A 52,369-nucleotide genomic window follows, 5' to 3' on the forward strand; every position below is an offset into this window, starting at 1 on the left:
CTTTGTGTCCGAACTGATGCAGTTGCAGGATGTTTCTGATCAGTGTTTTCTCGTCCTGATAAATATTCAAGGTCGGTATTCCTGCCAGCTGAGGCTGATTGTCACCGTTTGCCAATACAATGGTCTTGGGCTTGCGCGGTAGGAAAAAAGCGGTATGCTCAAAATATATCTGTGCTGAAACAAAATAATGCGCGTACATATCGGGGGTATCGTCCATCAGTTCCTCGAACGAACTGAATACACGGATGACGGCCATCGGGATAATTTCTTCCAGAAGGCTTTGCAATCCCATACATGATAAGGTGTTGGAGTCAGCAATTGCTATTTCGGGAGCTACCATAGTGTTTCTTAAATTTCTGCAAAAGTACAGATAAATTTTAGGATGTAGGCTATTGTGATTGAAAAACAGTAACTTTCCTTAATAGGTTGCTATAGAACTTTGCGCTCTTCTCTTTTGTTGTTAAGTATATAATTTACTTAATACTACTGATTTATGAAATATGATATAGCTATCATCGGTGGTGGCCCTGCCGGATATACGGCAGCTGAAAGAGCGGCTGCAAACGGGCTGCAAACTGTTTTGTTTGAAAAGAAAGCTATTGGCGGTGTTTGTCTCAATGAGGGGTGTATCCCTACCAAAACTCTACTCTATTCCGCCAAGTTGTGGGACAATATGAAAGGTGCGTCCAAGTATGGCATCTCTGTGCCCGACGGTTCGTCATTCGATATGAAAAAGATTATCGACCGTAAAGATAAGATTGTGAAAAAGCTGACTGGTGGTGTGAAGATGACGGTCAGTTCGTACGGTGCTGTTATTGTGCCGCAGGAAGCCGTTATTATGGGTGAGGCGGACGGACGTTTCCAACTTTCGGCTGCCGGCGAAGTATATGAAGTAACCTATCTGTTGGTATGTACAGGTTCCGATACATTGATCCCTCCCATTAAAGGATTATCTGAAATTGATTATTGGACATCAAAGGAAGCATTGGAGATCACAACTTTGCCCCGTTCACTTGTCATTATCGGCGGTGGTGTTATCGGGATGGAATTCGCCTCTTTTTTCAATAGCATGGGTGTGCAGGTGCATGTTGTTGAAATGATGCCCGAAGTATTGGGCGCCATGGATAAGGAAACCAGTGGCATGCTACGTTCAGAATATCAGAATCGTGGAGTTAATTTCCATTTGAATGCCAAAGTAATTGAAGTCGGCAAAGAGGGTGTCACTATTGAAAAAGAAGGTAAGACTGCACTTATCGAAGCCGAAAAGGTACTCGTCAGTGTGGGTAGGAAAGCTAACTTGTCCCAGGTCGGTTTGGATAAACTGAACATTGAACAGCTGCGCAACGGTGTGAAGGTGGATGAGCATATGCAGACTTCCCATCCTCGTGTTTATGCCTGTGGCGACATCACCGGGCGTTCTATGCTGGCACATACTGCCATTCGTGAAAGTGAAGTTGCTGTCAATCATATCTTGGGAGTGGAAGACAGTATGAATTACGATTGTGTACCCGGTGTGGTGTATACCAATCCCGAAGTAGCGGGAGTCGGTAAGACTGAGGAAGAATTGAAAGTATCCGGTATCAGTTATCATGTACAGAAGTTACCGATGGCCTATTCCGGTCGTTTTGTAGCCGAGAATGAATTGGTGAACGGACTTTGCAAACTGATATTGGATGACGATGATCGGGTGATAGGCTGCCATATGCTGGGAAACCCTGTTTCCGAATTGATTGTTCTTGCCGGACTTGCCGTGCAGCACGGATATACGGTGGAAGAGTTTCAAAAGACTGTTTTTCCGCATCCGACGGTCGGTGAAATCTTCCATGAAACTTTGTTTGCATAATGTTCTGTATTGATAATCGCTGCACGGATATCTATTTAAATCTGGCAGCAGAAGAATATTTGTTGAAGCAGAAGCGAGGTAACTTCTTTATGCTTTGGCAGTCGGAACCTTCCGTAGTGATAGGGAAACATCAGAGTGTGGCAGCGGAAGCGGACGAGAGGCTTCTGGATGAAAAGGGAATAACCCTGGCACGCCGTTTCTCCGGTGGAGGGGCTGTATATCATGACCGGGGAAACATTAATCTGAGTTTTATTGAAACCGTAAAGCAGCCGGACTTTGTATATTACCTGCAACAGGTCGTTGATTTCCTTGAAAAGGTAGGCATCTCAGCTTATGCTGACCAGCGTCTGGGCATTTATGTGGATGAACGGAAAATATCAGGTAGTGCGCAGTGCATACACAAAGATCGTGTGATGTATCATTGTACTTTGTTGTTTTCCACTGATCTGGATACATTGAATGCGGCATTGAATGGCGATCCGGATGCGGAAAGCCGTATACCGGGCTCTCGTACTGTGCGTGCGGTACCTTCCGTACGGAGTGAAGTTGCTAATATAAAAGAGTTTTTGTCCGAACCCATGGCCATCAAGCGTTTCATACACTTGCTCTTTCACTCCTTTGTAGATGATGACGATAACCGGATTTACCGTTTTTCTGCCGGAGATATGGAAGCCATCGAACGGTTGAAAACGGAAAAGTATGCCTGCAAAGAGTGGATATATCATAAATCCGCATTAACTTTTACTTAAGTTAAAAACTTACTACTCAGTTGTTTGTTGTATAATAATAAACCGAGAACCTAAAACTTAACTATATGTCAAGATTTGAAATAAAGATGCCCAAATTGGGTGAAAGTATAACCGAAGGTACCATCATCTCATGGTCGGTACAAGTAGGAGACATCATTAAGGAAGATGATGTGTTGTTTGAAGTAAATACCGCTAAGGTTAGTGCCGAAATACCATCTCCGGTAGAAGGTAAAGTCGTGGAAATTTTATTTAAGGAAGGAGATACCGTAGCTGTGGGTACGGTGGTGGCTATTGTCGATATAGGAGGTGAAAACTCCGAGGATGAGGGTGTTGCGGTTGTTTCTAAGACTGCCTCTGAGGAAACTCCTCAAATCAAGGCTGTAAAATCGGAAGAAGAACGTTGGTATTCGCCTGTAGTTCTTCAGTTGGCTCGTGAGGCCGGCATTCAGCCTAAAGAACTGGATACTATTTCGGGTACCGGATATCAGGGCCGGGTGAGCAAGAAGGACATCAAGAGTTACATTGTCCGGAAACAAAGTGGTGGTACCACCACGGCGCAACCTGCTGTTAAGCCAAGTCCGCAACCTGTTGCAAGCGTTGCACCGCAACCGGTAGCTACAGCACCTGCCCAGTCGTCTGCTAAACCTGCTGCAACTCCTGAAGTACAACGTACTACACCTGCTTCCGGCACATTCTCAGCAGAAGGTGTTGAAGTAAAAGAGATGGATCGTGTACGTAAGGTGATAGCCGACCACATGGTAATGTCTAAACATACTTCCCCGCACGTAACCAATATTGTGGAAGTAGATGTAACGAAACTTGTGAAGTGGCGTGATAAGAATAAAGACGCTTTCTTACGTCGTGAGGGAGTGAAACTTACGTATATGCCTGCCATCACAGAAGCTGTGGCGAAGGCGCTGGCTGCTTACCCGCAAGTGAATGTATCGGTAGAGGGATATAATATCTTGTTCAAGAAACATATCAATGTCGGTATTGCCGTTTCTCTGAATGATGGCAATCTGATTGTTCCGGTGGTTCGTGATGCCGATCGTCTGAACCTGAACGGACTTGCCGTAGCCATTGATTCACTGGCACTCAAGGCTCGTGATAATAAGCTGATGCCCGATGATATTTCCGGTGGCACTTTTACGATTACGAACTTCGGTACATTCAAGTCTTTGTTCGGTACACCTATCATCAATCAGCCTCAGGTGGCTATACTGGGAGTAGGATACATCGAGAAGAAGCCTGCCGTAATAGAGACCCCGGAAGGGGATGTGATTGCCATCCGTCATAAGATGTATCTGTCCCTTTCTTATGACCATAGAGTCGTGGATGGTTCATTAGGTGGCAACTTCCTCTATTTTATTAAAGATTATCTGGAAAACTGGAAAGAATAACTTAATACCTTGATAAGTATGAAAAAGTACAATATAAAAACCACAGATGTGGAACTGCTGAAGAAATGGTATTACCTGATGACGCTGGGGCGTGCGCTCGATGAAAAGGCGCCCGCTTACCTGTTGCAGTCCCTTGGCTGGTCCTTTCACGCTCCGTATGCCGGACATGACGGGATCCAGTTGGCCATCGGACAGGTATTTACCAAAGGAGAAGACTTTCTTTTCCCTTACTACCGTGATATGTTGACTGCCCTTTCCGCCGGAATGACGGCAGAAGAACTTATACTGAATGGCATCTCCAAAGCTACTGATCCGGGAAGTGGCGGACGCCATATGTCCAATCATTTTGCCAAACCCGAATGGCATATCGAGAATATATCCTCGGCTACAGGTACGCATGATCTTCATGCAGCCGGTGTGGCACGTGCAATGGTATATTATGACCATAAAGGAGTCGTTATTACTTCACACGGCGAATCTGCCTCATCCGAAGGCTTTGTCTACGAAGCTGTCAATGGTGCCAGCCTTGAACGCCTGCCCGTTATTTTTGTATGGCAGGATAATGGATATGGTATATCTGTTCCGAAGAAAGACCAGACGGCAGCCCGTAAAGTGGCGGATAACTTCTCCGGATTCAAGAATCTGAAGATTATCCATTGTAATGGAAAAGATGTGTTCGACTCCATGAATGCCATGACCGAGGCCCGTGAGTATGCATTGTTGAACCGGAATCCGGTAATCGTACATGCCAATTGTGTCCGTATCGGTTCCCATTCCAACTCTGACAAAGATACTTTGTACAGGGATGAAAATGAACTGGCTTATGTGAAAGAGGCTGATCCGCTGCTGAAGTTCCGCCGGATGCTGTTGCGTTACAAGCGTCTCACCGAAGAAGAGCTGAAAGAAATAGAGGAGAAAGCAAAGAAAGACCTGGCTGCTGCCAATCGTAAGGCGCTGACAGCTCCCGATCCTGATCCTAAAACCATTTTCGACTATGTATTGCCGGAACCTTACGAACCGGAAAAATATAAAGATGGGACACATCGTGAGACAGAAGGAGAGAAGAAATTCTTTGTAACTGCCATCAATGAAACGCTGAAGGCAGAGTTCCGCCATAATCCTAACACCTTTATCTGGGGGCAGGATGTTGCCAATCGGGATAAAGGAGGAGTGTTCAATGTGACCAAAGGCATGCAACAGGAATTCGGTGAAGCTCGTGTGTTCAGTGCACCTATTGCCGAAGATTATATTGTCGGCACAGCAAATGGTATGAGCCGTTTTGATCCTAAAATCCGGGTAGTGATAGAGGGGGCAGAGTTTGCCGACTATTTCTGGCCTGCCGTAGAACAATATGTGGAATGTACCCATGAATATTGGCGTAGCAACGGACAGTTCGTTCCTAATGTAACTTTACGTCTGGCTTCCGGTGGTTATATCGGTGGCGGACTCTATCACTCGCAAAATCTGGAGGGCGCTTTGGCTACTTTGCCCGGAGCGCGGATTGTTTGTCCATCCTTTGCCGATGATGCTGCCGGACTGCTCCGTACAAGTATACGTTCCCGTGGGTTTACGCTGTTTATTGAACCGAAATCATTATATAATTCCGTAGAAGCAGCCACCATCGTCCCTGATGATTTTGAAGTTCCTTTTGGGAAAGCGCGCGTTCGTCGTGAGGGCAGTGATCTGAGTATTATAACCTATGGTAACACAACGCATTTCTGCTTGAATGTTGCCGAACGTTTGGAAAAAGAAGCTGGCTGGAGTGTGGAAGTGATTGATATCCGTTCTTTGATACCGTTGGATAAAGAAACCATTTATGAGTCTGTGAAGAAGACCAGTAAAGCCCTGATTGTTCATGAAGATAAAGTATTTGGTGGCTTCGGTGGTGAGATAGTAGCCAGTATTGGTACAGACTTGTTCCGTTACTTGGATGCACCGGTGCAGCGTGTAGGTTCTACCTTTACTCCTGTAGGTTTTAATCCGATACTGGAACGTGCTATTTTGCCGGGTGCAGATAGAATTTATGAAGCAGCCAAGAAGCTGTTGGAATATTAATTTAATAATAAGTTATTATGAAAGAGATAGGATTATTTTATGCAATGAATGCTGCCAAGACTTCTCATATCGCAGAGAAGATACGTGAGAAGCTTGGACACAAAGAAGTAGAAATGATTATAATAGAAAAGGCTTGGCAAAATGATTTTCAGGCTTATGATAAACTGATAGTAGGTGCCTCCACCTGGTTCGACGGTGAATTGCCTACCTATTGGGACGAAATGATACCGGAGATAGAAAGCCTCGATCTGAAAGGTAAGAAAGTTGCTCTCTTCGGACTTGGTGACCAAATCGGTTATCCCGATAATTTTGTTGACGGTCTGGGAATACTGGCTGATGTCTTTGAAAAGGCAGGGGCTGTCCTTGTCGGATTTACGTCTGCCGAAGGTTATTCATTTAACCGGTCAAGAGCTTTGAGGGATGGTAAATGGTGTGGACTGGTGATTGATATAGAGAACCAGTCGAAGCTGACGGATAAACGGATAGCGGACTGGTGTGAACAGTTGAAGAAGGAATTCTGAAATAACATGAGGGGCTCGTTAGAGGGCCCCCTTATTTTATATTACTTTGATTCCATCAGGAACTTTGATTGCAGATTTTTCCATTAGTTCCTTTAACATGCTTGATATAGACTACACCGAATGGAATAGGGAAGGTCCTTTCCGCCTATTCCAAATCGCCAAGATGGGGAGTAATGCGAAGAGTCTTACAGCCTGCATTCACTATCTTGACATCTAAAATGTACTGTGTCATCCTGGGGGTAGGTCCGGAGGCCCATCCATGACAAAAGCTGTGCCGGAAACTGGGATAACAGTAATCACCGAAGTCTTTGTGGATATCATTTTTACCTTTGGGAACAAAATCATCCAGTCTTGCGGCATTATGTGTCCAGTCCAGATTGAAATCTTTCATATCACGCATGGCATGGTTGTTTGTAGGATATCTCTTTCTCCGTTTGCCGCCATCATTCTAGCTACAGGTGCCACTTACGGATTCTTCGAAACGGATGCGTACGGAGGGGGCTTCCAAGGTTTGACCGAATCCAATACGAGTTTTAAATCTCCGTGCAGTTCTCGATCATAATTTTAACTCATAATAGTGATGTGTACCCCTTAAACCAAAAGAGGCTGAGCTCAAAAACTATTTTGAGACAGCCTCATCCTTATCAAACAATTCTTAATTAATGTCGTTTAGTTAACTTGAGCAATCGATATCCGGTATCAACCGAAGCTGTGTTCCCATGCAGATCACATTATTGACGGTTATCAGGTTGAATAATCAATTTAGATGAAAACTATTTGTTTCAGGTTTATCGGTTTTGAGGCTTTCGTTGATTGGAATCTCCTATAGTCAAAGTCGTCTCACCTTAATACCTGATAAAAAGGCTTTTCCTTTTATGGTATTCAAGTTAATTGTTATACAATTATCATTGTTTTGTACTATATAACGACGTTTAAAAGCTGTGCGATAGTGTCCATAGTCGACTGGTGAGAAATTTGTTTCGACTTGTTTCCCGCAAATAGAAATATTGAAGTACGTTTCTCCAGAATGTTTTTCTCCACTGCTCTTACCCAAAAGATTAGCTAACTGAGTTGCAGGCTTAGTGACATCAGCCATGAGCAATTCTATTTCATAATCTCCCTGAGGCGCATCAATCTTGTACGCAAAGTTACCCTCACGCCATGTTTGATACAATGGTCCGTCCACAGTATTGTGTATCTCTGAGGTAGTACTGTGTTCTTCTCCATCTATATATCCCCAATTACCAGAAGTATAGGGCTGGTCGGGAAGCCAGGTAAGACTACTTATATCTGAAGTATAAAAACAGTTACTTCCTACATTGATAGCCAATTCATCTCCAGCAGCAATATTAGGGAATGGTTGAAAACATATTTTCATAGCATCCTGAACTGTCTTTCCGTCATTCACACCTTGCACTAAAATAGTTGATTCGCCTTTGGGCAGTAGCACATTGAAAATGGTATGGCAATTGAATATCTTTTGGCTTCCTACGGACTGCCCGTTAACAAACAACTCTACTTCCGGCATATTTGAATAAATTTTGATGGCCTGTGACTTGTTTGTTTCTCCCACACGAGTGTCCCAGTCTTGACTGGCTATTCTTAATATCGGAACATCTTTGCGCCATAAAGCTTTAAAATAATAAGCCACATCCTTCAAGGTACGATTGTTGTAGGCCACTCCTTTATTGTTTACTCTTGGCATGGATTCCTGACGCGCTGCCACGTTGAAATCAATAAAGTTCCAATATGCGCATCCGCTTATCCATTCCGTTTCTTCAATGAATGGAAGATAATGCTCAATGTAAGTTTGTTGATATTCAATGCTGAAATCAAATGCACGTCCATTGGTGGTATGCAATCGTTTGTCACTTCCTGCACCCCACTCGCTGATTATTATCGGTTGGTTTGGATAACGACGATGTTGGTCCTCACACCAAGCATTGAAGTCTTTTAGTTCACCCACATACCAACCGTGATAAAGATTCCACCCAACAACATCTTCTAAGTTTAGACCTATTTCGTTGTAGAGGTTTGTCATATTGAAAGCCATCACACTTACTCTGCTGGGGTCTTCTTCTTTGAGAACTGTTTCCAAACGTTGGGCCAACGCAACGGTGCGTTCTTTGCAAGCCGGCCATTCGGGTTTGTCAACCGCAGGTGTTGTCAAGAGTATTTCATTCATATATCCCCAAGCGATAACAGATGGATGGTTGTAGTGTTGACGTATCATTTCGCGCAGATTTTGTTCGCAATTATCATCATATCCCGGTGTGTCGGGCACTATATTTATAATAGGAATTTCTTCCCATGCCAATAATCCTAATTCATCGCACATCTCTAAAACAGTATCGTCTTGCGGATAGTGTGAAATTCGAATAAAATTGCATCCTAACTCTTTCATTAAGGCGATGTCTCGACGATGTGCTTCGTCATCTAATGCTACGCCCACCGGGGCTTGATCCTGATGTCGATTGAACCCTCGCAATTTGTATGGCTTTCCGTTGAGGCTAAAGCCTTTATTGCCATCAAAGGCAAACCATCGAAAGCCTGTTTTATGTATTTTCTCGTCCAGCAGTTTGCCCGTTTTTAAGTCTGTCAATATTGTCTTTATCAGATAAAGTGACGGTGTCTCAGGAGTCCACAGGCTTGGATTTTGAATATCATCCGATATACATTCGACAGTGCGCGTTTCACCGGCCTTTAATTTTAACTTTCGATTGATGGTTTGTAGCAGTTCTCCCTCCGGACTGTAGATTGCATTTTTAACTTCCAGAGTTGTGGTTTTCAGAGCGTCATTACTCACTTCGCTACGCACTTTCAGTACACCGCTTTGCTTGTTAGTAATTGAAGCATTGATGAAGATACCATCAGAGCCCATATTGGTCATATTGAAGTGTTGTTCTGGAGTCGAGATGAGCCACACGTCTCTATAGATACCTCCCCAGAATGTAAAATCGGCTGATATCGGCGTAATGTCTTTCCTTGAATTGTCCACTGTGATTTCAATCGTATTCTCTTTTTGAATGTAATTGGTGATATCCATCGTGAAGGCGTTATATCCACCTGCATGACAGCCTGCTTTATTACCGTTCACACTAACCGTAGCTGCTTTGCTGGCCGCATCTACCTTCAGATAATAACGACGTCCTTTCACTATGTCAGGTAAAACAAGTGTACGCCTGTAAAGTCCTTCTCCCTGGTAGTAGTTCCGTTGTTTGTAGGCATCTTGGTTAAAGGTATGGGGAAGATTGACTGACTCCCATTTCTCGTCCATAGGTTTACGGAATTCCCAATTGTCATTGATGGTTTTCATTTCCCTTTGCGCTTGCAAAGTGGCAGTGGCAAGCATTGTTATTGCGGCAAGCACTCCTATTTTGAGCAGAATTCTATTTATCATAATCTTTTCATTATTATTATTGTTTGAATTTTGGCTTTTGGTCAATTTCATAAATTCTTTTATTGATAGTTCATGTGGAACTTCTCATAATATGTATGATCTTTAGGGAAATCCTCACCTTCCCAAGCCTTCTTTGATGTCCATGATTCAGCTGGTGCTGTCCAGAATGAATGATCAGCCGGCAGCCCTAATGGCAAGAATGCCAATGACGCTAAATAAAGGCTTCCATTATTAGTATATACATTGGCAGTATCGGGTTGCTTGCCGTTGAAGCCAAGCGTCAGAAATCCATTTTCATTGAAATTTCGTTCATCGGCAAACATTCGTTGGATAACAGCAGTCATTGCCGCTCTTACTTGACCATTACTGAGCTCTTTAGGCAATAGCTCTTTCCAAGCTACCAAGGCTAAAGGTTGGAGTACGCCGGTTCGATAAGTGATGGAGCGCCCAAATACAGGAAATGTACCTTCAGGAGATATAAGATGTTCCAAAATTACACTGTAACGCTGCATACGCTTGGTGGCATGCAAAAATGTGGTCCCTGCCCATTCCCGTTTAATTTTTCCGCCATTGGTAAGTACTTCCATGCATTCGAATAGCATAGGGTGAATGACAAAACTATTATAATAGTCGAATGCAAACGAAGGCCCATCCGAATACCATCCATCGCCAATGTACCATTCTGAAACTTTGCGCAAAGCAGAGTCAATACGGTAGTAGTCGGCTTTTCCTTCCACTTTGTGAAGAAAAGCTTCTATGGTTGAAGTGAAGAGTAACCAATTGGTGTACAGGGGATTGATACGCCGCAAGGAAATAAACTGGGTTATATAGCGTTCTTTAGTGATATTGTCAAGTGGCATCCAAAGTGAATCATAACCACGGATAAAGCTTTCTGCAATATAAGCAGCATCAACTAAGGTCTGAAAATTTTCACTCCATAGTAAATAGTCTGGAGATGACGGGTCAACAGCATTTTTATAACTCTTTAAAGCCCAAATCCTTAATTGCTTTCTTTGCCTGCTTTCTGCTGAATCATCATCGGGCAACGAAAGCCAGGGTGCAACTCCGGCCATCAGGCGGCCAAAACATTCCATATAAGAGACACGTTTATCGCGTCCGTCCCAAGTAGGGCTAAGTTCAAGCTGCATATTCTCCTGCAACTTTCCTTCACTCATATTGCTTAATACTGGCGCTGCCATTCGATACATGATTTTATACCACATCTCACGATCTGATATTTCTTTCCCTTTTTTCTTCTGTTTAGCACATAAGTCGGCAGAAGAAAATAAAAATAATATTGTAAACAAATATAAAGTAATCTTATTCATCTAATTATTTTTTTATTTTAAAAATCGTACCCGTTCGCAAGCGGTGAGCAAAAACACTCCCACTCCAAAATTGTAATATGAATCTGCATCAACTATTTGTCCAGGGATGGCCTTTTCGCCGATAGGTTGAATATATCCTATCTTTCCATCAGCTTGTAATGCCACAGTTTTTAGGTATTTCCATGATTTTTCTGCTATTGGTAAATAGGTGTTCGCATCAAGTAGTCCATTATTAATTCCCCACAGATAACTGTAGGTAAAAAGGGCTGTTCCGCTTGTCTCAGCTCCCGGCGCTTGGTCAGGATCAATAAGGCTGCGTGTCCAATATCCTTCGGGTTGCTGGCAGGTAGCCAAAGCTTCAGCCATGGCTTGGTATCGAGCAATATATTCTGGGCGGTATTTGTCGTTAGTCGGCAATTGTTTCAATACTTTAGCTAATGCAGCGAATGCCCATCCATTTCCACGTGCCCAAAAATCCTTTTTACCATTAATTGTCTGATGAACTGGATATAAATATTTGGCATCCCGATAGTAAAGTCCGGCTTCGGTGTCATACATTATACTATCTGTAGTTGCTAAATATTGATACAACTTTTCCAGATACAATGGATTCTGTGTTATGTCATACATCTTCACCATGACTGGCATTACCATGTAAAGGGCATCTACCCAATGCCAGTAATCAAGTTTAAGTGTAGACATTTGATATTCCATCACTTCTCGGGCACGGGCTATTTTCATTGTGTCTGCATTAAGTTTATATAGATCCGCGTAGGTCTGAAAGCAGATTTGCCAATCTCCAAAAAGCACATATTCCGGTGTTTCACCATAAGTGCTTAGCCATTCTGACTTATTGTTGCCAGTAGCACCTTTCCATTGATTGTATTCAGCCCAATCAATGGAATATTGCATATAGCTTTTATTTCCGGTCAGCGCATAAACTTCCATATTTCCGGTATGATAAACGGCGTCATCCCAAAATGAGCGGACTTGTGCTTTGTGGGTAGATTGATATTGCTGATTTACTCGATGGATAATCTCCAACACTTCTTCTGCGGTTTCAGTACTTTCTTTCTTATTGTTGCATGAAGCAACTAATAATATAAGAATTCCTAATATATATTTTATGTAATGCATATTTCGGTTAATGGTTGATTAATAGTATAGTAGACTTATCTCATAAAAAGCTACACTTAAAAAATGAATTGATGCAATTCTATTGACGATTATATCTTTATTAATAGAGCTTGCACCAATTCATTTTTCTATGCAGATTATTGCTCATCGGCAACAGCTTCTTCCCAAGTTTTCCATTTCTCAACTGATGGGTTATAGCCATCATAACCAGGATTCTGACTCAGTTCACCTAATAAATTTGCATCAATGGCGCTTTGTGGTATGGGCCAGTTGATATTGTGGCGTCCCATAGTGTATTTACGCCCTTTTACTATTGGAGCATCGGGCTTATTATAATAATTGTTGTACTTGCAGATGCGATGCCACCAAAAACTGTCTTCATGAAGTTTATTTATATCATAAGTCTTTCCTTCGTTGTCAGGTTTCCCACTCAAGGCCAAGGAATACGAAATGCGGCTTAGTTCAGTAAATCTCCATTCTTCCATATAAAGTTCGCGAGCACGTTCATCCACAATGTTATCTATATCAACTTTGGAATAGAGGATTTTGCATTTTGCACGTTTGCGGATGGCATTGACGTCTGCCGTAGCTTCTTCAATATTGCCCAAGTAGTAATTAGCTTCTGCACGTAGCAGATAAGTTTCGGCCAATCGGTACAAATAAAAATCAGCGTATCCGCTACCCTGATAATTATTAAGGTTAGCAGCTTCATCTTCGGGAGATTCTGACCATGTTTTGTAGTGTGGCCAGTCAAACCAAGTACGTATGGTGTCACTACAAAGAATCTGTTTTTCTCCTTTTTCATTGATGTGGATATAGCTTAGGTTCTGGCCATAGTATGCTGAGTTCGGATTGTTGTATTTGATATCTTCCATATGTACCCAGTTGCCCACTTGAGAGTTATGCCTCAGATCACCGTCATCATGTGTATTATTCAGATACCACAATGAATTCTCGGCAAAATAGGTGGGGCGCACAACCCCCACACCGCGTCCGAGAGCCCTGTTATAGTCTAATGTGGCGTCATAAGAAGCATTTGTCAAGGCAAAACGATCTACTGCCAGCTTATTATCAGGAGTAGAAATGGAGTTCGAATTCCACCAAGGCACCATGTTACGCATTGTACGTGTACGAATACCGGAGTCGGACCCGTAGCGATTGGGCATTACCAATATAGCTTCCGTATTGGCGGCAATGGTCTTGTTGTTGCCTTGGTGTAAGTTCCAGATCACATTGTTTGTAATGTTCCAAGTAGCTGGATTGGGGGTTGAGAAGGTACCGAAAGTTTCTGTCATTAATGCATAACCTGACTTGTCTATCAGTATATCAGCTTGTTCTTTGGCTTTCTGAAACTCCCCATTAGCCAAATAGCACTTAATCAGCAACTGTCGGCATGCCCCCTTATTAATCATGCCAATATAAGTCATATCCTTCTGTTCGGGCACATGCTGCACTGCAAATTCCATATCCTGTACCAGTTTCTTGATGATGGCCTCACGCTTTGTGCTTTTATAGTTTTGTTTAGGCTTGTCAATGATTTTAGAAACAAAAGGTATATCGCCAAACTGGAAACAAAGATTCAAGTATCGGTATGCACGGTGAAAATAAGCTCGGCCTAAATATTCGCTTTTGGTTGTTTCATCCAGTCCTTCAACCTTGTCAATGTAACTGATGATTGTGTTGGCGTATTTAATGCCATTGTAGGTCTCTCCCCAAAAGATGACAAGGCGATTCTGGTCGAAGTTATACCAACCATTATTGGGAGTGAAGCGTTCGTTAATATCACTGAATATAAGAGCATCATCTGTTTTGGATGCTACAGCTAGGTCTGAAAATAAATATTCGCTCATTAAGGGAAGCATCAGGTCGCAAGCTTCCGTGTTAGTCCAATAGGCACGTAATGCTTTATCTGCCGAAGCCAAAGCTGAATTGAGCCCTTCTACTGTGCTGAATGTTACCGAAGGTTCATAAAGTGAAAGCGGATCAGGTTTCAGGAAGTCGTCAGAGCAACTCACAGAGGATAATTGAATACAAACAATTCCAATTAATATCCTAAATATGTTTATATAGTTTTTCATAATTCGTTATACTTTTAAAATGTTAAGTTAATTCCGAGTGAATAAGTGCGTGGGGCTAAACCGCCGGTTTCAGGATCACCATATTCCCATTCTTTGCTCCAAGTTGCTACGTTGCGGACAGTAGCAAATACTTTGGCATTCAGAATCTTATATTTCTCAAGAAATTCCTGGGGTATGTTATAAGCTACTGAGATATTTTCCAAACGAATAAATGAACGGTCGATAACGCGTGCAGGAGCAGATATGCCGGTAGGGCCCTGTGCGCTTAGCCGTGCATAGGTATTAGTCGGATTGTCCACAGTCCAGTATTTCTTGGTGTATACATTTCGGCAATTTGTTATCTGTGAATAGCTGTTATCATTGTTGAGATAGTTGGTATCAAGGCTTTTGTGCCCCATATATGAATACATATTGAATGAAAAACTCCAATTCTTATAAATAGTGAAGTTATTTCTCAGTGACCAATGTACAGGAGGCGTGGTTTCACCCATAAATTGCTTGTCTTTATTGTTGTAAACCGGAGTCACACTTCCATCAGCATTTACTTTGTCATCGGCTGTATAGATATTTTGCACTTTCGGGTCACCTGGGCGCTGACCATATTTGGCTGCCTCTTCTACTTCGTCCTTTTGCCAAATGCCAGTAACCTTATAATCCCAAATAGCACTGACAGGATGTCCGATGAACCAACCGTTGGTTACATCGTCGCGCTCTTTGGTCGTTGTGTTTCCTGCCGCATCTATAATTGTTTCAGACTCCCCATAAAGTTTCTTGATAGTGTTTTTATTGACAGACAGGGTAAACCCTGTTTCCCATTTAAAGTTCTCTTTTTCAATGTTACGCGAATTGATTGATAATTCAAAGCCACGGTTCTCAATTCTACCTAGATTGGTGGTAATAGAATTGAATCCTGTGAAGCTGGGCAAAGACTGGTTCATAATCATATCGGTAGTAGGCATCACGTAGTATTCCAAACTTGCATTGATGCGATTATTCAAAAATCCCAAATCGAGACCGATGTTCCAAGAGGTGGTTTTTTCCCATTGTAAATTAGGATTAGCCAGTCGGCTCACGAAAAGATATTTTAAGTCCATCAAAGCGCCAGAGGCTGCATTTATGTATCCCTGTGTATATTTGCCCAAAGATAGGTTGGCTAATGCCAAATACGAATCAGCTAAACTGCGATTACCATTCTGGCCAAATGACAGGCGCAACTTACCTGAACTTAATGGTTTCCAGGCCCAGAATTTCTCATTAGTGAAAGTCCATGCTAATGCTCCGGAAAAGAAGTTGGCGTAAGGATTGGTTGTTCCGAATGCCGAATAGCCATCGCGCCTGAAGGAGAATGTAGCCATATAAGTATCATTGTATGAATAAAACAAGCGGGCTAAATAGCCACAAGCTGTTTCACGTGTGTCTGTAGAGCTAAATGAACTCAGATTCTTGTCGCCATTGGCTGTGCCGTGCAATCCCAAAGCTTCTGACGGCAAGATGTTGCGGGCGATAATTTCGTCTGCCCATGATTGCCGCTCTTCCGCTTCTTGTACTAAGGTCAGGATCGTGTGATGTTTTTTAGCCCACGTATAATCCCAGGTAATGGTGTTGTTAAGCGACCAGTCAAACCGCTTGCCCTGATTGCGAGTAACGCGATTATGAGTTTCGGCTTGCCAGTCAGGATGCTGAGACGATTGATAATAACGGTTGTGATAGTATTGGTATCGGGGTGCGACATTGAATTGGTATGTAATGCCAAAAGGTAATGTCACTTTTGAATTAAGTATGCTGTTAAGCACCATGTATCCACGGTCAAGATCCATATATTGGCGGTCATAGTCAAAATTATATCCTTTCCAATAAGCATTTTCTCCCATAGGGTGGGGTACTAACTCTCCGTTGTCGCCATATGGTGTAGTAAATGGACTGTTATCCAATATTTGGCTTTCCCAGTTGGTTGCAATATCCCCATCCGTACGATTCTGAAAATTGATGTTGGCACCCACACTGAGCCAAGGGGTTATTTGGGTATCAAGTTTGATATTTGAACGTACTGCACTATATTCATTACCTCTTGCTACACCTTCGTTTGAAAGATAGCCCAATGAGATGTAATAATTTACTTTTTTAGAGTTCCCGGAAACGCTGACATTATAATCTTGGTTCAAGCCCGTGTGGAAAGAGTGGTCATACCAATCGAAGGTTCGTCCCAATAGAAAATTATTCAGTGTTATGTCACTGGCTTGCAGTCCCAAACGTCTTCCCCAGATTTCCTCTATGCTCATAGATTCGTCCTGTTTGGTTTGAGCTTTCCAGGCATCTAATGTGATGCCATGCTTATTCAAATTAGCCTCAGTGGGGCGATTGTAATATCCTGACGGCGTATTGCCCGTCTGATATGCTTCGTATTTTCCTGTTTGGGGATTTACACCATAAGTGTCTGTTATGTAAAAATCTTCGCGATATTTCAAGTATCCGTCTGCATCATACACTTTTCGGTTATCGCCAATTGTGACGAAACCTACATTTGCGCTGAAGTTGATAACAGGCTTCTCAGAACGACCCTTTTTTGTCGTTACGATAACTACGCCATTTGCAGCCTTGGCACCATATACAGCGGCTGAAGAAGCGTCTTTCAAAACATCAATCTGGCTGATGTCGTTAGGGTTGATTTCAGACAGTTCACCATAAAAGATCATGCCGTCCAGTATAATCAGTGGGTCGTTGTGTCCTCCATCTGAATAGACAGAACGCTGTCCACGTACCTGCATGGAACCGCCTCCTTTAGCCGAACCATCGAAGCCTATACGTAGTCCGGCTGTTCCACGCAGCACATCTTGTACCGTTTTGGGAGCCTCGTTTGAAAGTTCTGCGGGGCGGACCTGAGACACAGCACCGGTCAGATCTTTTTTCTTCATGGTGCCATATCCTATTACCACCACTTCATCCAGCATCTCAGTGTCTTCTTTCAGAATGATATTGAGATTTTTTTTGTTTTCTATGTTTACTTCTTGTGAGACATATCCGATATAAGAAATTTGTATTATCGCATTAGCTGAAGCTTCTAGCACGAATCGTCCATCTATATCTGTAATTGTACCTATTGACTGACCTTTCACTGTTATATTGGCACCGATAATCGGCTCACCCTCTTGGTCCTTTATTATACCTGTTATTTTATTGCTCTGTTGGGCTATATCCTTCGCTTTGCTCATCAGCATGATATTCTTACCTTCCATGGCATAATAAATATCAGTACCTGCGAACACTGTATTCAAAACTTCAGCTACCGATTTGTTCTCTGCATTTACTTGAACAGTACGTTTGAGGTTAACTTCGTTCACATTGTATACAAACAAATAATCAGTTTGTTTTTCTATCTCATTAATTATTTTACCTGTTGATATTTTATCTGCCACAACAGTCACTTTCATTACCTGTGAATAAGATTCCGTGGCAAAAGCCGTCCCGGCAAATATAAACAGGGCTAAGGCTGTGATTTTCATAATATGGAATAAATGTTTAATTTCTACAATAGATTCCTGATACAAAATATTTTTCATATATTTGCATTACTAATTTTAGGTTTTTACTTAAGATTATTAAAGAAAACTGTCAATGCGTAATTGACTACCCATGGGATGGTGTTGCAGCACTGTCCCATTTCTTGTTATTCGAGTGTGTTACTTCATAGGCAAAATGATTTTAAAGGATTAATTAATAGTGATTACATTCTTCTCGTCATCTTTTTTGTAGGTAAATTTATTATTCAGTCTGAGGACTCTCAAAACATGTTCTACTCCATCTCCCGTTCTGAATTTACCTGTATAACGATTGTTTAGTATTTTGGTATTGTTGACAATGATGCTAACTCCATAATATAGCTTTAGCTTTTCCAGCATGTCTTTGACGGAGACATTATTGAAACAAATCAAACCTTCACGCCACAAAAAGTGGTCAGGTTCTTTAATTTGTCCTTTTGTTAGCTTGTTTCCTTTCAGACTTGCCATTGTATTGGGTTCCAACTTCATTCCGTTTATTGTAGTACCTGGGATTAAGATTTCTACAGCTCCTTCCAATAAGGCCGTTTCCCAGATGCTATCCGTTGCGTAGGCCATGACATTGAATTCTGTACCCAATACCTTGACATTACATTTGTTTGTTTCTACAATAAAAGGTTGTTTTTCATTTTTAGTGACAGCAAAGTAACCTTCACCATTTAGCTTTACATTCCGGATATCACCATTGAAATGTCCCGGAAAGGTTAACGTACTAAGCGAATTCAGCCATACTTTAGTACCGTCTGCCAATATTAGTTCGGCTCGTTGTCCGGCGGGTACATGTATGGATTGTAGTGACTCACTTTGTTCTGCTTGTTGCTTTTCGGACCAATAGTGTGTACCTAATAGAATAACTGCGAATATTGCTGCTATTTTTGCAGTCTCTATCCAAAGTGTACGCAATGTAAAGTTCTTTTTTAATTGCTTATTTTCTGCTTTTGTAGGTTCTGTGCGCCACAGGGCAATATCATGTAGCTTGCGCTGTGCCATATATTCACGCATATTCTCCGAGCTTTCTTGCATCCACTCGGTGACGTGCTGCTTTTCGGTTTCGGTGGCATTGCCGGATATATATTTTTGGAGTAATTCGGAATTCATACTTTATGTTATTTTATATAGTAACGACTAAAGTGGAAACAACCCTAAAAGAAAATTGGGAAAAATGGAATTTATTTCATTTTTGCTCTCAAAAAGGCAGAGATACATGGCTGAAGTTAATAATAGAAGAAGAAATAAAATAGAGGAAGATAATCTTTTAAGGTTATCCGTAATGCCTTTAATGCTTTTGATATATGATATTCCACTCCTTTTACGGAAATTCCCATCTGTTCGGCAATTTCTTTATTGGACTTGTTTTCGAACCGACTTAGTAGAAATGCCTGCCGGGTTTGGTCGGATAGTGATTTCAATGTTTCCCGGATGATACTTTCTACTTCATCCGAGAATATTTCATTGGGATCGCATGACTCTAAAGTAGAAATACGAATAGAAAGTTCCTGTTGCTGCCAATCGGCCATAGATTCAAAAGCCGTACGTTTGACTTCTTCGTGTTTCAGATAGTCCAAAGCTTTATTCTTTAATATGGTAAGTAGGAGCGGTTCTATATAATCTATTTTCTCTGTTTTTAATTTTTCCCATAATTTAATCAACGATTCGGAAGCAATATCTTCTGCTGCCAAATTATCATGAACATATGATTTGGCAAAGAAGAATGACTTCTTGTAATAAGAAGTGTATATCTCATTAAAAGAATTTACGATAACATTGCTCATTGGTATGTCAGTTGTGCTTTTCATTATGTACCTTAAAAAGGTATAGCAAAGTTAGCAATAAACATCCATATAACTTTATGCACTGTTGGAAAATCATTTGCTTTTATAATGATATTTTGTTAATGCGTTAGCTATCAGTGAACTGCATTTACCGACACACCCCCCCCCTTATGTAAAAGTGTTTACCGCAGGATGTAACGACCTTTACCCCTTATTGTAACGCTCTTTATCTCGACATGTAACGGCTTTTACCTCGGCGTGTAAATGAAGTTACCATTTGGGGTAAACAGTGTTACCGTGAAAGGAAACAATTGTTATGGATTGAAATAGTTGGCTACCGCTTCTGCACATCGTTCTCCGTCGATGCCTGCCGATACGATTCCGCCTGCATATCCGGCTCCTTCCCCGCAAGGGAACAGTCCTTTTATTCGGATGTGCTGTAATGTATCCTTGTCTCTTATGATTCGTACGGGAGCTGATGTACGTGTTTCTATACCAATCATGACGGCCTCGTTTGTGAGGAATCCATGGCTGTATCGTCCGAATTGCTGAAAACCTTTACTTAGCCTTTCTGTCAGAAACGAAGGTATCCAGAAGTGAAGCGGAGAAGATATTAATCCCGGAGCGTATGAACTTTCGGGAAGGTCGTAACTCAGCTTTTTGCGTGTAAAGTCCAACATACGTTGTGCAGGAGCTGTTTGCCGCATATTGCCTTGCTGCCAGCAGGCGGCCTCTAAGGCCTCCTGAAAATACATCATGTTCAATTGACAATTGGCTGCGCTATTGCGCTGTTGCTGGCTTGGAATTGTCAATTGCTCCAAGTCTTCCGGTCTCAGTTCTACTACCATTCCCGAGTTGCTCCAACGCGATCCGCGGTTACTGGGACTCATTCCATTTACTACAATCTGTTGCGGACCGCTGGCGGCGGGGACAACGAAACCACCCGGGCACATACAGAAACTATATACCCCTCGTCCGTCTACCTGTGTCACAAAACTGTATTCGGCGGCAGGCAGATATTTCCCTCGTCCATTCTTATTGTGATATTGTATCTGGTCGATTAGTTCTGAAGGGTGTTCAAGACGTACGCCTACTGCAATGCCTTTTGCCTCAATTTCTACATTATTGTCCGCTAACCAACGATATACATCCCGTGCGGAATGTCCAGTTGCCAAAATCACAGGACCGAGGATAGTCTGCCCTGTATTGGTTTCGATACCTTTTATCTCATCGCCTTCTATAATCAAGGCATCCATGCGTGTTTCAAAGTGTACTTCTCCGCCACATTCGAGGATAGTATTTCGCATATTCTCTATCACACGTGGCAATTTATCCGTACCGATATGAGGATGTGCATCTATCAGTATGGCTGTAGAAGCACCATGTTGACAAAATACATTCAATATCTTATCCACATTTCCACGTTTTTTGCTGCGGGTATAGAGTTTCCCGTCCGAATAAGCACCGGCTCCACCTTCACCAAAGCTGTAATTGGATTCCGGGTTGACTGTGTGTTCCCGGCTGATGAGTGCCAAGTCTTTCTTACGTTCGCGCACATCCTTTCCACGTTCCACGATGATGGGACGTAGTCCAAGTTCAATGAGCTTTAGTGCGGCAAACAATCCACCGGGTCCGGCACCTACTACGATGACTTGTGGTTTTTCTTCCACATTATTATATATAGTATGCTGGAATTCCTCATCCTTTGGCATTTCGTTCTGGTAGACCCGTATGCTCAGGTTTACGAATATAGTTCGTTGACGGGCATCAATGCTCCGCTTCAGTATTCGTGTAGCAGTGATATCCCGCATATTCAGTCCTTTTTCCTGTACGAGGTACTCTTTCAATCGTTGCTCATTGGCGGCTACTTCGGGCAGCACGCGCAGTTGGTATTCTTGTATCATAATTTATTTTTTCACCACAGAGGACACAGAGGTCACAGAGGGTTAGGGTTATAAAATAAAACGTTTAATACCGTATTTTAGACTTGGAACATTGAAGTTTAGTAATAATCCATATTGCAGACCGCTTAGCTTCATGTAAGTAAGAAGCTGAGCGGAGTGAACTGGCAGCAAGCTTTCAACGCTTTTTAGTTCTAATATTAATTTCTTTTCAATTAATAAATCAATTCTATAATCAGTATCCAATGTAATTCCTTTATAAATGATTGGCAACTTCTTTTGCCTTTCTACTTTTATATCAGCTTTACTTAACTCATAAAATAGGCAAGCTTCGTATGTGCTCTCCAATAATCCGGGGCCTAATTGAGTATGTACTTCAAATGCATATTTTAATGTTGTCCCCGTCAATATATTAATATCTTCTTCCATATATAATATTTTAAATCCTCTGTGCCCTCTGTGTCCTCTGTGGTGAATCATCCGAAGAGTACCCTGAACGCCTCCTCTACCTTCCGCACCGGTATCAGTTCTATCTTTATTTTATTCGTATCAATTCCTTGCAGATTATATTTCGGAAGCAGAATTCGTTTAAATCCCAGTTTCTCCGCTTCACCGATACGTTGTTCTATGCGATTCACAGGTCTTATCTCTCCCGACAATCCGATTTCTCCTGCCATGCAGACTTCCGGTTCGATGGCTGCATCCATATTGCTGGAAAGTATGGCACTGATAACCGCCAGGTCTATTGCCGGATCATTCACCTTCAATCCTCCTGCAATATTTAGGAATACATCCTTTTGCGCTAACTTGAAGCCTACCCGTTTTTCCAGTACCGCCAGCAGCATATTCATCCTTCGAAGGTCGAATCCGGTGGCCGAACGTTGCGGATTACCATATACCGCACTGCTCACTAATGCCTGTGTCTCAATCAGGAACGGGCGTATCCCTTCTATAGCCGAAGCTATCGCTATACCACTCATCCCTTCATGATCCTGGCTCAACAATAACTCCGACGGATTACTGACTTGCCGTAATCCATCCTGACGCATTTCATAAATACCCAATTCCGCTGTACTGCCGAAACGATTCTTGATACTACGCAGAATACGATACATATAATGCTGGTCACCCTCAAACTGCAACACCGTGTCTACGATATGTTCCAGAACTTTTGGTCCGGCAATACTGCCTTCCTTATTGATATGCCCGATAAGCAATACCGGTGTATGTGTTTCTTTGGCAAAGCGCAGGATGCTTGCCGAGCATTCGCGTACTTGTGCGATGCTTCCCGGGGAAGATTCTATGCTTTCTGTAGAGATGGTCTGTATAGAATCAATGATTACTAGTTCCGGACGGGTGTTCTTGATATGTACGAATATCTGCTCTAATGATGTTTCGCAAACAATAAGGCAATCACTGGAATTGTGCGATAACCGGTCGGCACGCAATTTTAATTGGCGGGCACTTTCTTCACCCGATACATAGAGAACGCGCTTTTCAGGGATATGAAGTACAGTTTGTAGTACCAAAGTCGATTTACCAATTCCCGGTTCACCGCCAATCAGTACCAGAGATCCCGGAACCAATCCGCCTCCCAATACCCGGTTCAGTTCCTCATCGTGCAGGTCGATACGCGGCTCATCATCCGCCTCTATTTCACTAAGAACAATAGGTTTTTGCTTTTCTGTCTCTATCCCGGAGACCGGATGTTTGTTGACGACTTCCTTTCGTATCACTTCTTCCACATATGTGTTCCATTCTCCGCACGATGGACATTTGCCTACCCATTTTGGAGAATCTTGCCCGCAGTTGCTGCACACATAAACCGTTTTATCTTTTGCCATAAGAGACTCTTGTTGTTGAATGAATGGTCAAAGATACGAATTTAGCCGTTCGCTTGTCCGATTTAGAAGGGATTTATTCTGGTAGTGTATATGGATTGGTAAGAGTTCTTGTCCCCTTTCGGGCACAAGGATAAAGTCTTGTTTGCCACTAACGGGTTGCTTTTTAAATGGTAGTAATTTCTCCCGCCATTGGAGTACGCATTCTCTTTCGTACCTCCTCAGGCGTATAACCGTGGCCCAACAGAAACATCAGTTTAGTAACCGCAGACTCCGTCGTACTGTCATATCCGCAAACTACTCCCGCCTGCATTAACTGATAGCCCGTTTCATAACGTTCCATCTCTACGATCCCGGCACTGCACTGGGTGACGTTGACGATGACTATCCCTTGCTCGCAAGCATTCCGCAAGCGGCGTATGAACCACTCCTTGCGGGGAGCGTTTCCCGAACCGTAAGTTTCGAGCACGACAGCCTTCAATCCCTCAATGCCCAATATACTCGATACTACATTCTCCTGAATACCCGGAAAGAGCTTTAGGACAGCAACATTGGTATCTAATAGGTAATGTGGCTTCAGTTCCCGTTCCACTTCCTTAAAGCGGATTTGCACATTATTATATTTAATATGGATACCTGCTTCTGCCAATACGGGATAATTGAATGAACGGAATGCATTGAAGTTCTCCGCATTCATCTTGATGGTACGATTGCCGCGCATCAGGTGATTCTCAAAAAAGATGCAGACTTCGGGTACAAGTGGATTGCCTTTGGCATCACGTGCACTGGCTATTTCAAGACTGGTAAGAAGATTTTCTTTTCCGTCCGTGCGGAGTACTCCGATAGGGAGTTGTGATCCGGTGAGGATGACAGGCTTGCTCAATCCTTCCAGCATAAAGCTGAGGGCGGAAGCGGTATATGCCATCGTATCCGTGCCATGCAGGATCACGAAACCTGTGTATCTATCGTAATGGTCACTAATGATATGCACCAGTTTGCGCCAAGCTTCCGGGTCCATATCCGAAGAGTCCATCGGAGGATCGAACTGGTAAGTATCGATATGGAATGTGAAATTTTGCAGCTCCGGTACGTGCTTTTTCAGCTGTTCGAGATTGAAATTCTCTAAAGCACCCGTTTCGGGGTTTTCTATCATTCCGATGGTTCCACCGGTATAGATTAGCAAAATGGAAGTTATATTTGGACTCATACGCATTCTCTTACGATAATTTAGTGCAAATATAATGATATATCTTGAATTTAATATCAAAATGTTATAAAAACTGTGCCGCTGGTACTGGATTTTTGTGTAGTTATGTGTGAAAATGACACTTCGTCCTTTTGCATATTTCTGCCTCTTTTGAGGCCTTTCTATATTTTTATTACAAAAAAACCGCAAAATGTGATAGATTGAATGTTTTTATTATTACTTTTGCGACACTTATCAATAATGAAAGAAACAGAGAGTATGAACAAGTACTATCAACATACAGTCACATCCATGTGCATGACCATGACCCTTAGGGGTTAATGGATAGTATTTGTGTTTCTACGTGTTACACTATTTTTCAGCAGTTTTTCTTATTTAATTCAAGTCAATACAGGCATATACGTCCTGTTCCCGACACATTGTATCAACCTTATCAATAGTAATAAAGGATATGAAAGTAATAAAATTCGGCGGAACGTCCGTAGGTTCCGCGAACAGTATTTTGAGCGTAAAGAGAATTGTAGAAGCAGTAGAAGAACCGGTAATTGTGGTGGTTTCCGCACTGGGGGGCATCACAGACAAGCTGATAAACACGTCGAAAATGGCGGCTGCCGGTGATGCTGCTTACGAAAATGAGTTCCGTGAAATTGTTTACCGCCATGTGGAAATGATTAAAGAAGTGATTCCCGCAGGTGAGGGGCAAGTGGAACTGCAACGCCAGATTGGTGAACTGCTCAATGAACTGAAAGATATTTTCCAGGGTATTTATCTGATAAAGGATCTTTCGCAAAAGACTTCCGATACGATTGTCAGCTATGGCGAGCGTTTATCATCCATTATCGTTGCAGAGTTGACGGGAGCCAAATGGTTTGATTCACGCAAGTTTATCAAAACTGAAAAGAAGCACTCCAAGTATGTATTGGATACTGAGTTGACGAATGAACTGATTCGTGAAACATTCAGCACTTTGCCGAAGCGTGCACTGGTGCCGGGGTTCATCTCTACTGATAAGGTGACGGGAGATGTTACGAACCTGGGGCGTGGTGGTTCCGATTATACAGCTTCGGTTATTGCGGCGGCATTGGATGCTGACCAATTGGAAATCTGGACGGATGTGGATGGTTTCATGACTGCCGATCCGCGTGTGATTTCTACCGCTTATACCATTAACGAACTGAGTTATGTAGAGGCAACGGAGCTTTGTAATTTCGGTGCCAAGGTAGTATATCCGCCGACTATTTATCCGGTTTGCCACAAGAATATTCCTATTTTAATAAAGAATACATTCAATCCCGAAGGAACGGGAACGATTATCAAGCAGGAAGTATCTGATCCGCGCACGAAAGCGATTAAAGGTATTTCTTCTATCAATGATACCAGTCTGATTACTGTGCAGGGTCTAGGTATGGTAGGTGTGATTGGTGTGAACTACCGCATCTTCAAGGCGTTGGCGAAGAATGGCATCAGTGTGTTCCTTGTATCTCAGGCTTCTTCGGAGAACTCAACGTCTATCGGTGTGCGTAATGCGGATGCCGACCTGGCTTGTGAAGTGCTGAACGAGGAATTTGCCAAAGAGATTGAAATGGGAGAGATCTCACCGATACAGGCAGAGAAGAACCTGGCTACGGTAGCTATTGTAGGTGAAAATATGAAGCATACCCCGGGTATTGCCGGAAAGCTGTTCGGTACGTTGGGACGTAACGGTATCAATGTAATAGCTTGTGCCCAAGGTGCTTCGGAAACGAATATCTCATTTGTAGTGGATTTCAAATCATTGCGTAAATCATTGAACGTTATCCATGACTCATTCTTCCTGTCGGAATACCAGGTACTGAACCTCTTTATTTGTGGTATCGGTACGGTGGGTGGCAGCCTGGTGGAACAAATCCGTTGTCAACAGCAGAAGTTGATGATGGAGAATGGATTGAAGCTACATATTGTGGGTATCGCTGACGCTGACCGGGCTATGTTTAGCCGTGAAGGCTTCGATCTGACGGATTTCCGTGCAGAACTGGCAGAGAAGGGTAAACCGAGTACGCTGGAAACTTTGCGTGATGAGATTATCGGTATGAATATCTTCAACTCGGTATTTGTAGACTGTACGGCAAGTGCGGCAGTTGCTTCCTTGTATAAAGACTTGTTGTTACACAACGTTTCTGTAGTGGCTGCCAATAAAATTGCTGCTTCTTCGGAATATGAGAACTACCGTGAATTGAAACAGATCGCCCGTCAGCGTGGTGTGAAGTACCTTTTTGAAACGAATGTGGGTGCGGGACTTCCGATTATCAATACGATCAATGACCTTATCCATAGTGGTGACAAGATATTGAAGATTGAAGCTGTACTGAGTGGCACGCTGAACTATATCTTTAATAAGATCAGTGCGGATATTCCTTTCAGCAAGACCATCAAGATGGCGCAGGAAGAGCGTTACTCCGAACCGGATCCGCGTATCGACCTGAGTGGCAAGGACGTTATCCGTAAACTGGTGATCCTGGCACGTGAAGCCGGTTACAGACTGGAACAGTCGGATGTAGAAAAGAACCTGTTCGTGCCCGATGATTTCTTTGAAGGTTCACTGGATGATTTCTGGAAGAAAGTGCCGAGTCTGGATGCGGACTTCGAAGCCCGTCGCGAGGTACTGGAAGCTGAGAACAAGCATTGGCGTTTTGTTGCTAAACTGGAGAATGGCAAAGCATCAGTCGGCCTGCAGGAAGTGGGTGTAAACCATCCGTTCTATGGTCTGGAAGGTAGCAACAATATCATTCTGCTGACTACGGAACGTTATAAAGAATATCCGATGATGATACAAGGATACGGTGCCGGTGCCGGAGTGACGGCGGCAGGTGTATTTGCGGATATCATGAGTATTGCAAATGTTTAAAGATTTATGATTTATAATTTATGCGTGTTGCATTTTATTGTAAAGTGTTATTCCGCATTCATAGGTTATAAATCATAAATCATAAATCATAAATTTAATGAAACATATAATCATATTAGGCGATGGAATGGCGGATTGGCCTGTGGAGTCATTGGGCGGTAAGACGCTGATGCAATATGCCAAGACGCCTTATATGGATAAACTGGCGAGCATGGGGCGTACAGGACGGTTGAAGACTGTTGCCGACGGTTTCCATCCCGGTAGTGAGGTAGCGAATATGTCTGTTCTGGGCTATGACCTGCCGAAAGTTTATGAAGGACGAGGACCTCTGGAAGCTGCCAGCATCGGTGTAGATCTGAAACCGGGCGAGATGGCAATGCGTTGTAACATCATTTGCATTGAAGGCGATCATATTAAAAACCATTCTGCCGGGCACATCACAACGGAAGAAGCCGATGTATTGGTGAAGTACTTGCAGGAACATCTGGGTAATGAACGGGTGTGTTTCCACACAGGTGTTCAGTACCGTCATTTATTGGTGATCAAAGGTGGAGATAAGCGTATTGATTGTACGCCACCGCACGATGTGCCGTTGAAACCTTTCCGACCGTTACTGGTGAAAGCTACAAGTGAGTCAGCTACAGGTGACGAGCTACAAGCTACAAGTGCTATGCAGGATGATAGCGCAGCCCACTCGTCACCTATAGCTGGCAGCTCGTCGCTTGCTCCCCTGACTCCGCAACAAACCGCTGATTTGATTAATGACCTTATCCTGCGTTCGCAGGAGCTTTTGAAAAATCATCCGTTGAATCAGAAGCGAATGGCGGAAGGGAAAGACCCGGCTAATAGTATTTGGCCCTGGAGTCCCGGATATCGTCCTAAAATGGAACGTTTGTCTGATAAGTTCCCACAAGTGAAACGGGGGGCAGTAATTTCTGCTGTAGACTTGATCAATGGTATCGGATATTATGCGGACTTGCGTCGCCTGACAGTGGAAGGTGCAACGGGCCTGTATGATACCAATTATGAAAATAAAGTGGCTGCCGCACTGGAAGCCCTGAAGACGGATGATTTTGTCTATCTGCATATCGAAGCCAGCGATGAGGCCGGACATGAAGGGAATGTGGATTTAAAACTTCTGACGATCGAGAATCTGGATAGCCGTGCTGTAGGTCCTATATATGAAGCCGTGAAAGATTGGGAGGAACCGGTAGCTATTGCCGTATTGCCCGATCATCCTACTCCATGTGAGCTTCGCACACATACCAATGAACCGATCCCTTTCTTCATCTGGTATCCGGGTATCGAACCGGATAGTGTACAGACCTTTGATGAAGCGTCTGTTTGCGAAGGAAGTTACGGATTATTGAAGGAAGATGAGTTTATTAATGAATTTATGAAAAGCTGATTATGAAATATTACAGTACCAACAAACAAGCTCCCGACGCCAGTCTGGAAGAAGCCGTAGTGAAGGGACTTGCTGCCGACAAAGGACTTTTCATGCCATATAGCATTAAACCTTTGCCACAAGATTTTTATGATAGTATCGATACTCTTTCTTTTCAGGAGATTGCCTATCGCGTAGCCGATGCTTTCTTTGGGGAAGATGTACCTGCCGAAACATTGAAACAAATCGTTTACGATACATTGAATTTTGATGTTCCTTTGGTGAAGGTGACGGAAGATATTTATTCACTCGAACTTTTCCATGGCCCGACGCTTGCTTTCAAAGATGTGGGCGGACGTTTCATGGCCCGTCTTTTAGGATACTTCATCAGAAAAGAAGGTAAGAAACAAGTCAATGTCTTGGTTGCCACTTCCGGTGATACGGGAAGTGCGGTAGCTAATGGTTTCCTCGGTGTGGAGGGTATTCATGTATATGTGCTTTATCCTAAAGGGAAAGTCAGCGAAATACAGGAGAAACAATTTACGACTCTCGGACAGAATATCACGGCCCTTGAGATAGACGGTACATTCGATGATTGCCAGGCGTTGGTGAAATCTGCCTTTATGGATAAGGAACTGAATGAGCATCTGCAACTGACCAGTGCCAATTCCATTAATGTAGCACGCTTCTTACCGCAGGCTTTCTATTACTTCTATGCTTATGCTCAACTGAAGAAAGCTACGAGTGACAAGCTACGGGCTACAAGTACTGTGCAGCATGACAGCGCAGCTCACTCGTCACTGGTAGCTGGTAGCTTGTCACCGGTTATCTGTGTTCCGAGCGGTAACTTTGGAAATATCACTGCCGGATTGTTTGGTAAACGTATGGGATTGCCTGTGAAGCGTTTCATTGCTGCCAATAACCGTAACGATATCTTCTATCAATATTTGCAAACCGGAGTTTATACTCCACGTCCTTCTATCGCTACCATTGCCAATGCTATGGATGTGGGCGATCCGAGTAACTTTGCGCGTGTGTTCGATCTTTATGGAGGCAGTCATGCGGCCATTTCTGCTGAAATCAGTGGTACCACTTATACCAATGAACAGATTGCCGAAACGATGCGTGAGACGTGGAAAGAATGTCATTACCTGCTTGACCCGCATGGTGCCTGCGGTTTTCGTGCACTGAAAGAAGGATTGAAATCCGGTGAAACTGGCGTTTTCCTGGAGACGGCACATCCGGCAAAATTCCTCGAAACCGTAGAAGGTATAATCGGCGAAACCGTAGAGATTCCTGCGAAACTGAAAGCTTTTATGCAGGGTGAAAAGCAAAGCCTGTCGATGACAAAGGAATTTGCTGACTTCAAGAAGTACTTGATGTCACTGTAACAGCAGGGTATGAAATGTTTGTAGTGGTAATACAGTCTTGAAAGCTGAGGAATACATACTGAGGAGAGGCTATTGCTTCTCCTTTTTTGTATTATATTATTGCATTACACTTATATTGTGATATGTCAATAATCGGAAGTTTACTTCCTGCCTTATTTACGGCTTGCATAAAGTTCATACATTCTGATATCGTCATTTTTTTTCTGTAATACGCATAATATAAAAAATCAAGTGTTGTCAGATAAGTTATATTGTTTCTGGAACAATATTCTTTTATATCTTTTAAATTGCTACTACCCAAAACGTCTTGATTTTCCCGACAATAAATCATGCACGCGCTTTCTCCTTTACCTAATGTTCTTTGCAACTGAAAGTATTCTCTTATAGATTCTCCTTTAGGTAAAAATGCCTCTTTCTTTATTTTAGGAATATAAAGGAGGTAATTATCTATAAAGTCTTTGGTTTTTGAGTTTCTTGAAATCTCATTGTAGACTACATCTAATATAAGGAGTTCGTATTCAGGGAATATTTCCGGTAGTAACGAAAAATATTCTGCCTCCATAAAGTGAATGATTACATCAGCATCGAGCACTATCTTCGTTTTCTTGCATCCCATTGATATTGATTTTATGGAGTAATTCTAAATAGTGGCCTTCTGAAATTTTGTCCTGTTCAAATAAACAACGGGCTTTTTCACCAAAATCACCGATAACTAATCCTTCGTTTGCAGGTTCATATAAAGCAATATCGTACCCAAAGCATCTGGCCGAATGTTTTACTCCGATTTCAGCTAAATGAGAGCGAGTAGTTTCTGTTATTAATTTCATGTTAAGCAGTCTATATAATAAAGCTGTTCGGGAAACAGAAAAGTAATGCTCTAATTTTAAAATGGTTGCAATTGATATATTGCTAGTGCTTAGTTCTTTTTCCGGAATAAGTTGGAATATTCCGGACTCCGGCATCAATAAGGAAGAAGCGAACATATCTGCGCTTTGTTCTATCGGATCTTTTCCGGAACCGGGGTTGCATTTATGCGGTGTTGGCCTTTCTTCTATGTAGAGATGATATAACTCATGAGCTATTGTAAAATGCTGTCTTCCCCGTGGCTGGTTGGAATTAATCAACATAAAACGGTGTTCGGAAGCATCTTTCAGGCACATGCCGGAAAAGTTTTCTGATAAAGGTTTAAAAACAGTAAGGATATTCAGTTTCAGAAGCAGACTCTTTAAGGTAATAGCTTCGGAGGTACTAAGTCCGTTATCCATACGAAATTCTGAAACTTGTTTTTCTATGATAAATTTATTAGGCTTCATTTTGAGCGATGCGTTCCATTTTAAGGTAGGACTTTACGATATCTTTAAAATTAGCAATTTCCTTCAAATCATTTTCTTCCAAATCAGAGATTCTGAAAGCTGTAGCCAATATTTCGTTATCCGTTTGAATGTTATCTTCAAACAATATATAAGGTTCGCATCCAAATAGATTTGAAATATTTTCCAGAATAGTATATGGTACTTCTCTTACCCCTCCTTCATAATTGCTATAAGTGGAGCGCTCTATGCCAATTGATTTGGCTACCTGCTCTTGCGTAAACCCGGATGATTCTCTGATTTTTTTTAGGTTTTCTCCGATAATTTGATTAACTGTTTTCATGGATACCTCCTTTTATTTCTGTGGCAAAATTACGTTTATTCTGTGATATATACAAATAATGCCACAATAAGTTCATTTATTACTATGATCTTTTTTTATTTAATTTTTATACCCTGTCGACAAGTTGTCAATTCCTTGTCGACAAGAAGTTAGGAGTTTGTTAACAAGAAGTTAACTCCTTGTCGACAGGAAGTTAACTTCTTGTAAGTGGCTGATAATCAGTGTTTGTTTTTACTCTTGATTTCCGGCTTTTTACCCCTGTTTTCGCGCCTTGCTCAATGCCGCGATGAGATACTTCCCGTTATTGTTTACCACAGTCCACTTGGTGTTATGTATTATTCTCCATATCTCATTTCCCAAGCGACCGTAATCGGACAGCTTTAATATTGCTTTTATGTCGTCCGGGTCTTTGATATGCAGTTCGTCCAGTGAAAGCAGCAGGCATTCCAGATTATGGGTGTTCCTGTTGTAAACGTACCCCGGAAATTTGATAAAAGAATATTTCCTCCATATCCCAACGTCCTCCCCCGGCGGGGGAGTTAGAGGGGGGAGTTCTCTATTTTCCTCTACTATGCTATACTCTACTCTGCTTTGTCCGGAATTGTCTGCATTTTCGGTTGTGCCGGCTGCATCCTGTATGCAATTCTGTGTATTTTGCGTACAGTCCGTTTCTTTGCCACCCTTATCACCTCTATCACCTTTATCACCCTTTTCATCTTCTGTTTTCACCAAAATGTAGGGCAGGGAGGTTATCTCCCCCCTTTTCCTACGTTTTGTAGCCTCCAACCACACTTTCTGAATCTCAATAGATGTCAGTACCTGATGTTTCTCGTAACTCTCTTTGTCGAAGAAGCCTTTTTCTACAAGAATATCCACGATACCCTGCATTTCCTCTTCGTTTACGTCTTTTCCCGCCTTATTGGTGAAGAGCGTGCATTGCTCTTCACCCCATTGCAGGTAATAACCGTTTTCCTTGTATATTTTGCATAGCAGTTTCATTGCTATCGCTATGCCTTTCATTCCGAACTTAGCCTCTATCAGCCCCATGTATATCTCGTCAAATAGTACCACTGATATGGGATAATATTGTATCCCTCCATACGTCATTGCCATAACTTTTAATTTGAAATTGAATTTTAACTTGAACTTGATTTTGAACCTGATTTTTTTAATTGTCAACTGTCAATTAATCGGTCTCCATTCCAGAAAATTCTCCAATTGGAAACTTCTCCATGCGTGCAGGTCTACATCCCAATATACGATGTGTCCTTCTATACGCTTTATGTCGTATTTCAGATGGAAACTATTTTCGTAGGGTAGAAGAGTCGCTTTCACGAATCGGAATGTTCCGTCCTGTTTGTAGTATGCTACGAGTGCATATCCGTACTGCATGTAGTCGATGAGGCTTTCGATCCTGTCTGTCATCCATTGTGCTGCGTCTTCCGTATAAGCCTTTTCGAGCATGATACGTATCTTCCATCTCTTTTTGAGTGCTTCGTGGAGTGAAGCGGTCTTTTTTCGCTTTTTCATTGCGCTTTAATTTTTTTAATTTTGAACTTAGTGTTTTTTCATTGTCAACTGTCAATTGTCAATTGTCAATTGTCAATTGTTCTGTCAACTGTTTAGCGGGTGTTTATGTCGGGCATAAAAAAGAGAAGATGTCACTTTTTTGAAAAAGCGGCATCTTCTCATTTGCGGGGCTTAATCTTTGCTAAAGCGTGGGCAAAGATATAGCGGATTACAGGTAGGATATAACTATTTAATTATTGTCATTTAATTTCTTTGTTTTCCCGTTTGCTTTTATCCTTTTTTCTCTTGCTTTATGGGGGTATTCACTTCTCCATATTTCTCCTAATTCTTCTTCTATTGTTTTAGCTGATAATGGTTTATGTTGTCTGGATAGGAAAATGTGACCTTTTGCTGCCCAGTCAGCCAATGCTTTTATGGATATCTCGTTTATATTACCGAAGTATCCCTTCTCTCTCCAATCGAGTAACCCTTTCATTCCCTTTTCCCGATCCTCAAACCGTATTCCTTCCACCGCCATGCTTATAGGGTGTCCCGGTTTAGTCTTAGTCTCTGATACAGTGTTGTTTGTTACTGATTTTTTTGCCTTTTCCGACCCTTTTTTTCCAGGCTTTCAGCCTTTTTCTTTTGTTCCATTTTTCTTTCTTTTAGTGAATTATTTAAATACATATAAAATGTAAAAAAAATGGCAAAAGTATAGCGTTCTTCTTGAAAATGGAAGAGGTTGATAGGAAAAGTTCATTTGAAAGTGCTGTAAAAAGGCGTATTTAATTGATATACAGGTGTCTGATGGGTGAAGTGAGGGGTGTTTAAAAAACGTTCGTTTAATGGGCACAAAGATAATGGGTATTTTTTGAACTTGCAAGATGTTTAATAAAAATATTTTCAAGTAAGCTCTTGTTTTAGGTTAAACGATTAATAATCAATGCAACACTTTTGAAAATAAATATATTTAATATCCTTTCATTTTTGTCTTTTTTAAATCGCTTATTTTTCTCAAATATTTACGTCCATTAAACGAACGATTAAAAGATATTTTATCTCTTTAAGTCTTTAGTTTATAGCTTTTTACCTTCAAGGTAATGAACTGCAATAAAAAATTAGTTGACAAGAGGAACGCAAAGCTTGTCATATCTTACATAAAGCGTTCGCAAGTGATTGAAACTCAAGTGTATGCGAGGGTCTCAAAGCCCCGAGAGAACACCCTTTTCTGAAATAATCCCTGAAATGGAAGCGGATAAAGAGAGTGAAATATGGTATGCTATGCGTGCCACCTACCGTAGAGAGCCTGATGCTATGCGTCTTCTTGAAAAAGAGAAAATGGGCTGTTTCGTCCCTATGCAATACAAGGTAAGCATAAGGAAAGGTAGAAAAGTTCGAGCCCTGGTTCCTGTTGTCCACAATCTGCTTTTTGTCCATGCCCGTCCTTCGGATGTGAAGCGTGTGAAGTCCCAAGTCAGTTACCTGCAATACATCACCGATACCCGCAGTGGACGGAAGATAATCATCCCCGACAGTGAGATGCAACGTTTCATCGCCGTAGCGGGTACCTATAATGACCACCTCCTGTATTTCCAGCCCGATGAGCTGAATCTGTCTAAAGGCACGAAAGTCCGTGTCATCGGCGGTGACTTTGCGGGACAGGAGGGTATTTTCCTGAAAGTGAAGGGTGCCCGCGACCGCCGTGTGGTTGTCGAGATACAAGGCGTCATTGCCGTAGCCATGGCCACCATTCATCCGGACCTGATCGAAGTCATCAAGTAATTGGCTGTTGATAATCAATGATTGATCGTTGACGGTTGATAAATCATAAATCTGAAATCATAAATAAAAATAACTATGTCTCTTTCTGAAGAAACAGCTGCCCTTCAGCGTGCAGCACATGAGCTGATGTATTTGGGTGTTGACGGGAGTCCCATCTATAGCGATGACCTTTCCCGTCGTAACAGTGAAGTTTATCGCCTGACTACTGCCTTGTATGATTCCGATACTAAGGGGAGGACGGTCGAAGAGCAGGCGAATGTCTGTCTTGCACTGCTGATGGGTTATAGTGCTTCATTTATCGACCATGGTGAGAAGCAGAAACACGTTCAGGAAGTTTTAGATCGTTGTTGGGACATCCTTGAGGTTCTTCCCGCTTCATTATTGAAACTTCGTCTGCTTACCGCCTGCTATGGTGAAGTATTTGACGAACCTTTGGCTGACGAAGGCCGTGCAATCATCGCTTCTTGGGATTCATCATCGCTCACAACAGAACAGCAGGAAGCTATTGCCGAGTTTCTGAATGTGATTGATAATCCTTATCCTTGGGAAGAAGTGAAAGATTAGTCAGTGCATAGCATGTGTGAAAGCGAATACAAACAGCTTCTTCTTCTTTTCGCGAACTTCATTAAAAATAATCCCCCGATGCTTCGTGCTTTACAATCCAAGGACTGGGTTACGTTTGCTAAATGCTATAATGGTCTGGGGTATGTGCAGAACAGGTATAATGTGAAGTTGGAAGTGGCTTATCGGAAATTTGAAGGGTGAATCTTCTTGGAGATACTTAATCGTTCTCCCATTAGACTGCTAGCTTATTTTGTTTTAAGAGGCATAGAACGTGAATAGTAATTCAAACGAAAGAAAAGGATATCGAACAGCTTTTAAAGCTACTAGCCTATTTGGTGGTGTTCAGGTAGTTACTATCCTTATCGGTATTTTAAAGTCAAAACTTGTTGCTGTTTGGTTAGGGGCAACCGGATTTGGCATAATGGGATTGTTTAATACTTCTATTAGTTTAATCTCATCTATTACTAACTTAGGTTTGCAAAGTAGCGCAGTCAGAGAAATAGCAACTGTCAGTGCTGATAGTGATATATTGAAGTTTTCTCGCTTAATTAAAGCTATTAGTCGTTGGGTCTGGTTTACCGGATTATTCGGTGCTTTAGTTACTATTTGTTTAAGCCCTTGGCTTAGCCGCCTGATTTTTAATTCAGATAAATTTGTTCTTTCTTTTGCTTTACTGGCTGTTGTAGTTTTTTTTACCGGATTATACTCGAACCATTATGCTTTGCTGCAAGGAACAAGGAAGCTTAAATTCATGGCATTGGCCAATGTCTATGGAGCTCTTATCGGCTTTCTTTGTTCAGTGCCAATGTTTTATTTTTTTAGAGAAAGTGGTATAGCGTATGCTTTAATATCGTCAGCTTTATCTATAACTTTAGTCAGCTATCTCTATGCAAGGAAAATAAAGACAGTTAAAGTCAATCAAACCATTAAAGAATCATTTATAATAGGTTTGCCAACGGTAAAGTTGGGCTTTATGATGGCTTTAAGTAATATCTCTGTTTTTTTTGTGCAATTTATAGTCAAAACATTTATAACACAATATGGTAGCCTGGCGGATGCAGGTTTATACGAAGCAAGTTGGGCGATAAACGCTCAATATTTAGGTTTAGTCTTTACGGCAATGTCAAAGGATTATTATCCTCGTCTATCTCAAGTGTCTGATGATAATCAGAAGATGATGAGTGCTGTTAATCAGCAAGGTGAGATTGCAGTCTTGATACTGGCACCTATGATTATTGCTATGGTTGTGTTTCTGCCTTTTGTTATCAATCTGTTATATTCTAGCGATTTTATGGATATTGTTCCAATGACTAAATGGCTGTTGGTCGGTTCCATGTTGAAAGCCGGTTCTTGGGCTATTTCTTTTGTCTTTTTGGCTAAGGGGGCTGGTAAGGTCTATTTATTTAATGAATTAGGTATCAAATGCATAACTTTACCTTCCTATTTGTTGGGTTATACTTTTGGTGGATTATTAGGTATAGGCTATGCCTTTGTTTTTTGCTATTTTAGTTATTTTATTTGGGTTGCTTTTGTTGCTTTTAAGCGATATAAGATAAATTATTCTTCTACTTTTTTTAAGGTGCTTCTAATCACATGTTTCTTCTTATGTTTTTATGCTGTATCTGAATCGTTTTTTTTAACAGTGCTCTTACGGTATCTGATTGGCTGTATTGTGATTCTCATTGTTTGTATTTATTCTTTTTTTGAATTAAAAAAACGTTTAATAAATTGAGTATGGATATTCGGAATAGTCAAATAATTGATTTACCTAAGATTTTGGATAAACGAGGTAATCTTTCTATCATTGAGCAATATAAAAACATACCTTTTAAGATTGTTCGTACTTATTGGATATATGATGTACCGGGCGGTGAAAAACGAGGTGGTCATGCTTATAGAGAAAATGAAGAATTTATTGTTGCTTTATCCGGTAGTTTTGATGTAGTATTGGATGACGGGAAAAACAAAGAGATCTTTTCTTTGAATCGTTCTTATTATGGGCTATATATTCCTGGAGGTCTATGGCGTGAGATGAATAATTTCTCTACAAACTCTTTGGCTTTAGTTCTGGCCTCTACTCCTTATAATGCAGAAGATTATATTTACGATTATCAAACATTTTTATCCTTTAATAAATGATATCTTCTCTTCAATCATGGCGTTTTATTTTTGCCATAATGATTTTTTTGCATCATTTTCCGGTAGATGGTACAGGATTGTTTAAGGCAGGAGGTTCTTGCGGTGTTTCCTTCTTTATAATACTAAGTGGTTTTGTAATGTCGGCAGGTTACGGGAATAGGTGTCGGCAACGATCATTTATTTATTGGGACTTTCTCGAAAAACGTTTGGTTCGCCTTTATCCATTACATTTGTTATGTTTGATATTGTTTGTTTTTATTCGCTTATTTTCATCCCATGCTCCGGAGTGGGGGGCATTGATTCCTAATTTATTGTTGGTTCAAAGTTGGATACCGGATTCTGAATATTACTTTTCTGGGAATGCTGTATCATGGTGTCTTGCTGATATGCTTTTCTTTTATGTCAGTTTCCCTCTGTTGATTCGTTTTGTATTTATATGTAAAAAGAGACTGTGTCTTTTCCTTTTTGGAGTGTTTCTTTTATATTTTACCGCTCTATATTTCACACCGGCAGGAAAAGTTCATGCTTTTTTCTATATATTTCCTTTAAGTCGCTTAGTTGATTTTATTATAGGCATGTTGTTATATCATGTACATCAATATGTGGATCAAATAGCATGGATTAATAAGTTAAAACGCTTATCATATACCAAAAAAACGTTGATAGAATGTATGCCTATTGTATTGCTTATATTGGCATTACTGTTTTTTCCATTGATTGACCCAAAGATTTATGTAGCTTGTTATTATTGGTTTCCAATGAGTTTTTTAATACTTTTATTTGCTATATTTAACAAAAATGGGGGGGGATTACATGCTTGTTAACAAATAAAGCTATGCTCTATTTGGGTAGCGTCAGTTTTAGTTTTTATATGTTGCATCAACTGATTATAAATACTTCTAATGCATTGCTATCTCAACTTGGCATAACCATATTGTGGGAATATAAATTGCCTTTATATTTACTGTTTGCATTAATAGCAAGCATCTTAATATCTAAATATTATGAGCAACCTATTGTTTCCTTTTACAAAAAGAAAGTAAAATGAAGAAACCTACTGTTTATGACTGTTCTATAATTGAACTTCCTAAGATTGAAAATCGTGCCGGTAACATAACTCCTATTCATGGGCAGTTAAATATTCCTTTTGATATAGCGCGAGTTTTTTATTCTTATGATATTCCTGGAGGGGAAGCTCGCGGTGCTCATGCACATAAAGAATGTCATCAGTTCTTGGTAGCTGCTAGTGGCAGTTATGAAGTGGTATTAGATGATGGAGTGAATAAGCGTACGGTATTGTTGAATCGTCCTTTTTATGGATTGCATGTTCCTCCTGGTATTTGGGCCGCCGAGCAAGGATTCTCATCAGGATCTATCTGCCTTGTTTTGGCTTCCCATGGTTATGATGAAGCGGATTATATGCGTGATTATAATGAATTTATAACAAATAAAGAAAATGGAAGCAAGTAAACTAGGGTTGTATTTTGAAGAATTTGAAGTTGGTGGAAAAATTCAGCATTCATTGTCTAAGACGATATTTGAAAGCGACAATAATTTCTTTAGTTTATTGACAATGAATCATCACCCCGTTCATACTAATATTGACTATGCCTCAAAAAATCAGCATGGAAGAATTTTGGTAGTGGGTACTTTGGTTTTTTCGTTGGTAGTTGGGATGACAGTACCCGATATCAGTGGTAAGGCTATAGCTAATCTTGGTTATGAGGGAATAAAACATTTAGCACCAGTTTTTATTGGGGACACTCTTTATGCGGAAACGACAATTCTTTCTAAGCGCGAATCTCAGTCTAAAAATGATAGAGGGATTGTATATGTTGAAACTATCGGACGTAACCAACGAGACGAAGAAGTGATAAGTTTTTGTCGTAATGTTTTGGTGAAAAAAGGAGGTTAATATGGAACATTTATTTCGAAGTTTAATGTTTGTGCCTGCTCATAATGAGAGGTTGTTGAATAGTGCGTCTCGAAGCGATGCGGATGTTCTTTTACTTGATATAGAGGATTCGGTTCCAAGTATTGATAAACAATCAGCCAGAGATAATATTATTCACTATATTGGGAATGGTATATTTAAGGGACGGGCAGTCTATCCGAGAATAAATGACCGTGAAAGCGGCGAATTGCTGAAAGATATCTATCAATTGACTATCCCCGGTATAACAGGTTTTATGTATCCTAAATCAATGAAAGGTGAGGATGTTTATTTTATCGGAAAGTTATTAGAAACAGTTGAATATGAAAAAGGATATACGATAGGTACGTTTAAATTGATTCCTCTGATAGAAACGGCTGGTGCTGTAATGAATATAAAAGATATCTGTACGGCATGCAATAGAATTGTTGCTGTTGCTTTTGGATGTGAAGACTATGTAACAAATTTGCATGGTGAACATGATTTAGAAGGTGATAGCATTTTCGTGGCTCGCTCGCTAATAGCATTGAGTGCACGTGCATGTGGAATTTATCCTATTGATACAGTCCATATAAGGGTTCATGATTTAGATGATTTAGAGACAAATTTGGTTCTTTCCAAAAAAATGGGATTTGAAGGTATGCTTGTATTGAACCCCAAAGAATTACCCTTAGTGCATAAATATTATTCGCCTACCGATGAAGAAATTGAATGGGCTACAGAAATGATAGTTTTATCTAATGAAGCTACCCGCGATGGTAAGGGAGTAGCTGTAAAAGACAATAAGTTTATAGGTCCTCCAATGGTCAAAATGGCCAATAGCATCTTGCGGAAGAGTGAATTGATACGAAATACTGGTAAATAATGAATAATATGATTAATGAGAAGGATTTGTCTGAAGAATATCGCTGCCATTTTGAGCATCAATGTGCTTTGATGAAAGATAATTTTGAGAGAAGAAGAATCAATTTTCACCCTTGTTTTTCTCATGGCGAGATTTCCTCTTTCATAACTCGGTTTATCGATGACAGAAAACTAAAGAAAATAGCATTTTCTGATAGTGTGTCACTGCATCAATGTGGCATATATTCTACGGTAGAGCAAAATTTTTCTTCTTCGGATTATGATATTATTAATCCTTTTAAAAGGACTGACGATGGTAAATATAAAGTTTTTGAAGATCAACCATTAGGGGAAAAACTGGATTTACCGAGAGAAGAATATTATCGTAGGATGGCATTGGTTGTTGAGCAGATGAGACAAACACTATTATCGGATGTTCTTATTATAGGTGCCAATGCAATTACACTGAAAGGTGAGATTGTATCAATAGATGGAAGTGGAAATCGTGTTGCAGGAATGATGTTCGGGCCTAAGCATGTGATTGTTATTGTAGGAATGAATAAGATATGTTTAGATTTGGATGAAGCCTTGAAGCGAATTAGAAATATAGCGGCTCCACTGAACTATATAAGGCATAATTTGAAGCATCATAATAGATATAATGAGCTACCTTGTGTACAAAGAGGGAAATGTTTTGATTGTTCACATCCTAGGAGTGCGTGCAGAAAGATTGCTATAATGCGTGGTGAAGTAGAATTTAATTCTGATAGGACACATTTATTGGTAGTAAATGAAAATTTGGGATTATGAGTAAAAAAGTAGTAATCATAGGTGGCGAAGGTAATGGAGGAGTTATAGCTGCATGTATAGAAGACAATCGTATTCGATTTAATGATTTAGAATGGGAAGTTGTAGGGTTTGTCAATGACTATGAAAAAGAAATTTGTGGTTATCCTGTATTGAGCGGGACTGATGGCATAAAGACGTTGTTAGATAATCCGGATTATTATTTTATGTGGGGTATTCATATGATAGGTCGTAATATTCTGACAGAAAAAGTATTCAGAAAAATAGATATACCTAAAGAACGTTTTGCTACTATAATTCATAAGACGGCTTTCGTATCTCAAAGTGCGGTGTTAGAACCTGGCGTATTTGTAATGTCAAACTGTTATGTAGGTCCTCAATCTCATATTGGGCAATGTTCTTTAATGATGGCAAATTCTTTAATAGGACATAATACAGTAGTCGGTCCTTTATGTCATTTTTCAGTGGGATCTATAACTAGTTCTTATATAACAATTGGAAAGTGTTCTGATGTAACTTTAGGAGCAAAAGTAATAGAGAAAAGGAAAATTGGAAATTATGCAGTAGCAGGTGCTGGTAGTCTAGTAACTCGCGATATTCCAGATTATGAAATACATGTTGGTACACCAGCTAAATTTATGAAACGTGTTAGAGAAGATTGATTATGGTGAAATTTTTAGATTTACAAGCAATTACTCAGAAGTATTCTGATGAAATCCACGAAGCAGTTAATCGTGTCGTTGATTCCGGTTGGTATTTGCAGGGGAAAGAAAATGAGACGTTTGAAATGAATTATGCACAATATATAGGTACTAAATATGCTATAGGTTGTGCTAATGGATTGGATGCCCTCATCTGGATATTACGTGCTTACGTAGAAATGGGGATAATGAATCCTGGTGATGAAGTGATAGTGCCTGCTAATACCTATATTGCATCTATATTGGCTATTTCAGAGAATGGCTTGAAACCTGTTTTGGTAGAACCCAGCATTGAAACCTATCAAATAGATGATTCTAAGATAGAAGGAGCCATAACAGAAAGAACGAAAGCTGTTTTGATTGTTCATTTATATGGTCAATGTGCCTATACAGATAAGATCGGAGAGCTGTGTCAAAAGTACAATTTGAAATTGGTAGAGGATAATGCGCAGGCTCATGGTTGTAAGTTTAATGGTCGAAAGACAGGCTCTTTAGGAGATGCGGCTGGGCATAGCTTTTATCCGGGTAAGAACTTGGGAGCATTTGGTGACGCTGGTGCGGTAACTACTAATGATGAAGAATTGGCGAAAGTCGTTCGTGCTGTGGCTAATTATGGTTCCCAAAAGAAATATGTTTTCAAATATTGTGGAAGGAATAGTAGGTTGGATGAAATCCAAGCAGCAGTTCTTGATGTGAAGTTGAAGTATTTGGATGAAGATATAGCTATCCGCAAAGAAGTGGCAAAATACTATATAGAGAATATTACTAACTCTCATATAATACTTCCTACCATAAAAGATTGGGATGCTCATGTTTTCCATATTTTCCCAATTCGTTGTAAACGACGTGATGAACTACAGAAATATTTGGCAGATAATGGTGTGCAGACTATAATTCATTATCCAATACCACCTCATAAACAAGAATGTTATAAAGAATGGAATAATTATTCATTCCCTATAACAGAGCAAATTCATAATGAAGAACTTAGTTTACCCTTGAGTCCTGTGATAACGGAAGAAGAGTTGGAGTATGTGGTAGCAATGATAAATAAAGCGGGTATTTAATAAGTCTCATTTGTTAATCCATTCATTTAAAAATATGATGCGGATATTGTTATTTGGGGAGTTTAGTGGTTTACATGTTAATTTAAAGAGAGGTCTTGAAGATTTAGGGCATGAGGTTACGGTAGTTTCCTTTGGAGATGACTTTAAAAATATAAAAGGTGATATCACTATAAAAAATGTTTGTAGTAATAAATTATTGCGACTTTTTTTGCATCAAGTGCAATGTTTTAAATTGTTAAAAAGAATAAAGCACTATGATGTGGTGCAATTTATTTCTATAGCCCCTCATATTATTCCTTATGATATATTAGGGTATTTCTTTATAAAGTTTATTAAAAGAAATAATGCTAAGGTGTTTTTTAATAGCTGTGGGATGGATACATATAATGCTTTAACGCAGTTAACATTTAACTATTCGCCATTATGTAATGAAATAAGGGAGGGAAATTATCGTAATTTATTTCTGTATTGCAATAATAGGAGCTTGAAGATAACAAATAAAATTGTTTCTCTTTTTGATGGTATTATTTCTTCTAGTTTTACTTATCATTGTGGATATAAGAGATTTAGTAATTATATTGGATTTATTCCAATGCCTTTTTATATTGTAAAAAAAATAAGGCTAATTTGATTTGTGGTAAAATCAAGATATTTTATGGAATAAGTCGTAAACAGTTCAAGGGGACAAGATACATATTGGATGCTCTTGAAAGAATTAGTAAAAAATATCACGATCAAGTTGAGATATCTATCGTTGAAAATCGGCCTTTTGATGAATATGTGAGGCTATTTGACCAATGTAATATTTTTGTAGATCAGGCGTGTAGCTATGGATATGGGATGAATGCTCTATTGGGTTTATCAAAAGGAAAAGTTGTTCTAAGTGGTAATGAAAGCCAAAATCAAGAATTTATAGGGACAAAATGTCCGATAATAAATATTGAGCCGTCAAGTGAACATATATATAATGAAATTGAGAAGTTGATTCTAAATAGTGAAAACATTCCTTTAATAGGAAGAGAAGGGATGGAGTTTCTTAATAAACTTCATGATGCAAGAATAGTGGCAATGAAGTATGTGGAATATTGGAATTTAGCAAACAAATGAGTCAGAATGTTGCATGCAGTACTTTTATAGTTTTATTATTTTTCCTGATTCATCCTATAAGTGGAATACTGATTTCTTTATTTTTTGATATTTATTTGTATTCGAAAAATGTAAGTAAATACAATGGTCTTCTTACAGTTTTTGTATTGTCTTTCTTTTTAGGATTAATAAATATGACTAAATATATTGAATCTGATATGGAGAATTATTTGATTCAATTTGATTTAGCTAAAGAATCTGGCTTTTTTTCTTATCTGCTATTAGTTGGAAAAGAATTTGCTTTTTATAGTTATATGTATTTTTTGAGTTCCTGTATTAAATTAGACTTTGCTTCTTTTACGCTAATTAATACATTTATATCGTATTTTTGTTTGTTATATTCAGTGGTTTTGATTTATAAGAAATTATCTTTAAAAGTTGTAGATGTAGTTGTTGCATTAGTTTCTATCTCTTTTTTCTTTGAATTGTTTAGTTTATCTGCTCATTTAATGCGACAGTTTTTGGCTATGAGTGTATTGTTACTCGGCTTAGTTTACTTTATTTTGTATAATCGAAAAATGCATTTGTTGATCTTATGTGCGGGATTCATTCATTCTTCTGCTTTTCTTTTTCTTCCTTTACTGTTTTTTCCTCCTATAAGAAAACCTTTCAGTGTAAAATCGATAATTTTGACTTTTTTTGCTGTTTTTATACTTGCTTATGCGGTTGTATTATTAGCTGGAAATCTTGAATTTATTTATATATTTCAAAGAATAGGAGCTAATGATTTTAATAGTGAATCGCATTTGGAGATAGTTACTATAGTTTTTACTCTTTTATTTTTGATTTCCATATTGTTGTTGATGAAGCGATACATTATGTTGCCAAGGAGTGCTTTTTGGTTTAATGTATTTATGTTTCTACCTGTATTTATATTAGGTTTTTCATTTATTCAAGAAACTCTGTCATATAGATATGGTTTTTATGTATATGCATATTTTTTTGTTTTCTTTCCTATACTTATAAATAGAAAAAGTGTAGGCTTTTTGTCAGTGTTTATGCGGAGTGTTTGGGTTGTATTGTTGTTGTTTAGATTTGGCTATAAGTTGGAAAATGGGACGTTTGAATTTGATTCATTAAATAATATAATGTTCAATACTTGTTTTTATTTTTTTTAGCTATAATTTTATATTTAGGATATGCCATCTTTGAATTTTGTAATTTTAAAACTACGTAATGTCAAGCCGCTTTTTTTTGTGAGTAAGTATGTATTGCTGATTTTGCGGAAGTTTTTTATTAGTAATACTCATGAGTATTACTTGGAAGAACTCAAATTACAAGAGTTGTTTGTGTTGAAGGATAAAGGGCGCCATGTGTTTTTTGGATATTATGATAAAAGTCCTGTGAATGTTTCAAATTCAAGGATTTTATATTTGAGTGCTCCCATAAAAAGAAATGTAAGTTCAGCGGCCAAAGTTTGTGTGTATGATGTGGGTACAAGGCAATCTTTTGAATTAGATCAAACTTTTGCTTGGAATTGGCAGCAGGGGGCTATGATGCAATGGATTGGTGATAAAGAAAATTATATTATTTATAATACTTATTTGGAGGAAGAAGGGCATTTTGGAGCTAAGGTATATTCTTTTCTGACAAAGGAATATAAAACCTTTCCTATGCCAATTTATTCAATGGGAAAAAATGATGATATTTATTTATCTGTAAACTTTGTAAGATTGAGTCTATATGCGAAAGGTTATGGGTATGATGTGAAAAGGAAATCTGCTGATTTGAATGATGCAGAAGATGGAATATGGGAATTTAATATGAAAAATAATTCTTCTAAATTACTTTTTAGTATTGAAATGCTAAAAAGATTTTCTTACAGAAAGGATTTTGATAATTCGTGTCACTATATAAACCATGTCGAGTATTGTAAGTATAATACGAAAATACTTTTTATTCATAGATGGCTAAAAAAAGGTGGGATTTTTAAATCTAGGTTACTTCTGTTTGATAAAATGACTCAAAATTTTGTTACTTTATTAGATAATGGACACGTTTCTCATTTTTGTTGGAAATCAGAGGAAGAATTGTTTATTTATGCAACAAATAGAAAAGGTATAAAGGGGTATTTCTCTATTAATATAGATAAGGTTGAAGAAAGTGAAATTTATGATAAAATGCCTCTTGAGGATGGACATCCTTCTTTTAACTTAACTAAGAAATATATCTTGACGGACTCTTATCCCAATAACTGTAGACGACAAATGCTCTTTTTATATAATATTGAATTGCGAAAATTGTACAAGCTAAAAGAGTTTTATTCTCCTCTGAAATATTTTGATGATTATAGGTGTGATTTGCATCCAAGGTGGAATATGGACTCTGGTTGGGTGTCTGTTGATACAACTCATTGGGGAAATAGATGTCTTGCTTTTTATAAATTAAATTAATTATTATGGATATATCAGTAGTTATGGCTTGTCGGAATTCGAATAAGTCCGCCTTGTTAATGGCAGTAAATTCGATATTGAATCAGAGTTGTATTGATTTTGAATTGATTATAGTTGATGATGGTTCAGATGTTCCAATCGAAAATATTATGAAGGAGGTGGAGGATAAGCGTATCCGTTTGTATTGTATTGAAGCGGCAGGGTTAGGAGCTGCTTTAAATTATGGAATATCTAAAGCGAAAGGGAAATATATTGCAAGGTTGGATGATGATGATGTTATGTGTTCTAATAGGTTAAAAATACAGCATTATATTCTTGAAAACAATCCAAAAGTAGTTTGTGTTGGGACTCAAATCTATTTTAAGACAAAGTCAAAATGTATACGTTATAAGCCATTTCCTCTAACTCATGATCTTATTCTGAAAAGATTAGTGCAATTAAAGCAAGGAATGGCTCATACTGCTCTAATGTTCAGGAAAGAGGCTTTTGATGCTATAGGTGGTTATAGAATTAAGGGAGGAGGACAAGATATTGATCTTATGTTGCAATTATCTATGAGAGGAGAGCTTATGAATATTGGTGAATACTTGAATTATTATAATTTGTCAAGTCAAGGACTTTCTGTTATGTATCCAGTAAATAAGTTTAGGGCATATTTATTTGCCTTTAATAGCATCAAAGAGGAATCTCTATTTGATAAATTTAGGAATGAAATAGATAAGACCATATTACTGCTTGAAAAGAAAGTCAATCGAAAGAGGTATTTTATTCCTAATATAAGAAAAATAATATTGATAGTATTTGTTGATATATTTGGGCGTAAATTTGATAGTGACAAATATTCTTTTTCTAAGTCTTGATAGTTTTGTATTAGAAAAAATGTGGAATGCTGATGAATGTTTTTAAAGTGAATATCGAATTTGATAAAACAAAAATCGACAATGAGATATGTAAATATATTAAGCAGAAGATTAAAGGGTATGTTTGTGTAGTCGATGCTAATGTTTTGACAATGGCACAAAAAAATGTTGAATATAGAAATGTAATAAACTCGGCTTGTATAAATACTTGTGATGGTAGCTCTATTGCAACTATGGTTAATTTGATATATAAAACATCTTATATGGCTTATAATGGTCCTGAGATATTTGGAAGATATATAGAAAAGCCAATAAAACAGTTGCTATTAGGGAATACAAAAGAAAAAGTTGATGAAATTAGATCTATATTAAAACAGAAAAATATAAATAATTCATACTTAGAATATCTTTCTCTGCCTTTTTGTGAGGTTAATGACTTTGATTATGAACAAATTGCATGCCAAATAAATAAATTGAAACCAGATATTATTTGGGTATCTTTGGGAGCGCCTAAGCAGGAACTTTTTATGAATAATATTTTACCATATATTGAACATGGTTTGATGTTTGGTATAGGGGCCGCATTTAATTTTTATACTGGTTATTTGAAATGTCCTAGCATAGGTATTGGCTCTTTTAAGTTTATTTGGCTTGATCGTTTAATAAAAGAACCTCGAAAAATTTGGCGTCGAATATTTAACTACATAAAAATTCTGCCTGGTTTGTTTTATTTTGAGTTAAAGCGTAGTAGAATGTAATATGTTTATATTAATTTAATATGAAAGTCTTAGTTACTGGTAGTGCAGGTTTTATCGGTTCTTATATTTGTAAGTGTTTGATTTCTCGTGGTGATGAAGTCGTGGGGCTGGACAATATAAATGCATATTATGATGTAGATTTAAAATATGGACGCTTGGCCACATTAGGTATTAGGCGAGAATCTATTGATTGGTACAAATTGTTACAAAGTGAAAAGTCTGAGAATTTTCATTTTATCCGTATGAATTTGGAGGATAAGCAGGCTATGCAGATGCTATTTGCCAATGGGCATTTTGATAAAGTGGTGAACCTTGCTGCTCAAGCAGGAGTCAGATATTCCATTGAAAATCCTTATGCTTACGTAGAAAGTAATGTGGATGGATTTCTAAATATTTTAGAAGGATGTCGTCATTATGAAGTGAAACATTTAATATATGCCAGTTCCAGTAGTGTATATGGCTTGAATGGTAAAGTTCCCTTTTCAGAAAAAGATAGTATAGCTCATCCGGTGAGTTTATATGCGGCTACGAAGAAGTCGAATGAGTTGATGGCTCACACATATAGCCATCTATATGGCATTCCTTCAACAGGACTTCGTTTTTTTACGGTATATGGTCCTTGGGGACGTCCTGATATGTCACCTTTCTTGTTTGCAGATGCTATGCTGCATCATCGCCCTATAAAGGTTTTTAATAATGGTGATATGCTTCGTGACTTTACTTATATTGACGATATTGTAGAGGGTGTGTTGCGAGTGATAGATCATATTCCATCTCCTGATCCTGACTGGCAAGCGGAAACGCCGAATCCCGGTACTTCCACTGCACCTTACAAAATTTATAACATTGGTAATTCGTATCCGGTGAAGTTAATGGATTTTATACAGGCTATAGAAGAAGCGATTGGGCATCCGGCTGAGAAGATATTTCTTCCGATGCAGCTGGGGGATGTTTATCAGACAAATGCGGATACTACAGCATTGCAAAATGAATTGGGCTTTAAACCTGATAAATCTATTAGAGAAGGAGTGAAAGAGACAATAGAGTGGTATCGTTCTTTTTATCAATTATAAAAAGTAAATCAAGAAATTATGAGAATAGCAATTGTTGGAACTGGTTATGTCGGTCTGGTTACCGGTACTTGTTTCTCGGAAATGGGAGTAGACGTGACTTGTGTGGATGTACAGGAAAATAAGATAGAGAAGCTGAAGAAAGGTATTATTCCCATTTATGAACCGGGATTGGAGGATATGGTACATCGTAATTATAATGCGGGTCGATTGAATTTTACGACCTGTTTGTCAGATTGTCTGGGTGATGTGGAAGTGGTGTTTAGTGCTGTGGGCACGCCTCCCGATGAAGATGGAAGTGCGGATTTGAAGTATGTGCTTGAGGTAGCACGTACTATTGGACGCAACATGAAAAAGTATGTATTGGTGGTTACCAAGAGTACGGTTCCTGTAGGTACTGCGCAGAAAGTAAAAGCAGCTATTCAGGAAGAACTTGATAAACGTAATGTGAAGATCGAGTTTGATGTGGCTTCCAATCCTGAATTCCTGAAAGAGGGGGATGCAGTGGATGATTTCATGAAACCGGACCGTGTAGTGGTGGGTATCGAATCAGAAAAAGCAAAGGATATTATGGAACGTCTTTATAAACCTTTCATGATGAATAATTATCGTTTGATATTCACGGACATTCCGAGTGCTGAAATGATAAAGTATGCAGCAAACTCGATGTTGGCCACTCGTATCAGCTTCATGAATGATATTGCGAACTTATGTGAACTTGTGGGGGCAGATGTAAATATGGTACGTAAGGGTATTGGCTCAGATAGTAGAATCGGTAGCAAATTTCTTTATCCTGGTTGTGGCTACGGTGGTTCCTGTTTTCCGAAAGATGTAAAGGCCTTAATAAAAACAGCCGAAAAGAATGGGTATCCGATGCGGGTGCTTAAAGCGGTGGAGGAAGTAAATGAAAGCCAGAAGAGCATTCTTTTTGAAAAGCTGTTGAAGCATTTCAAGGGCGATCTGAAAGGCAGGCAGGTGGCCATGTGGGGATTGGCATTCAAGCCGGAAACGGACGATATGCGTGAAGCTCCGGCTTTGGTACTGATAGATAAATTGTTGGAATCCGGTGTGATTGTGAAAGTATATGACCCTATTGCCATGAAGGAATGTAAACGTAGAGTAGGTGATAAGGTTATTTATGCTTCAGATATGTATGATGCTGTATTGGATGCTGATGCTTTACTGCTGGTAACCGAATGGAAAGAATTCAGGATGCCAAGTTGGGGAATGTTGAAAAAAACAATGAAGGAGGTTGTGGTATTTGATGGACGTAACATTTATGATAAGTTTGAGTTACAAAATTTAGGATTTGAATATACATGTATAGGAAAATAATGATGAAAAAAGTAGCATTACTAACAGGAATTACCGGTCAGGATGGTTCCTTCCTTGCCGAATTTTTAATAGAGAAAGGTTATGAAGTTCACGGCATTCTCCGTCGTTCTTCTTCATTTAATACAGGGCGTATTGAACATTTATATTTGGATGAATGGGTACGTGATATGAAACAACGGCGCCTTGTCAATCTTCATTATGGCGATATGACAGATAGTAGTTCATTGATCCGTATTATTCAGCAAGTACAACCTGATGAAATCTATAACCTGGCAGCACAAAGCCATGTAAAGGTATCTTTTGATGTTCCGGAATATACGGCTGAAGCAGATGCGGTCGGAACCCTTCGTATGCTTGAGGCGGTTCGTATTCTTGGTTTGGAGAAGAAAACTAAAATTTATCAGGCTTCCACCTCGGAACTTTACGGTAAGGTTCAGGAGGTTCCTCAGAAAGAGACTACTCCTTTTTATCCTCGTAGTCCATACGGTGTGGCTAAACAGTATGGTTTTTGGATAACGAAGAATTATCGTGAGAGCTACGATATGTTTGCCGTAAATGGTATTTTGTTCAATCATGAGAGTGAACGTCGGGGAGAGACTTTTGTAACCCGTAAGATCACTCTTGCTGCAGCCCGTATTGCACAAGGTTTTCAAGATAAGTTGTATTTGGGTAATCTGAATGCCCGTCGCGACTGGGGATATGCAAAGGATTATGTGGAGTGTATGTGGTTGATTCTGCAACACGATACACCGGAAGACTTTGTGATAGCTACCGGTGAGATGCATACTGTTCGCGAGTTTGCCACTCTGGCATTTCATGAGGTTGGCATTGAGCTCCGTTGGGAAGGTGAGGGCGTTAATGAAAAAGGTGTTGATATGAAAACGGGTACGGTACTTGTTGAGGTTGATCCTAAATATTTCCGTCCTTGCGAGGTTGAACAGTTATTAGGTGATCCTACTAAAGCTAAGACTTTGCTTGGTTGGAATCCGACGAAAACTAGTTTTTCTGAGCTTGTGAGGATAATGGCGGCACATGATATGAGGTTTGTGAAAAAGTTATATCTGAAAGCTCAAGTGGGGAAATAAGGATTCAATCTTATTGATTTTCTAAAAAATAGCTGTATCTTTGTAGCAAGTTTATTAATCATATCTTTTATGAGCAAAAGTATAGAACATAAGAAGAAGTCTGTCTTCCAACGAATATTGGAAGATAAGAGAGCTATACGCAAATGTGTTCAAGAGGGAGGTGATGTTAAAAAATTAGCTAAAGAACGTGGAATTAAGTTCTCAACTCCCTTATGAAGTTACAGAAGAAAGTGAATGGAACTATTCCTTTATAACTAAGCATGGCATTGTTTACCA

48 protein-coding genes (1 of these 48 running past the window's edge) are annotated in these 52,369 nt (G+C 39.7%); 29 read left to right on the forward strand and 19 right to left on the reverse strand.

Annotated features, from left to right (window positions below; translation table 11 throughout):
* Positions 1–340, reverse strand: partial view of a helix-turn-helix transcriptional regulator gene (locus BN161_RS10520; RefSeq protein ID WP_007209403.1) — the 5' portion only. It extends 290 nt beyond the left edge of the window; the window shows 340 of its 630 coding nt (coding positions 1–340); the start codon lies at positions 338–340; its stop codon lies beyond the left edge, outside the window.
* 153 nt (positions 341–493) lie between these two features.
* On the opposite strand from BN161_RS10520, the gene lpdA reads away from it, so the two are divergent.
* From lpdA to BN161_RS10545, 5 genes are all read left to right on the forward strand, one after another.
* Positions 494–1,843: a dihydrolipoyl dehydrogenase gene (gene lpdA, locus BN161_RS10525; RefSeq protein ID WP_044265742.1), complete on the forward strand. Its 1,350-nt coding sequence runs from the start codon at positions 494–496 to the stop codon at positions 1,841–1,843.
* Entirely contained in the window at positions 1,843–2,592 is a 750-nt protein-coding gene (locus BN161_RS10530) for a lipoate--protein ligase family protein (RefSeq protein WP_044265745.1), read from the forward strand. The genes lpdA and BN161_RS10530 overlap by 1 nt, the downstream gene beginning before the upstream one ends.
* A gap of 65 nt (positions 2,593–2,657) precedes the next feature.
* Complete coding sequence (locus tag BN161_RS10535; protein WP_044265748.1) at positions 2,658–3,992, forward strand: dihydrolipoamide acetyltransferase family protein; 1,335 nt, start codon at positions 2,658–2,660, stop codon at positions 3,990–3,992.
* An 18-nt stretch (positions 3,993–4,010) separates the two neighbouring features.
* Complete coding sequence (locus BN161_RS10540) at positions 4,011–6,047, forward strand: alpha-ketoacid dehydrogenase subunit alpha/beta (RefSeq protein ID WP_044265751.1); 2,037 nt, start codon at positions 4,011–4,013, stop codon at positions 6,045–6,047.
* 17 nt (positions 6,048–6,064) lie between these two features.
* Complete coding sequence (locus BN161_RS10545; RefSeq protein WP_044265755.1) at positions 6,065–6,568, forward strand: flavodoxin; 504 nt, start codon at positions 6,065–6,067, stop codon at positions 6,566–6,568.
* A 145-nt stretch (positions 6,569–6,713) separates the two neighbouring features.
* Here BN161_RS10545 and BN161_RS10550 read toward each other — a convergent pair whose 3' ends face one another.
* The 12 genes from BN161_RS10550 to BN161_RS10605 all read right to left on the reverse strand — a co-directional run bounded on the left by BN161_RS10550 (position 6,714) and on the right by BN161_RS10605 (position 24,786).
* Entirely contained in the window at positions 6,714–6,968 is a 255-nt protein-coding gene (locus tag BN161_RS10550; protein WP_044265758.1) for a hypothetical protein, read from the reverse strand.
* A gap of 429 nt (positions 6,969–7,397) precedes the next feature.
* Positions 7,398–9,968 (reverse strand): glycoside hydrolase family 2 TIM barrel-domain containing protein, encoded by a 2,571-nt coding sequence (locus BN161_RS10555; protein ID WP_052356231.1) that lies wholly within the window; start codon positions 9,966–9,968, stop codon positions 7,398–7,400.
* 59 nt (positions 9,969–10,027) lie between these two features.
* Positions 10,028–11,296 carry a DUF2264 domain-containing protein gene (locus tag BN161_RS10560; RefSeq protein ID WP_044265761.1) on the reverse strand — a complete coding sequence of 423 codons (1,269 nt, stop codon included), beginning with the start codon at positions 11,294–11,296 and terminating at the stop codon, positions 10,028–10,030.
* A gap of 12 nt (positions 11,297–11,308) precedes the next feature.
* Positions 11,309–12,433 (reverse strand): glycoside hydrolase family 88/105 protein, encoded by a 1,125-nt coding sequence (locus BN161_RS10565; RefSeq protein ID WP_044265764.1) that lies wholly within the window; start codon positions 12,431–12,433, stop codon positions 11,309–11,311.
* A 137-nt stretch (positions 12,434–12,570) separates the two neighbouring features.
* Positions 12,571–14,511 carry a RagB/SusD family nutrient uptake outer membrane protein gene (locus BN161_RS10570; RefSeq protein WP_044265767.1) on the reverse strand — a complete coding sequence of 647 codons (1,941 nt, stop codon included), beginning with the start codon at positions 14,509–14,511 and terminating at the stop codon, positions 12,571–12,573.
* A gap of 14 nt (positions 14,512–14,525) precedes the next feature.
* Positions 14,526–18,068: a SusC/RagA family TonB-linked outer membrane protein gene (locus BN161_RS10575; RefSeq protein ID WP_044265770.1), complete on the reverse strand. Its 3,543-nt coding sequence runs from the start codon at positions 18,066–18,068 to the stop codon at positions 14,526–14,528.
* Positions 18,069–18,218: 150 nt separating this feature from the next.
* Positions 18,219–19,163: a FecR family protein gene (locus tag BN161_RS10580; RefSeq protein ID WP_044265772.1), complete on the reverse strand. Its 945-nt coding sequence runs from the start codon at positions 19,161–19,163 to the stop codon at positions 18,219–18,221.
* Between the two features lie 116 nt (positions 19,164–19,279).
* Positions 19,280–19,861 carry an RNA polymerase sigma-70 factor gene (locus BN161_RS10585; protein ID WP_044265775.1) on the reverse strand — a complete coding sequence of 194 codons (582 nt, stop codon included), beginning with the start codon at positions 19,859–19,861 and terminating at the stop codon, positions 19,280–19,282.
* A 290-nt stretch (positions 19,862–20,151) separates the two neighbouring features.
* Entirely contained in the window at positions 20,152–21,741 is a 1,590-nt protein-coding gene (locus BN161_RS10590) for an NAD(P)/FAD-dependent oxidoreductase (RefSeq protein ID WP_044265777.1), read from the reverse strand.
* A 48-nt stretch (positions 21,742–21,789) separates the two neighbouring features.
* The gene (locus BN161_RS10595; protein WP_044265864.1) at positions 21,790–22,167 is read right to left on the reverse strand and encodes a GxxExxY protein; all 378 of its coding nucleotides are present in this window, start codon (positions 22,165–22,167) and stop codon (positions 21,790–21,792) included.
* 47 nt (positions 22,168–22,214) lie between these two features.
* Positions 22,215–23,582 (reverse strand): DNA repair protein RadA, encoded by a 1,368-nt coding sequence (gene radA, locus BN161_RS10600; protein WP_044265780.1) that lies wholly within the window; start codon positions 23,580–23,582, stop codon positions 22,215–22,217.
* 163 nt (positions 23,583–23,745) lie between these two features.
* Entirely contained in the window at positions 23,746–24,786 is a 1,041-nt protein-coding gene (locus BN161_RS10605) for an asparaginase (protein WP_044265867.1), read from the reverse strand.
* A 451-nt stretch (positions 24,787–25,237) separates the two neighbouring features.
* Between BN161_RS10605 and thrA the strand changes: the two genes are divergently transcribed.
* The 3 genes from thrA (at position 25,238) to thrC (ending at position 30,448) form a co-directional block, all read left to right on the forward strand.
* Positions 25,238–27,670, forward strand: coding sequence for a bifunctional aspartate kinase/homoserine dehydrogenase I (gene thrA, locus BN161_RS10610; protein WP_044265783.1), 2,433 nt, complete (start codon positions 25,238–25,240; stop codon positions 27,668–27,670).
* A 97-nt stretch (positions 27,671–27,767) separates the two neighbouring features.
* Positions 27,768–29,078, forward strand: a complete 1,311-nt coding sequence (locus BN161_RS10615; protein ID WP_044265787.1) for a cofactor-independent phosphoglycerate mutase — start codon at positions 27,768–27,770, stop codon at positions 29,076–29,078.
* Positions 29,079–29,080: 2 nt separating this feature from the next.
* On the forward strand, positions 29,081–30,448 hold the full coding sequence (thrC, locus tag BN161_RS10620; RefSeq protein ID WP_044265790.1) for a threonine synthase: 1,368 nt from the start codon (positions 29,081–29,083) through the stop codon (positions 30,446–30,448).
* 91 nt (positions 30,449–30,539) lie between these two features.
* On the opposite strand, the gene BN161_RS10625 is transcribed toward thrC, so the two are convergent.
* The 6 genes from BN161_RS10625 to BN161_RS10650 form a co-directional block, all read right to left on the reverse strand.
* A complete protein-coding gene (locus BN161_RS10625) occupies positions 30,540–31,064 on the reverse strand; it encodes a hypothetical protein (RefSeq protein ID WP_044265793.1) in 525 nt (174 codons plus the stop codon).
* Positions 31,027–31,761, reverse strand: a complete 735-nt coding sequence (locus BN161_RS10630) for an ImmA/IrrE family metallo-endopeptidase (protein WP_044265796.1) — start codon at positions 31,759–31,761, stop codon at positions 31,027–31,029. Before BN161_RS10630 ends, BN161_RS10625 begins: the two co-directional genes overlap by 38 nt.
* A complete protein-coding gene (locus BN161_RS10635) occupies positions 31,751–32,101 on the reverse strand; it encodes a helix-turn-helix domain-containing protein (RefSeq protein WP_044265799.1) in 351 nt (116 codons plus the stop codon). Before BN161_RS10635 ends, BN161_RS10630 begins: the two co-directional genes overlap by 11 nt.
* A gap of 252 nt (positions 32,102–32,353) precedes the next feature.
* A complete protein-coding gene (locus BN161_RS10640; RefSeq protein WP_044265870.1) occupies positions 32,354–33,214 on the reverse strand; it encodes a DUF4373 domain-containing protein in 861 nt (286 codons plus the stop codon).
* Between the two features lie 69 nt (positions 33,215–33,283).
* Complete coding sequence (locus tag BN161_RS10645; RefSeq protein ID WP_044265802.1) at positions 33,284–33,631, reverse strand: SH3 beta-barrel fold-containing protein; 348 nt, start codon at positions 33,629–33,631, stop codon at positions 33,284–33,286.
* A gap of 229 nt (positions 33,632–33,860) precedes the next feature.
* Positions 33,861–34,106, reverse strand: a complete 246-nt coding sequence (locus tag BN161_RS10650) for a hypothetical protein (protein ID WP_044265873.1) — start codon at positions 34,104–34,106, stop codon at positions 33,861–33,863.
* Positions 34,107–34,855: 749 nt separating this feature from the next.
* On the opposite strand from BN161_RS10650, the gene BN161_RS10655 reads away from it, so the two are divergent.
* From BN161_RS10655 to gmd, 21 genes are all read left to right on the forward strand, one after another.
* Entirely contained in the window at positions 34,856–35,392 is a 537-nt protein-coding gene (locus BN161_RS10655; RefSeq protein ID WP_044265805.1) for a UpxY family transcription antiterminator, read from the forward strand.
* 75 nt (positions 35,393–35,467) lie between these two features.
* A complete protein-coding gene (locus tag BN161_RS10660) occupies positions 35,468–35,956 on the forward strand; it encodes a UpxZ family transcription anti-terminator antagonist (RefSeq protein WP_044265807.1) in 489 nt (162 codons plus the stop codon).
* A gap of 12 nt (positions 35,957–35,968) precedes the next feature.
* Positions 35,969–36,157 carry an N-acetylmuramidase domain-containing protein gene (locus BN161_RS10665; RefSeq protein ID WP_044265810.1) on the forward strand — a complete coding sequence of 63 codons (189 nt, stop codon included), beginning with the start codon at positions 35,969–35,971 and terminating at the stop codon, positions 36,155–36,157.
* A 70-nt stretch (positions 36,158–36,227) separates the two neighbouring features.
* Positions 36,228–37,688, forward strand: coding sequence for an O-antigen translocase (locus BN161_RS10670; protein WP_044265813.1), 1,461 nt, complete (start codon positions 36,228–36,230; stop codon positions 37,686–37,688).
* Positions 37,689–37,690: 2 nt separating this feature from the next.
* The gene (locus BN161_RS10675; RefSeq protein ID WP_044265815.1) at positions 37,691–38,095 is read left to right on the forward strand and encodes a sugar 3,4-ketoisomerase; all 405 of its coding nucleotides are present in this window, start codon (positions 37,691–37,693) and stop codon (positions 38,093–38,095) included.
* Positions 38,092–38,919, forward strand: a complete 828-nt coding sequence (locus BN161_RS10680; RefSeq protein WP_044265817.1) for an acyltransferase family protein — start codon at positions 38,092–38,094, stop codon at positions 38,917–38,919. The genes BN161_RS10675 and BN161_RS10680 overlap by 4 nt, the downstream gene beginning before the upstream one ends.
* Positions 38,920–39,139: 220 nt before the next feature.
* Positions 39,140–39,565 carry a sugar 3,4-ketoisomerase gene (locus tag BN161_RS10690; protein ID WP_044265822.1) on the forward strand — a complete coding sequence of 142 codons (426 nt, stop codon included), beginning with the start codon at positions 39,140–39,142 and terminating at the stop codon, positions 39,563–39,565.
* On the forward strand, positions 39,552–40,010 hold the full coding sequence (locus BN161_RS10695; RefSeq protein ID WP_044265824.1) for a MaoC family dehydratase: 459 nt from the start codon (positions 39,552–39,554) through the stop codon (positions 40,008–40,010). The genes BN161_RS10690 and BN161_RS10695 overlap by 14 nt, the downstream gene beginning before the upstream one ends.
* A 1-nt stretch (position 40,011) precedes the next feature.
* Positions 40,012–40,893: an HpcH/HpaI aldolase/citrate lyase family protein gene (locus BN161_RS10700; protein WP_044265825.1), complete on the forward strand. Its 882-nt coding sequence runs from the start codon at positions 40,012–40,014 to the stop codon at positions 40,891–40,893.
* On the forward strand, positions 40,893–41,681 hold the full coding sequence (locus tag BN161_RS10705; protein ID WP_044265828.1) for an LUD domain-containing protein: 789 nt from the start codon (positions 40,893–40,895) through the stop codon (positions 41,679–41,681). The genes BN161_RS10700 and BN161_RS10705 overlap by 1 nt, the downstream gene beginning before the upstream one ends.
* On the forward strand, positions 41,678–42,340 hold the full coding sequence (locus BN161_RS10710) for a PglD-related sugar-binding protein (RefSeq protein WP_044265830.1): 663 nt from the start codon (positions 41,678–41,680) through the stop codon (positions 42,338–42,340). Before BN161_RS10705 ends, BN161_RS10710 begins: the two co-directional genes overlap by 4 nt.
* Before the next feature lie 2 nt (positions 42,341–42,342).
* Positions 42,343–43,446, forward strand: a complete 1,104-nt coding sequence (locus tag BN161_RS10715; protein WP_044265833.1) for a DegT/DnrJ/EryC1/StrS family aminotransferase — start codon at positions 42,343–42,345, stop codon at positions 43,444–43,446.
* Positions 43,447–43,480: 34 nt separating this feature from the next.
* Entirely contained in the window at positions 43,481–44,077 is a 597-nt protein-coding gene (locus BN161_RS10720) for a glycosyltransferase family protein (protein ID WP_044265836.1), read from the forward strand.
* The gene (locus BN161_RS10725) at positions 44,074–44,553 is read left to right on the forward strand and encodes a glycosyltransferase (protein WP_044265839.1); all 480 of its coding nucleotides are present in this window, start codon (positions 44,074–44,076) and stop codon (positions 44,551–44,553) included. Before BN161_RS10720 ends, BN161_RS10725 begins: the two co-directional genes overlap by 4 nt.
* Positions 44,550–45,710 (forward strand): EpsG family protein, encoded by a 1,161-nt coding sequence (locus tag BN161_RS10730; RefSeq protein WP_044265841.1) that lies wholly within the window; start codon positions 44,550–44,552, stop codon positions 45,708–45,710. Before BN161_RS10725 ends, BN161_RS10730 begins: the two co-directional genes overlap by 4 nt.
* A 78-nt stretch (positions 45,711–45,788) precedes the next feature.
* Positions 45,789–46,985 carry a hypothetical protein gene (locus tag BN161_RS10735; protein ID WP_044265843.1) on the forward strand — a complete coding sequence of 399 codons (1,197 nt, stop codon included), beginning with the start codon at positions 45,789–45,791 and terminating at the stop codon, positions 46,983–46,985.
* Between the two features lie 23 nt (positions 46,986–47,008).
* Positions 47,009–47,845 carry a glycosyltransferase family A protein gene (locus BN161_RS28050; protein ID WP_394332290.1) on the forward strand — a complete coding sequence of 279 codons (837 nt, stop codon included), beginning with the start codon at positions 47,009–47,011 and terminating at the stop codon, positions 47,843–47,845.
* 32 nt (positions 47,846–47,877) lie between these two features.
* Positions 47,878–48,603, forward strand: coding sequence for a WecB/TagA/CpsF family glycosyltransferase (locus tag BN161_RS10745; protein WP_044265878.1), 726 nt, complete (start codon positions 47,878–47,880; stop codon positions 48,601–48,603).
* 20 nt (positions 48,604–48,623) lie between these two features.
* The gene (locus tag BN161_RS10750) at positions 48,624–49,676 is read left to right on the forward strand and encodes an NAD-dependent epimerase (RefSeq protein WP_044265846.1); all 1,053 of its coding nucleotides are present in this window, start codon (positions 48,624–48,626) and stop codon (positions 49,674–49,676) included.
* An 18-nt stretch (positions 49,677–49,694) separates the two neighbouring features.
* Positions 49,695–51,008: a UDP-glucose dehydrogenase family protein gene (locus BN161_RS10755; protein ID WP_044265849.1), complete on the forward strand. Its 1,314-nt coding sequence runs from the start codon at positions 49,695–49,697 to the stop codon at positions 51,006–51,008.
* A gap of 2 nt (positions 51,009–51,010) precedes the next feature.
* Positions 51,011–52,093 carry a GDP-mannose 4,6-dehydratase gene (gene gmd / locus BN161_RS10760; protein ID WP_044265881.1) on the forward strand — a complete coding sequence of 361 codons (1,083 nt, stop codon included), beginning with the start codon at positions 51,011–51,013 and terminating at the stop codon, positions 52,091–52,093.
* Positions 52,094–52,369 lie beyond the last annotated feature (276 nt).

The organism is Bacteroides timonensis, from assembly GCF_000513195.1.
In the GTDB taxonomy this organism is placed as follows: domain Bacteria; phylum Bacteroidota; class Bacteroidia; order Bacteroidales; family Bacteroidaceae; genus Bacteroides; species Bacteroides timonensis.

What these genes read in the sequence shown, in the direction of transcription:
- BN161_RS10665 (WP_044265810.1), top strand. Translation starts at nt 35,969, where the DNA reads ATGTGTGAAAGCGAATACAAACAGCTTCTTCTTCTTTTCGCGAACTTC.
- BN161_RS10705 (WP_044265828.1), top strand. Translation starts at nt 40,893, where the DNA reads ATGAATAATATGATTAATGAGAAGGATTTGTCTGAAGAATATCGCTGC.
- BN161_RS10720 (WP_044265836.1), top strand. Translation starts at nt 43,481, where the DNA reads ATGATGCGGATATTGTTATTTGGGGAGTTTAGTGGTTTACATGTTAAT.
- lpdA (WP_044265742.1), top strand. Translation starts at nt 494, where the DNA reads ATGAAATATGATATAGCTATCATCGGTGGTGGCCCTGCCGGATATACG.
- BN161_RS10715 (WP_044265833.1), top strand. Translation starts at nt 42,343, where the DNA reads ATGGTGAAATTTTTAGATTTACAAGCAATTACTCAGAAGTATTCTGAT.
- BN161_RS10750 (WP_044265846.1), top strand. Translation starts at nt 48,624, where the DNA reads ATGAAAGTCTTAGTTACTGGTAGTGCAGGTTTTATCGGTTCTTATATT.
- BN161_RS10555 (WP_052356231.1), bottom strand. Translation starts at nt 9,968, where the DNA reads ATGATAAATAGAATTCTGCTCAAAATAGGAGTGCTTGCCGCAATAACA.
- BN161_RS28050 (WP_394332290.1), top strand. Translation starts at nt 47,009, where the DNA reads ATGGCTTGTCGGAATTCGAATAAGTCCGCCTTGTTAATGGCAGTAAAT.
- BN161_RS10655 (WP_044265805.1), top strand. Translation starts at nt 34,856, where the DNA reads ATGGAAGCGGATAAAGAGAGTGAAATATGGTATGCTATGCGTGCCACC.
- BN161_RS10540 (WP_044265751.1), top strand. Translation starts at nt 4,011, where the DNA reads ATGAAAAAGTACAATATAAAAACCACAGATGTGGAACTGCTGAAGAAA.
- BN161_RS10680 (WP_044265817.1), top strand. Translation starts at nt 38,092, where the DNA reads ATGATATCTTCTCTTCAATCATGGCGTTTTATTTTTGCCATAATGATT.
- BN161_RS10660 (WP_044265807.1), top strand. Translation starts at nt 35,468, where the DNA reads ATGTCTCTTTCTGAAGAAACAGCTGCCCTTCAGCGTGCAGCACATGAG.
- BN161_RS10530 (WP_044265745.1), top strand. Translation starts at nt 1,843, where the DNA reads ATGTTCTGTATTGATAATCGCTGCACGGATATCTATTTAAATCTGGCA.
- BN161_RS10545 (WP_044265755.1), top strand. Translation starts at nt 6,065, where the DNA reads ATGAAAGAGATAGGATTATTTTATGCAATGAATGCTGCCAAGACTTCT.
- BN161_RS10745 (WP_044265878.1), top strand. Translation starts at nt 47,878, where the DNA reads ATGAATGTTTTTAAAGTGAATATCGAATTTGATAAAACAAAAATCGAC.
- BN161_RS10710 (WP_044265830.1), top strand. Translation starts at nt 41,678, where the DNA reads ATGAGTAAAAAAGTAGTAATCATAGGTGGCGAAGGTAATGGAGGAGTT.
- BN161_RS10700 (WP_044265825.1), top strand. Translation starts at nt 40,012, where the DNA reads ATGGAACATTTATTTCGAAGTTTAATGTTTGTGCCTGCTCATAATGAG.
- BN161_RS10585 (WP_044265775.1), bottom strand. Translation starts at nt 19,861, where the DNA reads ATGAAAAGCACAACTGACATACCAATGAGCAATGTTATCGTAAATTCT.
- BN161_RS10550 (WP_044265758.1), bottom strand. Translation starts at nt 6,968, where the DNA reads ATGCGTGATATGAAAGATTTCAATCTGGACTGGACACATAATGCCGCA.
- thrA (WP_044265783.1), top strand. Translation starts at nt 25,238, where the DNA reads ATGAAAGTAATAAAATTCGGCGGAACGTCCGTAGGTTCCGCGAACAGT.
- BN161_RS10625 (WP_044265793.1), bottom strand. Translation starts at nt 31,064, where the DNA reads ATGGGATGCAAGAAAACGAAGATAGTGCTCGATGCTGATGTAATCATT.
- BN161_RS10570 (WP_044265767.1), bottom strand. Translation starts at nt 14,511, where the DNA reads ATGAAAAACTATATAAACATATTTAGGATATTAATTGGAATTGTTTGT.
- BN161_RS10645 (WP_044265802.1), bottom strand. Translation starts at nt 33,631, where the DNA reads ATGAAAAAGCGAAAAAAGACCGCTTCACTCCACGAAGCACTCAAAAAG.
- BN161_RS10605 (WP_044265867.1), bottom strand. Translation starts at nt 24,786, where the DNA reads ATGAGTCCAAATATAACTTCCATTTTGCTAATCTATACCGGTGGAACC.
- radA (WP_044265780.1), bottom strand. Translation starts at nt 23,582, where the DNA reads ATGGCAAAAGATAAAACGGTTTATGTGTGCAGCAACTGCGGGCAAGAT.
- BN161_RS10595 (WP_044265864.1), bottom strand. Translation starts at nt 22,167, where the DNA reads ATGGAAGAAGATATTAATATATTGACGGGGACAACATTAAAATATGCA.
- BN161_RS10580 (WP_044265772.1), bottom strand. Translation starts at nt 19,163, where the DNA reads ATGAATTCCGAATTACTCCAAAAATATATATCCGGCAATGCCACCGAA.
- BN161_RS10635 (WP_044265799.1), bottom strand. Translation starts at nt 32,101, where the DNA reads ATGAAAACAGTTAATCAAATTATCGGAGAAAACCTAAAAAAAATCAGA.
- BN161_RS10535 (WP_044265748.1), top strand. Translation starts at nt 2,658, where the DNA reads ATGTCAAGATTTGAAATAAAGATGCCCAAATTGGGTGAAAGTATAACC.
- BN161_RS10590 (WP_044265777.1), bottom strand. Translation starts at nt 21,741, where the DNA reads ATGATACAAGAATACCAACTGCGCGTGCTGCCCGAAGTAGCCGCCAAT.
- BN161_RS10560 (WP_044265761.1), bottom strand. Translation starts at nt 11,296, where the DNA reads ATGAATAAGATTACTTTATATTTGTTTACAATATTATTTTTATTTTCT.
- BN161_RS10690 (WP_044265822.1), top strand. Translation starts at nt 39,140, where the DNA reads ATGAAGAAACCTACTGTTTATGACTGTTCTATAATTGAACTTCCTAAG.
- BN161_RS10565 (WP_044265764.1), bottom strand. Translation starts at nt 12,433, where the DNA reads ATGCATTACATAAAATATATATTAGGAATTCTTATATTATTAGTTGCT.
- BN161_RS10675 (WP_044265815.1), top strand. Translation starts at nt 37,691, where the DNA reads ATGGATATTCGGAATAGTCAAATAATTGATTTACCTAAGATTTTGGAT.
- gmd (WP_044265881.1), top strand. Translation starts at nt 51,011, where the DNA reads ATGAAAAAAGTAGCATTACTAACAGGAATTACCGGTCAGGATGGTTCC.
- BN161_RS10575 (WP_044265770.1), bottom strand. Translation starts at nt 18,068, where the DNA reads ATGAAAAATATTTTGTATCAGGAATCTATTGTAGAAATTAAACATTTA.
- BN161_RS10650 (WP_044265873.1), bottom strand. Translation starts at nt 34,106, where the DNA reads ATGAAAGGGTTACTCGATTGGAGAGAGAAGGGATACTTCGGTAATATA.
- BN161_RS10730 (WP_044265841.1), top strand. Translation starts at nt 44,550, where the DNA reads ATGAGTCAGAATGTTGCATGCAGTACTTTTATAGTTTTATTATTTTTC.
- BN161_RS10630 (WP_044265796.1), bottom strand. Translation starts at nt 31,761, where the DNA reads ATGAAGCCTAATAAATTTATCATAGAAAAACAAGTTTCAGAATTTCGT.
- BN161_RS10640 (WP_044265870.1), bottom strand. Translation starts at nt 33,214, where the DNA reads ATGGCAATGACGTATGGAGGGATACAATATTATCCCATATCAGTGGTA.
- thrC (WP_044265790.1), top strand. Translation starts at nt 29,081, where the DNA reads ATGAAATATTACAGTACCAACAAACAAGCTCCCGACGCCAGTCTGGAA.
- BN161_RS10695 (WP_044265824.1), top strand. Translation starts at nt 39,552, where the DNA reads ATGGAAGCAAGTAAACTAGGGTTGTATTTTGAAGAATTTGAAGTTGGT.
- BN161_RS10755 (WP_044265849.1), top strand. Translation starts at nt 49,695, where the DNA reads ATGAGAATAGCAATTGTTGGAACTGGTTATGTCGGTCTGGTTACCGGT.
- BN161_RS10615 (WP_044265787.1), top strand. Translation starts at nt 27,768, where the DNA reads ATGAAACATATAATCATATTAGGCGATGGAATGGCGGATTGGCCTGTG.